The sequence below is a fragment of the Hydrococcus rivularis NIES-593 genome (assembly GCF_001904635.1).
GTDB lineage: Bacteria > Cyanobacteriota > Cyanobacteriia > Cyanobacteriales > Microcystaceae > Hydrococcus > Hydrococcus rivularis.
In genome coordinates, this window is record NZ_MRCB01000006.1 from 1 (window position 1) to 54543 (window position 54543).

Annotated in this window: 71 protein-coding genes and 1 pseudogene (1 of these 72 only partly in view); 49 read left to right on the top strand and 23 right to left on the bottom strand. The window is 46.4% G+C overall.

Features of this window, described 5'->3' with window-relative positions:
* Positions 1-34: 34 nt before the first annotated feature.
* The 4 genes from NIES593_RS06860 to NIES593_RS23975 all read right to left on the bottom strand — a co-directional run bounded on the left by NIES593_RS06860 (position 35) and on the right by NIES593_RS23975 (position 6382).
* Positions 35-2128: a c-type heme family protein gene (locus NIES593_RS06860; protein WP_245817342.1), complete on the bottom strand. Its 2094-nt coding sequence runs from the start codon at positions 2126-2128 to the stop codon at positions 35-37.
* A gap of 112 nt (positions 2129-2240) precedes the next feature.
* Positions 2241-5522 (bottom strand): response regulator, encoded by a 3282-nt coding sequence (locus NIES593_RS06865; protein WP_073598883.1) that lies wholly within the window; start codon positions 5520-5522, stop codon positions 2241-2243.
* A 278-nt stretch (positions 5523-5800) separates the two neighbouring features.
* Positions 5801-6073 (bottom strand): hypothetical protein, encoded by a 273-nt coding sequence (locus tag NIES593_RS06870; protein WP_073598884.1) that lies wholly within the window; start codon positions 6071-6073, stop codon positions 5801-5803.
* Positions 6074-6238: 165 nt separating this feature from the next.
* Positions 6239-6382, bottom strand: coding sequence for a hypothetical protein (locus tag NIES593_RS23975; protein WP_175561058.1), 144 nt, complete (start codon positions 6380-6382; stop codon positions 6239-6241).
* A 94-nt stretch (positions 6383-6476) separates the two neighbouring features.
* Here NIES593_RS23975 and NIES593_RS06875 point away from each other — a divergent pair, with 94 nt between their 5' ends.
* Entirely contained in the window at positions 6477-6695 is a 219-nt protein-coding gene (locus NIES593_RS06875) for a hypothetical protein (protein WP_073598885.1), read from the top strand.
* Between the two features lie 91 nt (positions 6696-6786).
* Here NIES593_RS06875 and NIES593_RS06880 read toward each other — a convergent pair whose 3' ends face one another.
* Together NIES593_RS06880 and NIES593_RS06885 are read right to left on the bottom strand one after the other, a co-directional pair.
* Positions 6787-7368 (bottom strand): DUF192 domain-containing protein, encoded by a 582-nt coding sequence (locus tag NIES593_RS06880; RefSeq protein WP_139253648.1) that lies wholly within the window; start codon positions 7366-7368, stop codon positions 6787-6789.
* A 54-nt stretch (positions 7369-7422) separates the two neighbouring features.
* A complete protein-coding gene (locus tag NIES593_RS06885; RefSeq protein ID WP_073598886.1) occupies positions 7423-7815 on the bottom strand; it encodes a hypothetical protein in 393 nt (130 codons plus the stop codon).
* A gap of 137 nt (positions 7816-7952) precedes the next feature.
* On the opposite strand from NIES593_RS06885, the gene NIES593_RS06890 reads away from it, so the two are divergent.
* The 3 genes from NIES593_RS06890 to NIES593_RS06900 all read left to right on the top strand — a co-directional run bounded on the left by NIES593_RS06890 (position 7953) and on the right by NIES593_RS06900 (position 11632).
* Positions 7953-8696, top strand: coding sequence for a sulfite exporter TauE/SafE family protein (locus NIES593_RS06890; protein WP_073598887.1), 744 nt, complete (start codon positions 7953-7955; stop codon positions 8694-8696).
* 99 nt (positions 8697-8795) lie between these two features.
* Positions 8796-8912 carry a photosystem II reaction center protein I gene (locus NIES593_RS06895; protein ID WP_015144981.1) on the top strand — a complete coding sequence of 39 codons (117 nt, stop codon included), beginning with the start codon at positions 8796-8798 and terminating at the stop codon, positions 8910-8912.
* A 245-nt stretch (positions 8913-9157) separates the two neighbouring features.
* On the top strand, positions 9158-11632 hold the full coding sequence (locus NIES593_RS06900) for a DUF3769 domain-containing protein (protein WP_073598888.1): 2475 nt from the start codon (positions 9158-9160) through the stop codon (positions 11630-11632).
* A gap of 21 nt (positions 11633-11653) precedes the next feature.
* Here NIES593_RS06900 and NIES593_RS23980 read toward each other — a convergent pair whose 3' ends face one another.
* Positions 11654-11791 (bottom strand): hypothetical protein, encoded by a 138-nt coding sequence (locus tag NIES593_RS23980; protein ID WP_175561059.1) that lies wholly within the window; start codon positions 11789-11791, stop codon positions 11654-11656.
* Positions 11792-12418: 627 nt separating this feature from the next.
* On the opposite strand from NIES593_RS23980, the gene rplC reads away from it, so the two are divergent.
* The 31 genes from rplC to prfA all read left to right on the top strand — a co-directional run bounded on the left by rplC (position 12419) and on the right by prfA (position 30139).
* A complete protein-coding gene (gene rplC / locus NIES593_RS06905) occupies positions 12419-13057 on the top strand; it encodes a 50S ribosomal protein L3 (protein ID WP_073598889.1) in 639 nt (212 codons plus the stop codon).
* 96 nt (positions 13058-13153) lie between these two features.
* On the top strand, positions 13154-13786 hold the full coding sequence (gene rplD / locus NIES593_RS06910; protein WP_073598890.1) for a 50S ribosomal protein L4: 633 nt from the start codon (positions 13154-13156) through the stop codon (positions 13784-13786).
* On the top strand, positions 13779-14081 hold the full coding sequence (locus NIES593_RS06915) for a 50S ribosomal protein L23 (protein WP_073598891.1): 303 nt from the start codon (positions 13779-13781) through the stop codon (positions 14079-14081). Before rplD ends, NIES593_RS06915 begins: the two co-directional genes overlap by 8 nt.
* A gap of 105 nt (positions 14082-14186) precedes the next feature.
* A complete protein-coding gene (gene rplB, locus NIES593_RS06920; RefSeq protein ID WP_073598892.1) occupies positions 14187-15020 on the top strand; it encodes a 50S ribosomal protein L2 in 834 nt (277 codons plus the stop codon).
* Positions 15021-15054: 34 nt separating this feature from the next.
* Positions 15055-15336, top strand: a complete 282-nt coding sequence (gene rpsS, locus NIES593_RS06925; protein ID WP_073598893.1) for a 30S ribosomal protein S19 — start codon at positions 15055-15057, stop codon at positions 15334-15336.
* Positions 15337-15375: 39 nt separating this feature from the next.
* Positions 15376-15732 (top strand): 50S ribosomal protein L22, encoded by a 357-nt coding sequence (gene rplV / locus NIES593_RS06930; RefSeq protein WP_073598894.1) that lies wholly within the window; start codon positions 15376-15378, stop codon positions 15730-15732.
* 54 nt (positions 15733-15786) lie between these two features.
* Entirely contained in the window at positions 15787-16509 is a 723-nt protein-coding gene (gene rpsC / locus NIES593_RS06935) for a 30S ribosomal protein S3 (RefSeq protein WP_073598895.1), read from the top strand.
* 95 nt (positions 16510-16604) lie between these two features.
* The gene (rplP, locus tag NIES593_RS06940) at positions 16605-17024 is read left to right on the top strand and encodes a 50S ribosomal protein L16 (RefSeq protein ID WP_015144990.1); all 420 of its coding nucleotides are present in this window, start codon (positions 16605-16607) and stop codon (positions 17022-17024) included.
* A 3-nt stretch (positions 17025-17027) separates the two neighbouring features.
* The gene (gene rpmC / locus NIES593_RS06945) at positions 17028-17330 is read left to right on the top strand and encodes a 50S ribosomal protein L29 (protein WP_073598896.1); all 303 of its coding nucleotides are present in this window, start codon (positions 17028-17030) and stop codon (positions 17328-17330) included.
* Between the two features lie 7 nt (positions 17331-17337).
* Positions 17338-17586: a 30S ribosomal protein S17 gene (gene rpsQ, locus NIES593_RS06950; protein ID WP_073598897.1), complete on the top strand. Its 249-nt coding sequence runs from the start codon at positions 17338-17340 to the stop codon at positions 17584-17586.
* Between the two features lie 17 nt (positions 17587-17603).
* Entirely contained in the window at positions 17604-17972 is a 369-nt protein-coding gene (gene rplN / locus NIES593_RS06955) for a 50S ribosomal protein L14 (RefSeq protein ID WP_015144993.1), read from the top strand.
* Positions 17972-18316: a 50S ribosomal protein L24 gene (rplX, locus tag NIES593_RS06960; protein ID WP_073598898.1), complete on the top strand. Its 345-nt coding sequence runs from the start codon at positions 17972-17974 to the stop codon at positions 18314-18316. The genes rplN and rplX overlap by 1 nt, the downstream gene beginning before the upstream one ends.
* Before the next feature lie 112 nt (positions 18317-18428).
* Complete coding sequence (gene rplE / locus NIES593_RS06965; RefSeq protein ID WP_073598899.1) at positions 18429-18968, top strand: 50S ribosomal protein L5; 540 nt, start codon at positions 18429-18431, stop codon at positions 18966-18968.
* A gap of 41 nt (positions 18969-19009) precedes the next feature.
* Complete coding sequence (gene rpsH, locus NIES593_RS06970) at positions 19010-19411, top strand: 30S ribosomal protein S8 (protein ID WP_073598900.1); 402 nt, start codon at positions 19010-19012, stop codon at positions 19409-19411.
* Between the two features lie 93 nt (positions 19412-19504).
* A complete protein-coding gene (gene rplF, locus NIES593_RS06975) occupies positions 19505-20044 on the top strand; it encodes a 50S ribosomal protein L6 (RefSeq protein WP_073598901.1) in 540 nt (179 codons plus the stop codon).
* 2 nt (positions 20045-20046) lie between these two features.
* Positions 20047-20409 carry a 50S ribosomal protein L18 gene (gene rplR / locus NIES593_RS06980; RefSeq protein ID WP_015144998.1) on the top strand — a complete coding sequence of 121 codons (363 nt, stop codon included), beginning with the start codon at positions 20047-20049 and terminating at the stop codon, positions 20407-20409.
* Positions 20410-20480: 71 nt separating this feature from the next.
* Positions 20481-21002 carry a 30S ribosomal protein S5 gene (rpsE, locus tag NIES593_RS06985; RefSeq protein WP_073598902.1) on the top strand — a complete coding sequence of 174 codons (522 nt, stop codon included), beginning with the start codon at positions 20481-20483 and terminating at the stop codon, positions 21000-21002.
* Between the two features lie 50 nt (positions 21003-21052).
* Positions 21053-21502: a 50S ribosomal protein L15 gene (rplO, locus tag NIES593_RS06990; protein WP_073598903.1), complete on the top strand. Its 450-nt coding sequence runs from the start codon at positions 21053-21055 to the stop codon at positions 21500-21502.
* Between the two features lie 160 nt (positions 21503-21662).
* A complete protein-coding gene (secY, locus tag NIES593_RS06995) occupies positions 21663-22979 on the top strand; it encodes a preprotein translocase subunit SecY (protein WP_073598904.1) in 1317 nt (438 codons plus the stop codon).
* 72 nt (positions 22980-23051) lie between these two features.
* On the top strand, positions 23052-23615 hold the full coding sequence (locus NIES593_RS07000; protein ID WP_073598905.1) for an adenylate kinase: 564 nt from the start codon (positions 23052-23054) through the stop codon (positions 23613-23615).
* 238 nt (positions 23616-23853) lie between these two features.
* Positions 23854-24084 (top strand): translation initiation factor IF-1, encoded by a 231-nt coding sequence (gene infA / locus NIES593_RS07005; protein WP_015145003.1) that lies wholly within the window; start codon positions 23854-23856, stop codon positions 24082-24084.
* Positions 24085-24219: 135 nt separating this feature from the next.
* Positions 24220-24333, top strand: coding sequence for a 50S ribosomal protein L36 (gene rpmJ / locus NIES593_RS07010; protein WP_073598906.1), 114 nt, complete (start codon positions 24220-24222; stop codon positions 24331-24333).
* A 67-nt stretch (positions 24334-24400) separates the two neighbouring features.
* The gene (rpsM, locus tag NIES593_RS07015) at positions 24401-24784 is read left to right on the top strand and encodes a 30S ribosomal protein S13 (RefSeq protein ID WP_073598907.1); all 384 of its coding nucleotides are present in this window, start codon (positions 24401-24403) and stop codon (positions 24782-24784) included.
* Positions 24785-24832: 48 nt separating this feature from the next.
* Positions 24833-25225, top strand: a complete 393-nt coding sequence (gene rpsK / locus NIES593_RS07020; protein WP_015145006.1) for a 30S ribosomal protein S11 — start codon at positions 24833-24835, stop codon at positions 25223-25225.
* 122 nt (positions 25226-25347) lie between these two features.
* Entirely contained in the window at positions 25348-26298 is a 951-nt protein-coding gene (locus tag NIES593_RS07025) for a DNA-directed RNA polymerase subunit alpha (RefSeq protein ID WP_073599035.1), read from the top strand.
* 138 nt (positions 26299-26436) lie between these two features.
* Complete coding sequence (gene rplQ, locus NIES593_RS07030; protein ID WP_073598908.1) at positions 26437-26787, top strand: 50S ribosomal protein L17; 351 nt, start codon at positions 26437-26439, stop codon at positions 26785-26787.
* A 15-nt stretch (positions 26788-26802) separates the two neighbouring features.
* Entirely contained in the window at positions 26803-27648 is an 846-nt protein-coding gene (truA, locus tag NIES593_RS07035) for a tRNA pseudouridine(38-40) synthase TruA (protein WP_073598909.1), read from the top strand.
* A 56-nt stretch (positions 27649-27704) separates the two neighbouring features.
* On the top strand, positions 27705-28163 hold the full coding sequence (gene rplM, locus NIES593_RS07040; RefSeq protein WP_015145010.1) for a 50S ribosomal protein L13: 459 nt from the start codon (positions 27705-27707) through the stop codon (positions 28161-28163).
* Positions 28163-28576 carry a 30S ribosomal protein S9 gene (gene rpsI, locus NIES593_RS07045; RefSeq protein WP_073598910.1) on the top strand — a complete coding sequence of 138 codons (414 nt, stop codon included), beginning with the start codon at positions 28163-28165 and terminating at the stop codon, positions 28574-28576. Before rplM ends, rpsI begins: the two co-directional genes overlap by 1 nt.
* A 96-nt stretch (positions 28577-28672) precedes the next feature.
* Positions 28673-28927 (top strand): 50S ribosomal protein L31, encoded by a 255-nt coding sequence (gene rpmE, locus NIES593_RS07050; RefSeq protein WP_073598911.1) that lies wholly within the window; start codon positions 28673-28675, stop codon positions 28925-28927.
* 96 nt (positions 28928-29023) lie between these two features.
* Positions 29024-30139, top strand: a complete 1116-nt coding sequence (gene prfA / locus NIES593_RS07055; RefSeq protein WP_073598912.1) for a peptide chain release factor 1 — start codon at positions 29024-29026, stop codon at positions 30137-30139.
* 125 nt (positions 30140-30264) lie between these two features.
* Here the strand turns inward: prfA and NIES593_RS07060 are convergent, their stop codons facing one another.
* From NIES593_RS07060 to cysE, 14 genes and pseudogenes are all read right to left on the bottom strand, one after another.
* On the bottom strand, positions 30265-31206 hold the full coding sequence (locus NIES593_RS07060) for an SGNH/GDSL hydrolase family protein (RefSeq protein ID WP_073598913.1): 942 nt from the start codon (positions 31204-31206) through the stop codon (positions 30265-30267).
* Positions 31207-31641: 435 nt separating this feature from the next.
* Positions 31642-31812: pseudogene (locus tag NIES593_RS07065) on the bottom strand (cytochrome c oxidase subunit 3); the annotation flags it as partial.
* A gap of 258 nt (positions 31813-32070) precedes the next feature.
* Positions 32071-32211 carry a hypothetical protein gene (locus NIES593_RS23985; RefSeq protein ID WP_175561060.1) on the bottom strand — a complete coding sequence of 47 codons (141 nt, stop codon included), beginning with the start codon at positions 32209-32211 and terminating at the stop codon, positions 32071-32073.
* Positions 32192-32587, bottom strand: a complete 396-nt coding sequence (locus NIES593_RS07075) for a hypothetical protein (RefSeq protein ID WP_073598915.1) — start codon at positions 32585-32587, stop codon at positions 32192-32194. Before NIES593_RS07075 ends, NIES593_RS23985 begins: the two co-directional genes overlap by 20 nt.
* A 4-nt stretch (positions 32588-32591) precedes the next feature.
* A complete protein-coding gene (locus NIES593_RS07080) occupies positions 32592-33017 on the bottom strand; it encodes an ArsC/Spx/MgsR family protein (protein WP_073598916.1) in 426 nt (141 codons plus the stop codon).
* Between the two features lie 167 nt (positions 33018-33184).
* Positions 33185-33850: a (2Fe-2S) ferredoxin domain-containing protein gene (locus NIES593_RS07085; RefSeq protein WP_175561061.1), complete on the bottom strand. Its 666-nt coding sequence runs from the start codon at positions 33848-33850 to the stop codon at positions 33185-33187.
* A complete protein-coding gene (locus NIES593_RS07090; RefSeq protein ID WP_073599036.1) occupies positions 33851-34480 on the bottom strand; it encodes a CBS domain-containing protein in 630 nt (209 codons plus the stop codon).
* A 248-nt stretch (positions 34481-34728) separates the two neighbouring features.
* Positions 34729-34932 carry a putative nitrogen fixation protein NifT gene (gene nifT, locus NIES593_RS07095; RefSeq protein ID WP_073598918.1) on the bottom strand — a complete coding sequence of 68 codons (204 nt, stop codon included), beginning with the start codon at positions 34930-34932 and terminating at the stop codon, positions 34729-34731.
* A 68-nt stretch (positions 34933-35000) separates the two neighbouring features.
* Positions 35001-35267 carry a nitrogen fixation protein NifZ gene (locus NIES593_RS07100; RefSeq protein ID WP_073598919.1) on the bottom strand — a complete coding sequence of 89 codons (267 nt, stop codon included), beginning with the start codon at positions 35265-35267 and terminating at the stop codon, positions 35001-35003.
* Entirely contained in the window at positions 35254-36387 is a 1134-nt protein-coding gene (nifV, locus tag NIES593_RS07105) for a homocitrate synthase (protein WP_073598920.1), read from the bottom strand. The genes NIES593_RS07100 and nifV overlap by 14 nt, the downstream gene beginning before the upstream one ends.
* Positions 36388-36426: 39 nt before the next feature.
* The gene (locus NIES593_RS07110; RefSeq protein ID WP_245817346.1) at positions 36427-36726 is read right to left on the bottom strand and encodes a DUF2949 domain-containing protein; all 300 of its coding nucleotides are present in this window, start codon (positions 36724-36726) and stop codon (positions 36427-36429) included.
* A 147-nt stretch (positions 36727-36873) separates the two neighbouring features.
* Positions 36874-37419, bottom strand: coding sequence for a DNA starvation/stress protection protein DpsA (gene dpsA, locus NIES593_RS07115; protein ID WP_073598921.1), 546 nt, complete (start codon positions 37417-37419; stop codon positions 36874-36876).
* 10 nt (positions 37420-37429) lie between these two features.
* The gene (locus tag NIES593_RS07120) at positions 37430-37717 is read right to left on the bottom strand and encodes an Asr1405/Asl0597 family protein (protein ID WP_175561062.1); all 288 of its coding nucleotides are present in this window, start codon (positions 37715-37717) and stop codon (positions 37430-37432) included.
* Complete coding sequence (cysE, locus tag NIES593_RS07125; protein ID WP_073598923.1) at positions 37707-38453, bottom strand: serine O-acetyltransferase; 747 nt, start codon at positions 38451-38453, stop codon at positions 37707-37709. The genes NIES593_RS07120 and cysE overlap by 11 nt, the downstream gene beginning before the upstream one ends.
* 520 nt (positions 38454-38973) lie before the next feature.
* Between cysE and NIES593_RS23990 the strand changes: the two genes are divergently transcribed.
* The 3 genes from NIES593_RS23990 to NIES593_RS07135 are packed head-to-tail and all read left to right on the top strand — an operon-like array spanning position 38974 to position 39533.
* Positions 38974-39123: a hypothetical protein gene (locus tag NIES593_RS23990; protein ID WP_175561063.1), complete on the top strand. Its 150-nt coding sequence runs from the start codon at positions 38974-38976 to the stop codon at positions 39121-39123.
* 24 nt (positions 39124-39147) lie between these two features.
* Positions 39148-39333, top strand: coding sequence for a DUF6888 family protein (locus NIES593_RS07130; RefSeq protein ID WP_073598924.1), 186 nt, complete (start codon positions 39148-39150; stop codon positions 39331-39333).
* Positions 39330-39533 (top strand): DUF6887 family protein, encoded by a 204-nt coding sequence (locus NIES593_RS07135; RefSeq protein WP_073598925.1) that lies wholly within the window; start codon positions 39330-39332, stop codon positions 39531-39533. Before NIES593_RS07130 ends, NIES593_RS07135 begins: the two co-directional genes overlap by 4 nt.
* A gap of 367 nt (positions 39534-39900) precedes the next feature.
* Here NIES593_RS07135 and NIES593_RS07140 read toward each other — a convergent pair whose 3' ends face one another.
* The gene (locus NIES593_RS07140) at positions 39901-41289 is read right to left on the bottom strand and encodes a diguanylate cyclase domain-containing protein (RefSeq protein ID WP_175561064.1); all 1389 of its coding nucleotides are present in this window, start codon (positions 41287-41289) and stop codon (positions 39901-39903) included.
* A gap of 567 nt (positions 41290-41856) precedes the next feature.
* Here NIES593_RS07140 and nifB point away from each other — a divergent pair.
* The 4 genes from nifB (at position 41857) to nifU (ending at position 46027) form a co-directional block, all read left to right on the top strand.
* A complete protein-coding gene (nifB, locus tag NIES593_RS07145) occupies positions 41857-43326 on the top strand; it encodes a nitrogenase cofactor biosynthesis protein NifB (RefSeq protein ID WP_073598927.1) in 1470 nt (489 codons plus the stop codon).
* A 30-nt stretch (positions 43327-43356) separates the two neighbouring features.
* Complete coding sequence (locus NIES593_RS07150; protein WP_073598928.1) at positions 43357-43719, top strand: 4Fe-4S binding protein; 363 nt, start codon at positions 43357-43359, stop codon at positions 43717-43719.
* A 95-nt stretch (positions 43720-43814) separates the two neighbouring features.
* Positions 43815-45017, top strand: a complete 1203-nt coding sequence (gene nifS / locus NIES593_RS07155; RefSeq protein ID WP_073598929.1) for a cysteine desulfurase NifS — start codon at positions 43815-43817, stop codon at positions 45015-45017.
* Positions 45018-45133: 116 nt separating this feature from the next.
* Positions 45134-46027 (top strand): Fe-S cluster assembly protein NifU, encoded by an 894-nt coding sequence (gene nifU / locus NIES593_RS07160; protein ID WP_073598930.1) that lies wholly within the window; start codon positions 45134-45136, stop codon positions 46025-46027.
* Positions 46028-46089: 62 nt separating this feature from the next.
* Here the strand turns inward: nifU and NIES593_RS23995 are convergent, their stop codons facing one another.
* Positions 46090-46254: a hypothetical protein gene (locus NIES593_RS23995; RefSeq protein WP_175561065.1), complete on the bottom strand. Its 165-nt coding sequence runs from the start codon at positions 46252-46254 to the stop codon at positions 46090-46092.
* A 122-nt stretch (positions 46255-46376) separates the two neighbouring features.
* On the opposite strand from NIES593_RS23995, the gene nifH reads away from it, so the two are divergent.
* The 7 genes from nifH to NIES593_RS07195 form a co-directional block, all read left to right on the top strand.
* A complete protein-coding gene (nifH, locus tag NIES593_RS07165; RefSeq protein ID WP_342747331.1) occupies positions 46377-47261 on the top strand; it encodes a nitrogenase iron protein in 885 nt (294 codons plus the stop codon).
* Positions 47262-47401: 140 nt separating this feature from the next.
* Positions 47402-48838, top strand: a complete 1437-nt coding sequence (nifD, locus tag NIES593_RS07170; protein WP_073599038.1) for a nitrogenase molybdenum-iron protein alpha chain — start codon at positions 47402-47404, stop codon at positions 48836-48838.
* A 195-nt stretch (positions 48839-49033) separates the two neighbouring features.
* Complete coding sequence (nifK, locus tag NIES593_RS07175; RefSeq protein WP_073598932.1) at positions 49034-50572, top strand: nitrogenase molybdenum-iron protein subunit beta; 1539 nt, start codon at positions 49034-49036, stop codon at positions 50570-50572.
* 130 nt (positions 50573-50702) lie between these two features.
* Positions 50703-51008: a Mo-dependent nitrogenase C-terminal domain-containing protein gene (locus NIES593_RS07180; protein ID WP_073598933.1), complete on the top strand. Its 306-nt coding sequence runs from the start codon at positions 50703-50705 to the stop codon at positions 51006-51008.
* Between the two features lie 140 nt (positions 51009-51148).
* Positions 51149-52555, top strand: coding sequence for a nitrogenase iron-molybdenum cofactor biosynthesis protein NifE (gene nifE / locus NIES593_RS07185; RefSeq protein ID WP_073599039.1), 1407 nt, complete (start codon positions 51149-51151; stop codon positions 52553-52555).
* Positions 52556-52676: 121 nt separating this feature from the next.
* The gene (gene nifN, locus NIES593_RS07190; protein ID WP_073598934.1) at positions 52677-54053 is read left to right on the top strand and encodes a nitrogenase iron-molybdenum cofactor biosynthesis protein NifN; all 1377 of its coding nucleotides are present in this window, start codon (positions 52677-52679) and stop codon (positions 54051-54053) included.
* 26 nt (positions 54054-54079) lie between these two features.
* A protein-coding gene (locus NIES593_RS07195; RefSeq protein WP_083602364.1) for a DUF269 domain-containing protein crosses the window boundary here: on the top strand, positions 54080-54543 show its 5' portion. Its footprint extends 82 nt past the window's final position; the window shows 464 of its 546 coding nt (coding positions 1-464); it begins with the start codon at positions 54080-54082; the stop codon falls past the right edge of the window.

Consider the following 54543-nt stretch of genomic DNA (forward strand, 5'->3'; position numbering starts at 1 on the left):
TTGGTTAGCTTATGTACGGGCTGATTACCGTGATTCAGCTAACAACGAATCGCACGTCTTCTTCAAACGCGCTTCCGGTTAAGGCAATAATGATGGGGGCTTTCTCGCCTGCGGCTTTAATCTGTTTGGTTGCTTCCAACCCGTCCATGACGGGCATTCGTATATCCATCCAGATTAAATGGGGCGACCAGTTTTGCCAGAGCGCGATCGCTTCTCGACCATTGATTGCCTCTCGCACCTCAAAGCCGACCGGGATAAGCAACCCCACCAGTAACTGACGATTTTCTGGCTTATCTTCTACAATCAGAATGCGATAAGAAGGCTGTCCGGCTTCCAAACCTATGACCTGCCGTGTGGATTCTTGGTAGCTCCGTAACTCGTCCGCTCTAACTGGACTGGTTTGGATGTCAAACCGAAAAATTGTGCCTTCTCCTAAGCGACTCTCGACGGTAAGCTCGCCACCCATCAGGCGCACGTATTCCCGGCTAATAGGTAAGCCGAGTCCGGTTCCTTGCTGAGAGTTCCGACCAGCCTCAGCTTGGACAAAAGGTTCAAAGAGGATCTCAAGTTCTTCAGCGGCAATACCGGGACCGGTATCTTCTACTTCAAAGTGAATTATCAAAAGTTCTTTGTCCTTTGTCATTTGTCCTTTGTTTTTTGTACCAATGACCAATGACACTCTTAGCCTCACGCTTCCAGCTTGCGTAAACTTCATCGCATTTCCTAATAGGTTTAGGAGAACCTGGCGCAGCTTGCTTTCATCAGTACGGATATAGCGAGGCAGGTTGGGGGACAAGTCAAAGCTAAGCTCTAGTCCCTTGGATTCGGCTTTTAACCGAAACATTTGTTGTAGCCAGTTTAGTAAACCATAGAGGTCGAAATTGTTTTCATTGAGCGCAACCTTGCCTGCCTCAATTTTGGCGATTTCTAGCACATCATTAATCAATCCCAGTAAATGTTCGCCACTACGGTCGATGGTGTCCAAGTATTCCTGCTGTTTTGGAGTGAGCAAGCCATTGCGAGCCATCAATTGGGTAAAGCCGAGGATAACGTTGAGAGGGGTGCGCAATTCGTGGCTCATGTTGGAGAGAAATCGACTTTTAGCCTTGTTTGCCTCTTCTGCTCTAGCTCTGGCTTGTTCGGCTTCTTCCATAATTTTAGCCAGTTGGGCAGTACGCCGTTTTACCATCCGAGTCAGGTTTAGCTCGCGGGCAGCAACTTCGCGTGCCATGTGCTGGAAAGCACGGGTAAGCTGTCCTGGTTCGTCAGATCGTCGAGCCAGTTGGGCGATGCTAGGGGTGTCAAATACTCCCAATTGTTCGGTCGTCATGTTCCCGGTGCTGACTTTATGGGCAGTTGCCGTCAGTTGGTTGATGGGATAGATGACTGTGCGCTTGAGCAACCAGTTGAGCAGCAGCACTACCACCGCAAAGATGGCGCAAAAAATTCCCATCGCTAGGGTTAAATATTGGCGACCGCGAGCCGACACCTCATTGGCTGGGACGTAAATCGTTTGAGCTGCAACCACTTCATTGAGCTTCCAGCCAAACCCCCCTTGAGTACCATAGGTGGCGATCATGCTCTTGGGGGCTGCTGAAACACTGCCGTGACATTCCAGACAACTTGTCTGGGTCATCCTTAAGGGTCGGGCGATGAAAAATAGGGTTCCTTCTGACTTGTTTGAGTATGCCTTGGCTCGATAGCCAGAGAGCTGGGGGAGTTTGGGTTGCATGCGAAATCGCTCTACTAGCTTGCTTTCAAACTCATCTGCCCGATCGCGTAAATTAGTAGGATTGAGCGCGGCTTCTTTGTAGAAGAAGCTTTTGTATTCGGAGCGATCGCGAAATTGCTCGAAGACTTCCCGCGCGGCAAAGGCGGGTACGGTTTCGGGAATAAACTCCGGCTCGGTTGCTAGCCGATTTTCTAGGAGCGGTTCGATATTATTGCTCGTATAGTTCCTGACAGAGTTCATCGCCTGCATCAGGATTTCTGCTTTGGTGGTGATGTCCTTCTCAACTTCGTGCTGGATTGCCTTCGACAGGGTAACGCCGCTCAATAGGATGCCACCCAGAAAAACTAGCGTTAGTAATAGGGTAAATTTAGTGCCAAGCTTTAGTTTTCCAAGCATAAAAACCTCCCAGGAAAACCACGTACTTCAGTCGTGGGAGGAAATTGAAATGTTTTGTCTGCCATTTAATTTTATTTATGTTTGATTTCTCTTCGCCATGCAAATCTTTTCCTTACTGTTGTCGAGTTAAAGCGATAATTTCTTCAAAACAGAAGTTATTGACCAGATGGGTTAAAGCATTAGCCAAAGGTGCATTTAGCTCGGCAATTTGCTCGATCGCTTTGAGAATTTGTTTGGCATTCACTCTAATAGCAGCTTGATGCAAATGTTCTACCCACTGTTGCGGCATCGCAGCGAGAGCCTTTTTCATCTCTTCTGGTTGAAGCCGTGAGGGTTGGGACAAATCTGATGAGTTCTCGGCACCGATGTTAGACAATTGTGACGAACCATAGAGATAGCGCACTCCCAAATGTTCTGCCATCTTGTTAAAGATGACCTCGGTTTGAAATGGCTTGCGTACAAAGTCGTTAAAACCTATCGATAGAGCCGCGAAGCGATCTTCTTCAAACGCGCTTGCAGTTAAAGCAATAATGATGGGAGCTTTCTCGCCTGCGGCTTTAATCTGTTTAGTTGCCTCGTATCCGTCCATTTCTGGCATTCGTAAATCCATCCAGATTAAGTGGGGCGACCAGCTTTGCCAGAGCGCGATCGCTTCTCGACCATTAGCTGCCTCCCGCACCTCAAAGCCCACTGGGGCAAGCAATTCAGCCAGTAGCTGACGATTTTCCGGCTTGTCTTCTGCAACCAGAATCCGATAAAAAGGCTGTCCGGCTTCCAAACCTATGACCTGCTGACTCGGTTCTTGGCTGCTCTGTAACTCGTCCGCTTGAACTGGGCTGGTTTGGATGTCAAACTGAAAAATCGTGCCTTCTCCTAAACGACTCTCAACGGTAAGATCTCCTCCCATCAGGCGAACAAATCTCTGGCTAATAGGTAAGCCAAGTCCGGTTCCTTCTTGGGATCTGCGACCGACTTGAGTTTGGACAAAGGGTTCAAAGAGACTCTCAAGTTCTTCAGCGGCAATACCGGGACCAGTATCTTCTACTTCAAAGTGAATTGTCAAAAGTTCCTTATCATTTGTCATTTCCCCTTTTCCCTTTTCCCCTTCTCCTTTACCCGTCTTCCATTTGACCAACGACGCTCCTAGCCTCACGCTTCCAGTTTGCGTAAACTTAATCGCATTGCCTAACAAGTTCACTAATACCTGGCGCAGCTTGCTTTCATCGGTGCGGATATATTGAGGCAAATCGCTTGCTATTTCAAAGATGAGTTGCAAACCTTTAGATTCAGCTTTTAGGCGTAACATTTGTTGTAGCCAGTCTAGCAAGCTATAGAAATCGAAATCATTTTCATTGAGCGTGGTTCTGCCCGCCTCAATCTTGGAGATTGCTAGCACATCATCGATTAATGCCAGTAGGTGTTCGCCGCTGCGATCGATCGTGTCTAAGTATCTCTGTTGCTTGCGATCGAGGGAGCCACTGCGAGCCAGCAATTGGGTAAAGCCCAGGATGGCGTTGAGAGGGGTGCGCAGTTCGTGACTCATGTTGGAGAGAAATTGACTTTTAGCGCGGTTGGCGACTTCGGCGGCTTCCACTGCCTTTTGTAGAGCTGCTTCTGCTCGTTTGCGATCGCTAATGTCAGAAATCACTCCTTCCAGGCAACCATCTTCCCGGTTCAACCGGGCTGAAAATAGCCCCCAAAACTCAGAGCCATCATGCCTGCGAAAGTGTGCCTCAAAGTTATGAACTTCCCCATCGGTTAGGACTATTTCGAGTGCCCTCAATCGCTCGCTGGGATCGATGTAGTAGTCAACCGATCGCTGCTTGCTCCCGATCTCATCTGCTAGTGAGTGATGCCCCATCATAGTAAGGTAGCGTTGATTGGCATCGAGAATCAGCCCATCCTCAAGGCGAGACCGAAAGATTCCAACCTGGGAATTCTCGAAGATATTCCGAAACTTGGCTTCGCTTCGCTGTAGTGCTTCCTCGGCTTTTTGGCGATCGCGGATTTCCTGCCGGAGCCACTCATTTTTCTCGCTCAGTTCCACTGTTCGTTGCTCGACTCGAACTTCTAATTCCTCATTGGTTCTAGCCAGTGCGGCAAAGGATTCCCGCAATTGCTGCGCCATTTGGTTGAAGGAGCGAGCGAGCACTTTGAGTTCCTTGGTGCCGCTTGCAGCAACGGTTTGGTTTAAGTCGCCACTGGCGATCGCAACCGACGCTCTCTCCAACTGGAGAATCGGCTGCGCGAGCCAGCGAGAGGTGAAAAAACCCAACACGGTAGCCAGTCCAAAGGCTCCCAAGCATAGGAAGATGGTCGTGCGCGTGTTGGCATCGATTCGATCCATGAAGTCGGCTTCTGGGACGGCTATTACAATCAGCCAATCCAACCCCAAATCGTTTTTCATCGGCACGACTTGTAAAAATTGCCGCTCGCCGTCAATCTCAAAATCGAGTTGCTGTTTATTATTAATTCGAGTCAATCCGCCAAAGTGTTTCAGCAAATATTGAGTTGTGAGTCGAGTCAGAACATCGCTACTTTCAGTTGCCTTAATCCGTTTCGGAATCTGCTCTACTAGAGGAACCGCTGGATTTTCGATGATATACGGCTGTTGGATTCCCGAACTTCCCACCAGCAATCCCGTGCGACGTTCGAGGATAAACGTCTCGCCCGACCGTCCAATTTTCAAGCTGCGCAGGAATTGGCTAATCCCTAATAACGAGCAATCGACGGCTGCCACGCCCAAAAGTTTGCCGCGTTCGTCGTAGATTGGCAAACTGGCGTTCAGTACGTATTTGGGCGTGGCAAAAAGTCTATAAATCTCGCCCCAGTTCGCCCTGCCTGCCTCGACCGCATGTTGATACCAAGGACGGGTACGGGGATCGTAGTTGGGCTTGAATCTTAAAAGTTTGATGCGATTTCTATTTTTATCTACCGCATAAATTCGGATTTCCCCGCCTGTAGACTTGCCCGAAATTTTTACTTGCAAGGCATTATTCTCTAACCTTTCGACTGCAACATGTTCTCCCTCCTGTTCTGAGGCAAGATAAACTGCCGTCACCGATTCAAAGGCATGAAGCTGATACCAAAGATGTCGCTCTAAGTGCGATAAATCTCGCAAATTTAATTCGCCAAGATGGATGGCATCTGCATTGAGTTGGTTAATCTTATGAGGGGTTGTTAGATAGGTTTCAAGGTACTGCTGGATGCGAGCCGTAAGTTCGCTCCGAAGTTGGCTGGCAACCTCATTAACTGCCCTCTCGCCGTTTTGGAGCGATAGCCATCCCGTTAGCCCTACTGCTAAGGAGATTTCCAGGATAAATGGCACCACGAAGATGAAACGCAGGGGCACGCTTTGAGTCAGTTTAGAAAACCGATGGGTTAGAGGACGCATTCACTAAATCCCTAAGTTGAATGGCATTGAGATAAGGCGGGAACGCATACCTAAAGCCTTGAAGAAAAAACTCCAAGTCCTCTAAAACAATGCTGTGGATAAAATCAAGCAGCGATCGCTACCCTTGGTCTAAGTTAAAACAATTCGCTATTCGCATTACTCATACAGTTTAGTTGCTTTCTTAAGAGAGCGATCGCGTCGAATTAGATTTTGTCAAATAACGATGATTCCTTGAACTCAGCCGCTAGGTTTGGGCAGCAAACCAGAAGTATTACAGTTTAATTGTGGCAATAAAAGTCTTGCAGAGCTTTAAAAGCTGCCCTTCTGGGAAGATATCCCTCTTGACGATAGCCCAGAATCAATTCGTATAATTTCTCGTTTGCTCCCCAGAAGCAGAAATCTCCTACCTCTTTGCGAATTGCTTCTAAAATCTCAACACACTCTTCATAATTCAACCCAGTGCTTTTTTGCATCTGATAAGCTTTTGAGGAGATTTGTTTTGCCTGGTTAAAATAGACAACCATTGGATCTTCAGTTTTTATAATCGTCATATTTAGCCCGCCTCCGATTCAAACCGATTCTCAACCCAGTCTCATCATAGAAGTTGAAGAGGAGACACACCTCTGAAAAAGGTCTCGAATTCTACCTCAGCAAAATAGCTAACTTTCCTATTACTTTCGTTGACTAACTAGAGGATGTTTGCCAACTACAATTTCTTACTCCAAGTTACCTTTTGCCTTTTTTGGAAGGATATTAGTTCTTGTCAAATTTCTTAATAAATCGATTTTCCCTCTAGCAACAGCTTGGTTCGATCGCGCGATCGCTTGCCATTTTACCAACCCTGTCATGACAAGTGTCACGGTCTAGACATGACATTTATTCGATGTGGGCAAGACCTCCTTTTCGATAACTTAAGGCTATCGAACCCAAAGGGATGCGATCGGAGGTCAAGCAATGAAAGGTTATTGGAGAAGTCTACTACTCAAAACCACTGGTTGGCTGATTGCCGAAATCATCCTAAACCTGGTGGGATTAGATAACTTAGCGGATTACAGCGAATTTATCTTGGCTCGACACTCATCAGCCGAGGCAGCAGAAGCCTATAACGTAGCGATCGCTCTAGCTCTCCCCAATGAGTCGCATCTATTTTTTATTTTGCCATCTCAGGGCTAATGTAATAGTAACGAGCGAGGCGTTTCTAGTGCTGTGTCAAGTGAAAGATATTCCTTTTCCCTTTCCCCGTCAATTAAAAATTGACAAACTACTAGGGAGTTTCAAGAAACTTAATCGTAACGCGATCGCCTACCTTGAGACCCAATTCTTTCGCGCGTCCGCCTGCTAATTCGATAACGCGATCGATTTGTACCGAAGGGCCATAGGATTGGCAGGGTTCGCTGGTACAGGGAGGAACGTTGGCAAAAATGGCTTTAATTTCGCCATTGCTCAAAAAAATCATATCCAGAGGAATAATCGTATTTTTCATCCAAAAACGAGTGTATCGCGGCGCTTCAAAGGCAAACAACATGCCTCGGTTTTTGGGCAGGGAAGATCGATACATCAGTCCCATTTCCTGCTGTTCGGGAGTTCTTGCTACTTCTAATTCGATCGTCTCGCCTCCCATCTTGGCTATAGCGCCAATCGGCAATACTTGAGGGCGATTTTCAAAAGACGGCTGTTGGACGATTGACCGGAGATCGGCGCTAGAGGCGACTGGCGTTGGAGTCAAACCCCCTAACAGTAAAACGCCTAACAGGATTGTCAGACTGATACGAGTCTTATTCCATTTGGGATTTTGAATGCTAGATTGTCGATCGCGCAAAGCTTTTCTGATAAAGGTTTCAGCCATTCATCGGTTACAAATTTTCTAGGAGGGTCAGGCAATGCCTACCTGCAAGTACGATTAATAGTGTCGCCAATAGCGACTGCGATAGTAATAAATTTGTCGATCCCCGTAGCTGTCGGGATAGATGTATCGATAGGATCTAGAACGATAGGACTGGCGATCGCAATTGCACCCATCGTTTTCAGTCGAATAGATAACTATCTTTTCTCGGTAGGTAGGACGTATGGGAGCGCCATGATAGACGACTCCTCTATGTAAGCGATTCCCTGGTTTATAGACGACCCCTCCAGGTTGAGAGTTCCCTCGGCGAATGGCAATGCCCCTACCTTCTACATAGGCTCCTCGATCGGCTCCTCCTATTTGGATCGTGATGTTTTGCGCTCTCAGTTCGCTGTGCAATCCGAACCACGTCAATCCCGCACAGATAATAGCACCTAGGGTTTTGTTCATTGCCTTTAATTCCAGCTCTAAATTGATTCTATCCGTTTGAGCCTAATTTCCGAGCTTTTATGCCTCTAATCAGTTTAAAATTTATTTAATTTTAACTTAAGAAAATATTAAAGCCAGGAGCGAGCGAGGATTGGACTTTGAGCATTTTGTGGCTGACTCTGTCGAGTTTTGCTGGTTGGTTTGTGAGTAGTTTAACGGGAGGCGGTACTCCCTTACTGTTAGTCCCTGCGATCGCGTTTTTTCTCGGAGCAGCAGCAGTTCCGCCAGTCCTCACAATTAGCATGTTACTGGGGCATCCTCAGCGAATCGTTCTCTACTGGAGGGATATAGACTGGCGGCTGATGTGGTGGTACTTACCGGGTGCGATCGTTGGGGCTATTTTAGGAGCTTTTGTCTATACGCAAATTCAGCTTGACTGGTTGCCGATCTTATTGGCGTTATTCCTGATTGTTGCCGCTATTAGTAGTAGCTTAGACAAAAAACTCGATTTTTTTGCCGTTCGTGCCTGGTATTTTCTCCCTGCTGGCTTGATTTTTGCGTTTTTGTCGGGACTGATTGGCAGCACCGGACCACTATTGAATCCTTTATATCTCAATTATGGACTGCTTAAAGAACAAACAATCGCCACGAAATCGGTGCATCTATTTGTCGTGCATTTAGTCAAAGTTCTCACCTATGCGATTTGCGGCGCCTTAACTCTAGAATATTTGAAGTTTGGTTGTTTGCTTGGAATTGCCGCTCTACCTGGCAATTGGCTCGGTCAAATCGTTTTGAGGAAACTGACTCAACAACAGTTCCAACAGTTTGCCGTTGCCTTTATTGCCTTGAGCGGTATACTGCTCCTGGGAAACGAGATCGCTGCTGCGATCGCGAAGTTTTAACCCTAGGGAACCGTCTGGTTCCCGAAATAGGATAAAGTAAGTCAAGAGCGACCGAAGCGCTCGTCAATTCCGGCTTTCATATTATAAGGAGAACAGAAGATGCTCACTCTCAAAATTGCTGTTTATATCGTTGTTGCCTTCTTCGTCGCGCTATTCGTTTTTGGGTTTCTCTCAAGCGATCCAACTCGCAACCCAGGACGTAAGGATTTCGAGTAATAAATCCGAGTATGGTAACGTAGGTTAATTAGAACGATCGGGCGAGACAAAACTCGTCTCGCTCTTGTCGTTCGGTCAAGCTAAAGTCTAATACCATTTCTCAAAAAGATCGCTACAAATGCTTAAGGAAAAAGCCTTACACCCAGATCTGCCGACTAATTGCGAACTGATAATTGCGAACCGACGCGGACTCCCACGAAGTGGAGGAGCATCGGCGAATTAGTATAAGCCTAATTGTTGCCAAAATGCTGCCAGATCTTCCACCCGATAATCCTCCTGCTTTCATTCAATCGATAGCTCCCGAAAAAGTCAGCGACTCCCAACGCGATCGCAACGGAGATCGCAGCAATTCCGTCGATTCGACAGGAGAAGAATGGAAGGTCGAGCCAGGCCAAACGATTCCAATTTATTCCCAACGCGACTCGACTTCGGTACTCTTCCCTTCGCTCCTTTCTCTCAAACCCAGTAAATCGCTTTCGCAACCAACGCAAACCACCCCAGCGGTGGTTGAATTTTCTGATGTTCCCTCCCAAGAAGTCGCCTCACCTGTGTCGAACGAGAAAAGCGCGGCATCTTTAGGAAAGTCTATCTCTGTCGGTTATGGAACTTTCAATCGCGATCGCACCCTGTGGAATTCGTCTTTTACCAAATCTTCCCAATCTAAAGTCATCAAAGGGTTAGAGCAAATCAGCCTCTCAGATGAGGTGCAAATGGCAAAAGTTCTAGTGACGAGGCAGCGGGGGGGAGCGGTTCGAGAATTTCAGCTGACGGCGCAAGAACCTCCACCCGGATCGGAATCTCCACCTCAGCAAGAGCCTACCAGCGTCGTCGAAGTCATTGCCGATCGCCAAGAATACGACTCGCAGCGAGAAATTATTACGGCAACCGGAAACGTGGAAATTCGATTTCCCAACGGCGTTTTGGTTGCCGATCGCGTGCAAGTTAATTTACCCGATCGCCTAGCCGTGGCAGAGGGAGAAGTCGTTCTTACCAGAGGTCAACAGGTCCTGCGAGGGCAGCGGTTTGAATACTATTTCGTACAAGATAGCGGGGTCATTCTCCAGGCTAACGGCGAAATTTATCAGCCGACCACGAACAGAGATTTTTCTCCCACCTTACCGACAGATGTTGGCACTGAAGCTGTCGTCCCCAACCAACCCTTAAGCGATCGTCTCGCCCTCAATCAACCCCTCCAGCGCGTCACGACAGCAGAAGGCTATCGTTTTTCGATTGGCGGCGGCGGTGCTGGGCGAGTAGGACAACCGGGAGGTACGGCTACGGGGGCTGCTGGCGGCAGGATTAATCGAATTCGCTTTCAAGCCGATCGCGTCGATTTCGATGCCGAAAGATGGACGGCGACTAACGTGCGCGTCACCAACGACCCTTTCTCGCCGCCAGAATTAGAATTGCGAGCGCAAAGCGCCACCTACAGAAATATCGCTCCCCTTATCGATGAAGTGGCATTTACCGACTCTCGTGTCGTTTTCGACCAATCTTTGTCAATTCCAACCTTTCAAGATCGCTTGATCGTCGATCGCCGTCCTCGCCAACCCGGTCTTTTCTCGATTGGCTACGATGGCAGAGACAGAGGCGGACTTTTTATCGAGCGGGGTTTTAAAATCATCGATACTCAAAACGTTAATTTTGAGATCAGACCTCAGTATTTGCTACAAAGAGCTTTCTTTCCCGATACTTTTGACACCGACGACGACATCGACGAAGACGTAAGCCCCCTCAGCCTGTCGGCTGTTGGATTAGTCAGCGATCTCGAAATCGGTTTGGGTCCGCGAACCAGTCTGAAGGCGGTTGGCTCTTTCTCCAGTCTCGATTTTGATAACATAGACGACAACCTGCGCGCTCGCATAGAACTCCAGCAAAAGATAGGCGATCTTAACAATCCCTACGACTTGCGCTTCGGCTACAACTATCGCGAGCGGATTTTTAACGGCTCTCTCGGTTTTCGGACGGTAAATAATAGTATTGGCGCTACTCTCGTATCTCCGACTATTCCTCTCGGAAACACGGGGATTAACTTAAGTTACCAGGCATCAATTCAACACATCGAGGCTAGCACCGATCGCCCGGAACTTCTCAAACCCGATCGCGAAGATAACCTCGTCGATTTAACGCGATATCAGGGTGCAGCCTCTCTCAGTCGGGGCTTTATGCTCTGGCAAGGACAAGCACTGCCGCCCACTCCAGAAGCCGGACTGCGCTATACTCCCACGCCCGTGCAGCCATATCTACAACTCACGGCTGGAGTAACTGGAGTTGCCAGTTATTACAGTAACGGCGATTCCCAACCGTCGCTAACGGGTAGTATCGGACTTTTAGGACAATTGGGTCATTTTTCTCGTCCTTTTCTAGACTACACTGGCTTTAACGTCACCTACAGTCAGGGAATTCGCGGGGATGCGTCTCCTTTTCTGTTCGATCGCTTTGCCGATACGCAAACGTTGTCTTGGGGAATTACCCAACAAGTCTATGGTCCTTTGCGCGTGGGGATTCAAAGTTCGTTGAGTTTAAGCGAGAGCGAGGAAATTAGCACTGACTACTTTATTGAGTTCAGTCGCCGTACCTACAATATCCTTTTGCGCTACAATCCAGTCTTAGAAATTGGTTCGATTAGCCTGCGTATCAACGATTTTAACTGGAGTGGCAATCCGGGTCCTTTGGATGGAACCGACATTCGTCCGGTAATTAGAGGCGTAACTCGATGAGAATTTAGCAATTCTTGTCATTTAGCTGTTTTTTTCTGGCGATCGCACGATCGCACAGATAATACCAATTTTCAGGTTTTCGCGATCGACATTATTCTTCTCCCCCCTCCCAAATAGGGAGAGGGGTTGGGGGTGAGGGCGATCGACTATCTGTGTCATTAATGAATGAAAAATGGTATAAAAAGTTGAGTCATCATAGAATTAGCTCTTAGAGATTAAAACAGCTAGAAAATTTTTGTTTTGAAATCGGATGTGTTTGCCCTGATTTGAATCTACCCGTCACTTGATCTTTTGTCAGGCAATAGTATATACTGTTTGATCGTGACCAAATAGCTGCTTTACATTTAGCCACGACTAAGTCTAGTACTGAAAGTGGAAGATAAGGTCTTGGAAGCCAAGACATTAACATAAAGTCGCACAACAACCCAGCTAAATATTTATTATATTTAGAGGTTACTTACTATATCCTCCGATTCTAGGTCACGCTGGCATCCACTATAACAGCCGAACGCGCTTGGATGTCGGAAACCGCTTGGAGATACTGGGAGAAAAGCCTCCTAAGTCTCGAAGAGAGGTTAAGACCCCTGAAATTTAGCCAGATTTTTGTTGGAGATATTCCCCAGACTCGTCTGGTTAAAAAATGGAGTCAAGATTATATTCGGTCGCTCAGAAAAAAAAGGTAAATTCTTGCCCTGCCAAGCAGAAAAGCGGGATGAACCCGTTTCTCAGCATGCGATCGTACTGTCTATTATAAAAACTGTCGTCTAGCAAGTAGGGGGAAAATCCGTGGCTCTCGGTATCCTCGGTACCAAACTCGGCATGACCCAAATTTTCGATCGAGAAACTGGAATCGCCATTCCAGTAACAGTAGTTCAAGCGGGTCCGTGTCCGATAACGCAAATCAAAACACCCGAAACTGATGGCTACAATTCTATTCAGGTTGGCTATCAGGAAGTTAAAGAAAAAGCGCTCAGCAAACCTGAAATTGGTCATTTGAGCAAATCGGGCGCATCGCCCTTGCGTCACTTAAAAGAATATCGTCTCGATGACCCCTCTCAATACCAATTAGGGAGTGCTATCAAAGTAGACATCTTCAGCGTTGGCGATTTGGTCGATGTCGCCGGCAAAACCATCGGTCGCGGTTTCGCGGGCTATCAAAAACGCCATAACTTCAAGCGGGGATCGATGACTCACGGTTCTAAGAACCACCGCCTTCCAGGTTCGACAGGCGCAGGAACTACTCCCGGTCGCGTCTTCCCAGGAAAAAGAATGGCTGGACGTTATGGCAACACTCAAGTAACTATTCGCCGACTCCAAGTCGTGCGCGTCGATGCAGAGCGTAACTTGCTTTTGATCAAAGGGGCCGTTCCTGGCAAGCCAGGTTCTCTGTTGAGTATTACGCCTGCTAAGAAAGTTGGTAAATAGTCATTAGGCATTAGTCATCGGTCATTAGTCATTAGTTACCAGGAAAAAGCCAATGACAAATGACAAATGACAAAGCGCAGACAAAGGATAAATAAAATGGTTGAATGCGTCGTTAAAAACTGGCAAGGGGAAGAGGTCGGAAAAGCGCCTCTGGAAATGCGAGTAGCAAAAGAAGAAAATGCCCCTCATATCGTTCATCGTGCCTTGGTGCGACATCTAGCCAACGCTCGTCAGGGAACTGCTTCTACCAAAACTAGAGCAGAAGTCAGAGGCGGCGGACGCAAACCTTGGCGACAAAAAGGAACGGGTCGCGCCCGCGCGGGTTCTATTCGTTCTCCTCTGTGGCGAGGTGGCGGTGTCATCTTTGGACCAAAACCCAGAGACTACAGCCTGAAGATGAACCGCAAAGAGCGCAGATTGGCTTTGAGAACGGCATTCTTCAGTCGTGTAGAAGATACCATTGTCGTCGAAAACTTTGCCGACCAATTGCAACAGCCCAAAACGAAAGATCTAGCTTTGGCTTTGACTCGTTGGGGAGTAGCTAGCGAAGACAAAGTGTTGCTGATTATGTCAGAAGTTCCAGAAAACGTCTATCTCTCGGCACGGAACATGAGCAACGTGAAGTTAATTAAAGCTGATAGTTTGAATATCTATGATGTGCTGTCAGCCGACACGATCGTAACGACCTCCGATGCCCTTGCCAAAATCCAGGAGGTATACAGTGACTGAATTCAATCCTAGAGATCTTGCCGACTTGGTGCTCAGACCTATTGTCACTGAAAAGGCTACTCTGCTGATGGAGCAAAACAAATATGTTTTTGACGTGGCTGTCAAGGCGACCAAGCCGGAAATCAAAGCAGCGATCGAAAATTTATTCGATGTCAAAGTCGTCAAAGTCAATACGATTCGCCCGCCCCGCAAAAAGCGCAGAGTAGGCAGATTTATCGGCTATAAACCCCAATATAAGCGAGCGATCGTGACTCTAGGCGAAGGAGACTCCATCACCTTATTCCCCGAAGTCTAACATCAGTGACCCTCCGCTAAGGCACTGGCTTACCAATTAACAGCAATTGATGACCAGCGACCAAATAACCAAGCACTGATACCTAATTAACTGATAAGTGAAATTATGGGCATTCGTTTTTATCGACCATTAACTCCGGGCACCAGACAGGCAACCGTTTCGGATTTCTCGGAGATTACTAAAACTGAGCCGGAAAAATCCCTAGTTACCTACAAACACAGTGCCAAAGGGCGCAACAATCGCGGTGTCATTACCAGTCGCCATAGAGGCGGCGGGCACAAGCGCCTTTATCGCATCGTTGACTTTCGTCGCGACAAACGTAGCATCCCTGCGAAAGTAGCGGCAATAGAATACGATCCCAATCGCAATGCCCGCATTGCGCTTCTATTTTATCAAGACGGAGAAAAGCGTTACATTCTCGCGCCAGGGGGATTGACAGTTGGAATGACCGTCATCGCAGGCGAAAATGCTCCTTTTGAAGTGGGTAACGCTCTACCGCTAGGACGCATCCCTTTGGGAACGGAAGTTCATAATATTGAACTCGTCCCCGGTAAGGGAGGTCAAATAGTTCGCGCAGCTGGAGGGTCTGCCCAAGTTGTCGCCAAAGAAGGCGATTACGTAACGCTCAGATTGCCTTCTAAAGAAGTTCGCATGGTGAGGAAGGAATGTTATGCCACCATTGGCAAGGTAGGAAATGCGGATGCGAGAAACTTGCAACTAGGAAAGGCAGGTCGATCGCGCCACAGAGGGCGCAGACCCCACGTTAGAGGAAGCGTTATGAATCCCGTCGATCACCCACATGGTGGTGGAGAGGGTCGCGCTCCCATCGGAAGAAGCGGACCCGTTACGCCTTGGGGCAAGCCAGCTTTAGGGGTGAAAACCCGCAATCGAAAGAAACAAAGCAATTCGCTGATCGTTCGCCGTCGCAATCAAGGCTAGACATAATCCAAAACCTACAATCCAAAATCGAACTATGGCTCGTTCTCTCAAAAAAGGTCCTTTTGTTGCCGATAGTCTCCTATCCAAAATAGAAAAGCTCAACGATAGAAATGAGAAGCAGGTGATTAAAACCTGGTCGAGAGCTTCTACTATCGTGCCCGAAATGGTCGGTCATACCATTGCCGTTCACAACGGCAAACAGCACGTTCCCATCTATATCACCGAGCAAATGGTAGGACACAAACTCGGCGAATTTGCTCCGACGCGAACCTTTAGGGGTCACGCTAAGAGCGATAAAAAAGCTGGTCGAAGATAAGTGATAACTGATTACTGATAGCTTAATTAATTACTGAAAATGGCAGTAGATACAACAAACGAAGTAAGAGCGATCGCTCGCTTTGTGCGAATGTCTCCTTATAAAGTCCGACGAGTTCTCGATCAAATTCGCGGTCGCAGTTATAGGGAAGCACTGATCGTCCTGGAATTTATGCCATATAAAGCTTGCGAACCCGTGCTCAAAGTCCTGCGTTCGGCGGTTGCCAACGCCGAACACAACAATGGACTCGATCCGGCTAGCTTAGTCGTGAGCAAAGCTTATGCAGATGGCGGCCCGAGTTTAAGGCGCTATCGACCCAGAGCACAAGGGCGAGCCTATCAAATTCGCAAACCTACTTGTCATATTACCGTCGCCGTTGCTCCAAACAGCGACTAATCTAAGGGGACGCGACAGAGCGCGTCTCTATCTCCGACGCTAATAACTGAAACAATGGGACAAAAGATACATCCAATTGGTTTTCGTCTCGGCATCACTAAAGAGCATAAGTCTCGCTGGTATGCCGATACCAAACGCTATCCAGAACTTCTCCAAGAAGATCGTCGAATTCGGCAATATGTCGATAAAAATCTCAGTAACGCCGGAATAGCCGATATTCGCATCGAGCGCAAAGCCGATCAAATCGACCTGGCAATTCACACCGCTAGACCTGGCGTCGTGGTCGGTCGAGGCGGAACGGGAATTGAAGCCTTGCGCGTCGGTCTGCAAGAAGCATTGGGCGGCACTCGACAAATTCGGATCAATGTCATTGAAGTTCCTAGAGTCGATGCGGACGCTACCCTGATTGCCGAATACATTGCCCAACAATTGGAGCGAAGAGTCTCTTTCCGCCGCGTCGTGCGCCAAGCCATTCAACGAGCGCAGCGGGCAGAGGTCAAAGGCATTAAAGTTCAGGTGAGCGGTCGTCTCAACGGAGCAGAAATTGCTCGTACCGAATGGATTCGGGAAGGTAGAGTGCCTTTGCACACCCTGCGGGCTGACATTGATTACTCCTATCGCACCGCCCAAACCATTTATGGAATTCTTGGCATAAAAGTATGGGTTTTTAAAGGAGAAATCATTCCCGGACAGGAAGAACCCGCGACTCCCCCTCCGTCTCAAGCACCTCGCCGGCAACGTCGCCGCCAGCAATTTGAAGATCGCTCAAACGAATAGTTATTGGTTATTGGTTGTTAGTTAGTGAAATTTTTGCCGACTAACTACTAACCACTAACAGCTAATAGCAATCAATACTCAACAAACTACTAACTATGCTTAGTCCCAGAAGAACAAAATTCCGCAAGCAACAGCGCGGACGCATGACAGGGCTTGCCCAGCGAGGCAGTAAGCTGAACTTTGGAGACTTTGCCCTCCAAGCAACAGAACCCTGCTGGATTACCTCGCGCCAAATCGAGGCGGCACGCCGAGCGATGACTCGTTACATCCGCAGAGGCGGTAAAATCTGGATTCGCATTTTCCCCGACAAACCCGTCACTATGCGTCCGGCAGAAACTCGTATGGGTTCTGGTAAAGGCTCGCCCGAATACTGGGTTGCCGTCGTCAAACCGGGACGCATCATGTTTGAAATCGCAGGCGTTTCCGAACCTGTTGCTCGCGAAGCCATGCGCCTAGCAGCTCAAAAATTACCGATCGAAACCAAGTTTATTACTCGCGAGGAGGAGTATATCTAAGCCATGCCTCTCCCGAAAATAGCAGATGCCAGAAAACTCAGCGATGAGGAACTCGATACCGAGATTTTAGCTGCCAAGCGAAAGCTTTTCGAGCTTAGGCTCCAGCAGGCTACTCGGCGGTTAGAAAAGACTCACGAATTCAAACATACCCGCCATCGCTTGGCTCAATTAATGACCGTAGAACGAGAGAGACAACTCGGTATCGCCTCAAAGACCACCCCAGAAACCTCTCAGGGAAAAGAACCAACGGCAGCAGCGAAGAAAAAAGCTAAAGCCAAGCCATCAGTAACTCAAGAAGAGGAATAAACTTGCCATGGCAGTAAAAGAAAGAGTTGGAGTGGTTGTCAGTAACAAAATGGAGAAAACCGTGGTTGTTGCCGTCGAAAACCGCTCCCCCCATCCCAAATACGGCAAAATTGTCGTCAAAACTAAGAAATTTAAGGCTCACGATGAAGACAATCGTTGCCGAGAAGGCGATCGCGTTCGCATTCGCGAAACTAGACCACTCAGCCGCACCAAGCGCTGGATAGTGACCGAAATTCTTAACACCAATACCCCGTAATTTAGAGGTACGCAACCGTGATTCAACAGCAAACCTATCTTAATGTCGCTGACAATAGTGGCGCTCGCAAACTTATGTGCCTGCGGGTTTTGGGGACTGGCAATTGTACCTATGGCGGCATCGGCGATCAGATCATCGCCGTCGTCAAAGATGCCATTCCCAATATGCCTATTAAGAAATCAGATGTTGTCAGAGCCGTGATCGTGCGAACTCGTCAGTCCTTGCGCCGCGAGAGTGGCATGACCATTCGCTTTGACGATAACGCCGCAGTGATCATCAATGCGGAAGGCAACCCCAGGGGCACTCGCGTTTTCGGACCCGTAGCGCGAGAATTACGCGACAAAAACTATACCAAGATTGTTTCTCTGGCACCGGAGGTCATCTAATGCCTAAAAGCAATTCTTCCAATCGGTACAAAATGCACGTCAAAAAAGGCGACATCGTTCAAGTCATTTCGGGACGCGACAAAGGCAAAGTTGGCGAAGTCTTGCGGACAATTCCCAAAACGAGCCAAGCGATCGTCAAAGGCGTAAATATTAGAACCAAGCACGTCAAACCTCGCCAAGAAGGAGAGTCAGGGCAAATCGCGACCTTTGAAGCGCCGATTCACAGTTCTAATGTAATGCTTTATTCCCAAAAAGAAAAAGTCGCCAGTCGCATCTGCTATACCTTCACCGAAGACGGTCGCAAGGTAAGGATGCTTAAGAAAACTGGAGAAATCATCGATTAGGGCAAAAGAAAAAGGAAAAGGAAAAAGGGAAAAATGTTCTGCCTTTTTACCTATTTACTTTTAACTTAAAAATTCCCTGACCAAGCCCAGGGATGTAGAGGAAATTATAACAATGACACAGCGACTCAAAACTTTATATCAGGAAACTATCGTTCCCAAGCTCAAAGAGCAGTTTGGCTATACCAATATTCACGAGGTTCCCAAAGTAATGAAAGTAACCGTTAACCGAGGATTGGGCGAAGCCTCTCAAAATGCTAAAGCATTAGAGTCCTCGATTAGCGAGTTAGCCGTCATCACCGGACAAAAGCCTATCGTAACGCGGGCTAAAAAAGCGATCGCTGGCTTCAAAATTCGCCAAGGTATGCCCGTAGGGGTAATGGTCACCTTACGTTCCGATCGCATGTACGCTTTTTTAGATCGCTTGATCAATTTAGCACTTCCCCGCATTCGCGACTTTCGCGGTATCAGTCCCAACAGTTTTGACGGACGCGGCAACTACAGCCTTGGCATCAGAGAACAGCTTATCTTCCCCGAAATCGACTACGATAGCATCGATCAGATTCGCGGTATGGATATCTCTATCATTACCACAGCCAAAACCGACGAAGAAGGTCGCGCTTTGCTTAAAGCAATGGGGATGCCCTTCCGTTAATCTTTGAATCCTTAATGATTAGGAGAAAATAATAGGAAATAATGGCAGCAATCGACACGATTTCAGACATGCTAACTCGCATCCGCAATGCTTGCGCAGTTAGGCATCCAACCACCCAAGTGCCGACTACTAAAATGACGCGCAGCATTGCCAAAGTTCTCAAAGACGAAGGGTTTATTGAGGACTACAAAGAAGTCGGCGAAGGCATTGACAAACAGTTAGTCATCTCCCTTAAATACAAAGGCAAAAATCGCCAACCCTTAATTACCACCCTCAAACGGGTCAGCAAACCCGGACTGAGAGTTTATTCTGGCAGCAAAGATTTACCTCGCGTTTTAGGAGGAATCGGCATCGCGATCGTTTCCACCTCAAAAGGTATTATGACTGACCGGGAAGCTCGAAAACAAAAAGTGGGTGGCGAAGTCCTCTGCTATATCTGGTAGTTATTGGTCATTAGTCATTGGTCATTAGTAAAAACAAAGGACGAATGACAAAAGACAAATGATAAACAATTAACTAATAACTGGTAACCGATCATGTCTCGAATTGGCAAACGCCCGATCGCAATTCCCAACAAAGTCACCGTGGAAATTAACGGATTAAATGTTGTCGTCAAAGGACCGAAAGGAACCCTAGAAAGAACCCTACCGCCCCAAGTCAAAGTCGAGCAAGAAGGCAATACGCTAAAAGTCTTGCGGCGGGACGAATCAAGAGTAGCTCGCGAGCGCCACGGGCTTTCCCGTACCCTCGTTGCCAACATGGTAGAAGGGGTTTCCCAAGGCTTTCAAAAGCGCCTCGACATCCAAGGAGTGGGATATCGAGCGCAAGCGCAGGGCAGCAAGCTGACTCTTAACGTAGGATACAGCAAACCCGTTGAAATGACGATGCCCAAAGATATACAGGTAGCGGTAGAAAACAACACGCAAGTCGTCATCAGCGGCATCGATAAAGAAATAGTCGGTAATATCGCCGCTCAAATCCGTGGCATCCGACCGCCAGAACCCTACAAAGGTAAAGGGATTCGCTACCAAGGAGAATTTGTCAGACGTAAAGCTGGTAAGACAGGTAAGAAGTAACGATGAAACCGACACGAGTAGAATTAATCAAACGTCGCCACAAACGATTGCGCAAGAAAGTTACGGGCACGCCCGAACGCCCCCGCTTGGCTGTTTTTCGCTCTCACAAGCACATCTACGCGCAAATTATTGACGATGTTGCCCAGCATACCCTAGTAGCTGCCTCGACGCTAGAACCAACTCTCAAGACAGAGCTATCTACGGGGGCTACTTGTGAAGCGTCGGCAGCCGTAGGCAAGCTAGTCGCGCAACGTGCTCTAGAAAAGGGAATCGAGAAAGTCGTCTTCGACCGAGGAGGAAACCTCTATCACGGTCGCGTAAAAGCCCTAGCTGAAGCCGCTCGCGAAGCTGGATTGAGTTTCTAGGAATTGGTGATTGGTTAGCGATTAGGAGAAGGCGACTAATAACTCACACCGAACAATAAAGGATACTAATTATGGCAAAACGTCAAAAAAGCAGTCGTACTAAAACCAAAGAAACTAACTGGAAAGAGCGAGTCATTCAGATTCGTCGCGTCAGCAAAGTGGTCAAAGGCGGTAAAAAATTAAGCTTCCGCGCGATCGTTGTCGTCGGTAACGAAAGCGGTCAAGTTGGCGTGGGCGTAGGAAAAGCAGGCGACGTTATCGGAGCTGTCCGCAAAGGAGTTGCCGACGGGAAAAAACAACTCATCGAAGTGCCTTTAACAAAAGCTAGCTCCATCACCCATATTACTAGGGGAGCCTCTGGCGGCGCGAAAGTGATTATGCGCCCTGCCGCCCCCGGTACCGGAGTAATCGCCGGCGGAGCCGTGCGAACCGTGCTGGAGTTAGCTGGCGTAAAAAATATCCTGGCCAAACAGCTTGGCTCGAATAACCCACTGAATAATGCCAGGGCAGCCGTAGATGCGCTATCGACGTTGCGAACCTTTTCAGAAGTGGCACAAGATAGAGGTGTATCCGTCGAACATCTCTACACCTAATAGACCGACCGAATCATCTTAAGTTGCTATATAAATAAAGGGGAAAAATTATGAGAATCCACGACGCTGTTCCCAAAGCAGGGTCTAAAAAGCGCCGCCGCCGCGTCGGTCGCGGCATTTCAGCCGGACAAGGAGCTAGCTGTGGTTTTGGCATGCGCGGTCAAAAATCTCGTTCTGGTTCGGGAACCAGACCAGGCTTTGAAGGAGGACAAATGCCACTTTATCGGCGCGTTCCAAAATTAAAGCACTTCCCAATTGTCAATCCCAGCCATTACACGATTGTCAACGTTGGCAAGCTAGCATCGCTTCCGGCTAAAACCGAAGTCACTCTAGAAAAGCTGATGGAAACAGGAATCGTCACCAGTAACGATGGTCCGCTCAAAATTCTCGGAGATGGCGAGCTAACGGTAGCTTTAACGGTAAAAGCGGCTGCTTTTACTGCTAGCGCGAAGGAAAAAATTGAGGCGGCGGGCGGCAGTTACGAAGTTGTAGAAGGCTAAACTTGGCATTACTTTTTGAAAATGTCATCGACAATCCCCCTTCTCTGGGTCGGATGGCATGCTAGGATTATTAATTTAAAGGTAAATAAAAGTTAAAAAAGCCTAAAATTTTCACCTCCTCCAACTTCCCAATCCGCCAACCCATAAGAGGTAGCCACCCATGGTCGTCAGTCGAGATAAAACCCCCACGGCTCAAGAAACTTTTCTGCAAATGGCACAAGCAGCCGGACTGCGAGGTCGGCTGCTGATTACTCTCGGTCTTTTGATTCTAGTTCGCTTCGGAATATCCATTCCCATACCGGGAATCGATCGCGCGAGATTTTCTGCCGATATTGCTAACCTTCCCATCTTCGGAATCTTTGATTTCCTCACCGGAGGCGGTCTCAAAGTAGTCGGACTGTTTGCATTAGGCATCCTGCCCTATATTAACGCTTCCATTATCATGCAGCTTCTCGCGGCTGCAATACCAGCCCTAGAAGACTTACAAAAAAACGAAGGCGAAGCGGGACGACGCAAAATTTCTCAGATTACTCGTTATGTCGCATTAGGTTGGGCAATCATCCAAAGTTTGGGGATTACAATTGGTTTGCTGCGTTCCTACGCCATTGACTACGGTTTTTGGTTCGTAGCCCAGACCGTTTTGGCACTAACAGCTGGCTCCATGTTCGTCATGTGGGTTTCGGAACTGATTACCGAACGCGGCATTGGCAATGGAGCTTCTTTACTCATTTTCCTCAACATCGTGGCGGTCTTGCCAAAAACGCTGGGAGACACGATTGACCTAGCTCAAACGGGCGGTCGAGAGACGATAGCGAAAGTCGTTCTTCTGCTCCTCGTTTTTTTGGTGACAATTATTATGATTGTCTTCGTCCAAGAAGGCACTCGCAGAATCCCGATTGTTTCCGCCCGCCGTCAAGTCGGCAAGAGACTCTATCGAGAAAGAACGAGCTATTTACCCCTGAGACTCAATCAGGGCGGTGTTATGCCAATTATTTTTGCCTCAGCTGTTTTGTTCTTGCCTTCTACACTAGCTGGACTTTTTAGCAATCAAGGCAATATTAGTCAAGCTTTGGTGCAAGTAGCTAATGCCCTGCAACCCGGCAGCTGGATCTATATAGCGGTCTACTCGCTCATGATTCTCTTCTTCAGTTACTTCTACGCCTCTTTAATCGTTAACCCAGAAGACGTATCGAAAAATCTCAAGAAAATGGGGGCTAGCATTCCAGGAATTCGTCCCGGAGAAGCGACGACCAAGTATCTTCAAGGCGTGCTCAACCGCTTGACTTTCCTAGGAGCAATCTTTTTAAGCGTTGTTGCCATCGTGCCTACCCTGGTAGAAGGTGCAACGGGGGTAACGACTTTTAGAGGATTGGGAGCCACTTCTTTGCTCATTCTCGTAGGCGTGGCAATCGATACGGCGAAGCAAATTCAAACCTACGTAATTTCTCAACGTTACGAAGGAATGGTCAAACAGTAGGCAGTAGGGACAAGACATGTCTTGTCCCTATCGATCTCTGATGCGCGTCCTTAAAAGCATTTAGGAAAAAGAATGGCAAATACCACTGGATTAATTTTTTTAGGACCTCCAGGAGCGGGAAAAGGAACCCAAGCAAGTCTTTTAGCGAAATTCTATAGTATTCCTCATATTTCTACCGGAGAAATTCTCCGAGGAGCCATTACCGAACAAACTCCACTGGGTCAGCAAGCTCAAAGTTATATGGATAAGGGAGAATTGGTTCCCGATTCCCTGATTCTAGAGTTGGTTAAAGAACGGTTGGGTCAACCCGATGCAGAAAAGGGCTGGATTTTAGACGGGTTTCCCCGCACCGTTCCTCAAGCGGTTTTTTTAGATAAGCTGCTTGAAGAACAAAATCATACCTCTGAGCGCGTTCTAAATTTAGACGTTCCCGACGAGGTAATCCTAGAGCGCCTGCTTCAGCGAGGCAGAAAAGACGATACCGAAGAGACAATTCGCCGACGCTTAGAAGTGTATCGCGAGCAAACCGCACCGCTGATCGAATATTATCGCGATCGCGGGACGCTTCATTATATCGATGGCAATCGCTCGCCCGAAGAAGTTACCGAAGCTTTGAAGGCAGCCATCGCGCTTTGATGAAAATGACTGGAAACCGGAAGATTGATTAGAAGGGCTAAAAATTAATTCCCAATTCCCAATTGCTACCTCCTCAGACTATTGTCGAGCAGGATCGCTAAACTCCAATCCCCAGGGACGGGTGAATTTTTGATAAGATAGATTGATGGGGGTATCATTTCATGCTACATCAATTGTTAAACTGAGCAAACGATTAGTACCCGATTCCATAAAAAAAAAATTATTGAGGATTACTGCTTTGTCCAAACAAGACTTAATCGAGATAGAAGGTACGGTAACCGAATCTCTTCCTAATGCCATGTTCCGCGTCGAACTCGACAACGGATTTAATGTTTTAGCTCATATTTCCGGCAAGATTCGCCGAAATTATATTAAGATCCTGCCCGGCGATCGCGTTAAGGTAGAATTAACCCCATACGATCTCACCAAAGGCAGAATTACTTATCGTCTTAAGAATAGTAAAAAATAAGTAATGAGATAAGTAATGAGAAAAGCTCTGCCAAAGCGATCGTAATTTAAAAAAGACAGATAAATTTATCTGAGCTGACAAAGTTTCATAATTACTGATATAATTAAAAACTTGCAGTGTTTGCCCATAAACGGCATGAAAGTTAGAGCATCAGTCAAGAAAATGTGTGAAAAGTGCCGCGTCATCAGACGACGCGGTAAAGTCATGGTGATTTGTACTAACCCGAAGCACAAGCAGCGCCAAGGTTAGTGGCAATCCACCAGAAGTCTTCAACATCCTTTGTAACCAAACTACAAAATTCAGAGGGAGAAAAAGCGTGGCAAGGATTGCTGGCGTAGACCTACCCCGCGATAAGCGCGTGGAAATCGCCCTAACTTATCTATACGGCATCGGTCTATCTCGTTCACAAGAAATATTAGCAAAAACTGGTGTAAATCCGGACACCAGAGTTAAAGATTTAACGGATGAAGACATCGCAACGCTTCGTTCGTTCATTGAAACCAACTATCAGATCGAAGGTGACTTGAGACGTTGGGAAGCAATGAACATCAAGCGCTTGATCGATATCGGGACTTATCGCGGTCGCCGTCATCGCTTGGGACTCCCCGTGCGAGGACAGCGAACCCGTACTAATGCACGGACTCGTCGAGGTAGACGAGTAACCGTTGCCGGGAAGAAGAAAGCTCCCGCCAAGAAATAACCTTATCTTTTTAACTTCACTTATACAGAGAAATTTCGGCTAAGCAATATGGCGCGACCAACGAAAAAAAGCGGCGCAAAAAAACAGAAAAAAAACGTACCTAACGGCATCGCTCACATCCAATCTACTTTCAACAATACCATCGTCACGATTTCCGACACCAGGGGAGACGTAATTTCCTGGGCATCAGCTGGCTCGAGCGGCTTCAAAGGAGCTAAGAAAGGCACGCCTTTTGCAGCGCAAACAGCTGCCGACCAAGCAGCTCGACGAGCCATCGAACAGGGGATGCGCCAGATCGAAGTTATGGTCAGCGGACCGGGGGCAGGTCGAGAAACCGCAATTCGAGCCTTGCAGGGTTCGGGTTTGGAAATCACCTTAATTAGAGATGTTACTCCGATTCCTCACAATGGCTGTCGTCCGCCTAAGCGACGTAGAGTTTAAGTCAGCGACCAGTGACCAGTGACCAGTGACCAGCAATCGGTTCCTAATGACTGATGATTGGCAGCTAACACTGATTACTGATAACTGATTACTGATAACTGATAAGCATGGGAGATCAGTCGGTGGCACAGTTTCAAATTGAGTGTGTAGAATCTAAGACTCACAAAAATCAGAGTCAATACGGTAAGTTTGTTTTGGAGCCTCTCGATCGCGGTCAAGGGACGACAGTAGGCAATGCCCTCAGACGAGTTTTGCTCTCGAATTTAGAAGGAACTGCCATAACGGCAATTCGTATTGCTGGAGTCAATCACGAATTCGCGACGATTCCAGGGGTGAGGGAGGACGTACTGGAAATCATGCTCAACATGAAAGAGATCGTCCTTAAAAGCTATACTCACCAGCCTTTAATCGGTCGCCTCGTGGCAACCGGGCCGGCTACGATAACAGCAGCTAACTTTGACGCCCTTCCTTCAGAAGTAGAAGCGATCGACCCAAACCAGTATATAGCCACCTTGGCTGAAGGGGCAAAGCTGGAGATGGAGTTTCGCATTGAAAAGGGCAAAGGGTATCGCGCGATCGATCGCAGCAAAGACGAAACGGCTGCAATAGACTTTCTCCAAATCGATTCGGTCTTTATGCCAGTTACCAAAGTCAATTACAGCGTAGAAGATGTGCGAGTTGACGGCGCTCAGGCAAAAGATCGGCTGATTATGGAAATTTGGACCAATGGCAGCATCAGTCCCAAAGAAGCGCTTTCTCAAGCAGCTAATATCATTGTCGATCTGTTCAATCCTCTTAAGGATCTCAACGAACTAGATACCAAACCTATCGACGATCGGGATGAGATCCCTCCTGAGAGTCAAATTCCGATTGAGGAGCTTCAGCTGTCAGTTCGCGCGTATAACTGCCTCAAACGAGCGCAGATTAATACGGTTGCCGACTTACTCGAATACAGCCAAGAAGATCTCTTAGAAATTAAGAACTTCGGGCAAAAATCGGCAGAAGAGGTGATCGAAGCTCTGCAAAAACGTCTGGGAATTACTTTGCCCCAGGAAAAAACAGTGAAAGCCTAGCTCGTTAATTCAGTTAAGATGTAGCTAGCTGCGGCAAAACAAAGACAAAAGTCAAAAATAATCTTTTTGCCTTTTGTCTGTTTATTTTTGTCTTTAGAAGATAAAATTTATCTCGCTAAATATATAAGGAAAAAGAAAATGCGTCACCAATGTCGCGTACCACAACTAGGACGACCGGCAGATCGGAGAAAAGCACTACTCAGAGCGCTGGCAACAGAACTGATTCGTCACGGTCAAATTACCACGACTAAAGCTCGCGCTAAAGCCGTTCGCTCGGAAGTCGAAAGAATGATTAGTCTGGCAAAAGATGGTTCCTTAGCAGCAAGGCGAGCCGCTTTGGGCTATATTTACGACAAACAGTTGGTTCATGCTTTGTTCGAGGCAGCTAAAGAACGTTACGGCAATCGGAACGGGGGATACACTCGGATCGCTCGTACCGTGCGCCGTCGAGGAGATAACGCAGAAATGGCAATTATCGAGCTAGTATAAGCCGAATTGAGATTGATGTCCGAGAAGACAGAATTAGAAAACTCAGAACGGGTGGCTCTCGTCATTCAATACGTGGGAACCAATTTTTCTGGCTGGCAGCGACAACCCAAGCGGCGAACCGTACAGGAAGAAATCGAAGCCGCGATCGCGCAGGTACTTCAACATCCCGTCAGTTTAATTGCGGCAGGACGTACCGATACGGGAGTCCACGCCGCCGCTCAAGTCGCTCATTTCAACCAAAAAAGCACGATTCCCGCCTCCCGTTGGGCAGTTATTCTCAATTCTCGGCTACCCGAAGATATTTTAATTCGAGCCTCGGCTAAAGTTTCTGAGACTTGGCATGCTCGCTTTTCCGCTCTGTGGCGACGTTATCGGTATACGATTTATACTGACAAGCGCCCTAACTTGTTTGTTAAGCCCTTTAGCTGGCATTATTATCACGCTCCCCTGCAAGAATCTCTCATGCAGGCAGCATTGACCTCCATGCTCGGAAAACATCACTTTGCTGCTTTCCACCGCGCTCGCTCCGCGCGTAGGCACTCTTGGGTAGAGGTTCAACAAGCCCAATGCTATCGACAAGGACCTTTGCTACATATAGAGATTCAAGCAAACGCCTTTTTGTACGGGATGGTGCGCCTTCTAGTGGGAATGCTAGTAGAAGTTGGAAGCGGCAAGCGATCGCTAGAAAACTTTACCGATATTTGGGTCAACCAAAAGCGAGAAGAAGTTAAGTATGCGGCTCCAGCAAAGGGTTTATGTCTGCTGCGAGTTGGCTACCCCGAATTTCCCTTTTCCCCTGACATTTGGTACGATACGCAACCCATCTTTCATTTCAATGAAGAGCTAGTCGTTAGTGGTTAGCACGAAGAAAACAACTAACCACCCACTACTAACAACCAACTACTAAACAACCAACCATGACTACTAAAACGCCACTTCCCACTCAAGAAACTATAGAGCCAAAATGGTATGTCATAGACGCTACCGATCAGCGATTGGGTCGTCTTGCCTCAGAAATCGCGAAGATCCTCAGAGGAAAAAATAAGCCCATCTTTACTCCTCACATGGATACAGGCGATTTTGCGATCGTCATCAACGCCGAAAAAGTTATCGTTACGGGCAAAAAACCCAAGCAAAAGGTCTATCGCCGACATTCGGGACGACCGGGCGGAATGAAGACAGAAACTTTCGAACAACTGCAACAGCGCATTCCAGAGAGAATTATCGAAACCGCCGTCAAAGGAATGTTGCCCAAAAACTCCTTGGGTCGCAAACTATTTACCAAACTCAAGGTCTACGCGGGATCGACACATCCCCACCAAGCCCAAAAACCCGAAGAACTAAAAATTAATACTATTCCAACCGGAGGGAACTAATGCAAGCAACAGAATCTCAAGATAAAGTTGTCTATTGGGGAACGGGTCGCCGCAAATCTTCTGTGGCAAGAGTTCGTCTCGTTCCCGGCAGCGGACAGTTGATTGTTAATGATAAACCCGGAGAGATTTACTTCAATAGAATCCCGGGTTATCTACAAGCTATTAAAGCTCCTTTGGAAACCCTGGGTCTAGAAAATGAATACGACATTTTAGTCAAAGCCCACGGCGGCGGACTGACAGGACAATCTGATGCTGTTAAACTAGGAGTAGCTAGAGCTTTATGTCAACTCGCGCCAGAAAATCGCCAACCGCTAAAAATTGAAGGGTATCTGACCCGCGATCCCCGCGCTAAAGAGCGCAAGAAATACGGCTTGCACAAAGCTCGTAAGGCACCTCAATACTCTAAGCGATAAAATTATAAATAGTAGTTGGTTATTTGTTAGTTGTTATTGGTTCGAGAGCCATTTAACTGCTAACTACTAACCACTAACCACTAACTAAAGATAACTATGCCAAAACCTGACATTCATCCCACTTGGTATCCAGAAGCAAAAGTCATTTGTAATGGCGAGGTCGTCATGACCGTTGGCTCCACCAAACCCGAAATTCATGTCGAGGTTTGGTCGGGCAATCATCCCTTCTTTACCGGAACGCAAAAACTGATCGACACTGAAGGACGAGTCGATCGCTTCCGCCGCAAATACGGAACGCTTGGTGGTAAAACCGACCAGAAAAATAAAGCTTCTAATGCAAAAGAAAAATAGCGGCTCGATTGGCTTGTTTTAACCCAGCAGAATTTCTGCTGGGTTGGTCCTGTCTATCATTCAGTCAAGCTATTTTTTGTATTAGGAGCAATCTTCATGGCTGAATCTTACTTACTCGAAAAACTACAATCCGTCGAACAAACTTTTAAAGAATTGACCCGTCGCCTTGCCGACCCGGATATCGCCACCAATCCAGAGGAATTGCAGCGAGTCTCGAAGGCGCGTTCTTCTTTGGAAGAGACGGTTAATACCTACGAAGCTTGGAAAAAAACCAAGGAAGACTTAGCTGGGGCTAAACAAATTCTTAAAGAATCTGGCAGCGATCCAGAATTAAAGGAAATGGCTGCTCTAGAAGTCGAAGAATTAGAGGAAAAGTTAGCCCAGCTAGAGAAACAGCTCAAAATCTTACTCTTGCCTCGCGATCCCAACGATGATAAAAACATCATGCTAGAAATTCGCGCTGGGACTGGCGGAGACGAGGCGAGTATTTGGGCAGGTGACTTAGTACGGATGTACTCGCGCTATGCTGAGTCCCAAAATTGGAAAGTTAAACTCGTCAGCGAGTCGCTTGCCGAGTTAGGAGGCTTTAAAGAAGCGATCCTGGAAATCCAGGGCGATCGCGTTTATAGCAAACTAAAATTTGAAGCGGGCGTTCACCGAGTTCAGCGAGTGCCCGTCACGGAAGCAGGCGGACGAGTTCATACCTCAACGGCGACAGTAGCGATCATGCCAGAGGTGGATGAGGTAGAAGTCGAGATCGATCCCAAAGATATCGAAATCAAAACGGCGCGTTCTGGCGGTGCTGGGGGACAAAATGTCAATAAGGTGGAAACGGCAGTAGACCTGATTCACAAGCCAACCGGAATCAGAATCTTCTGTACAGAAGAGCGATCGCAATTGCAAAACCGCGAGCGAGCCATGCAAATTTTGCGAGCTAAGCTCTACGAAATAAAGCTGCAAGAACAGCAAGAAGTCGTGACTTCTATGCGGCGATCCCAGGTAGGAACGGGAGCGCGATCGGAAAAAATCCGCACTTATAACTACAAAGACAATCGCGTCACCGATCACCGATTGGGACAAAACTTTAACTTAGCTGCTGCTTTAGAGGGAAACCTAGAAGACATGATTCAGGCTTGTATCGCTCAGGATCAGCAAGAGCGTCTAGAGGAATTAGCCACTTCTCCTACAACGGCTGAGGTATTGAGTAATTGACGCTCTGTTAACCTAGGCATGGGAGTCGCTCCCCATGCTTGGCTCCAGAACTGGACATGAAAGTTGCCCTTTGTCATAGTTACTAATATCAATTTTTACTTCTATCTGTAAAATTTTTCCAATCTCTAAAGAATAGATGAGGCGGCTTCGCCTAAAACGCGGTGAATTGTAGCGGTAGGGTGAACATTGTCCCAAAAGAGATACTGGTCTGGATTGGCACCACTTGCGGGATCTACGCTCAAAAATGGTCGATCCACAACGGTAAGTCCAAATCTCTGCGGTTCGGCGATCGCGCGATCGAACAAACTGTTAACGTCAAACAGGGTTATATCGACATCATCGGGTAATTTCTTCTCTAACTTATCCAAGTTTTTTGCCAACAAGCTGTTGTGTCTGTTGCTTATCTTTGTTAGCTCCTTAGAAGAACGGACAATCTTTTCGCCGAACACGTCCCCTCCTGTGAGTGCGCCTGGAGTTCTACCCAAATCGGGCAAGTTGGGGATGAGAAAATCGCGTCCGCCGCGTCGGTAAAGAGATTCTATGCTGTCTGTAATATTATCGACGACATCTTTAGGTTTCGCACTTGAGTCGAAGAAATAATCGTTTGCCCCACCCCAAATAACAAATAGGTCATTTGCGTCAGCCGATTTTTGGAAGCGATCGTGGTCTTGAGTAAACTGAGCTACCTGATCGACAACTGTTGGAAGCAAACCGCGAGATCCTGTATTTCCTTCCGTTTCTGTGCCTCCGTAGGCAAAGTTGACGCTTCGATCTATAGTTTTGCCGTCAAAGGAGCCAGTCACAGATAAATCGGTAGAAGCGGTAAGATCGTCTACTCCCACATTCTGCGCCAGAATTTCTACCCAGGTAGGTCCGTTTGTAAAGCGTCCGTTGAAGTACGGAGGACTGGGTGGTCCGCCAACAAGGTTAAATGTGTTTCCTATATCAGAGAGACTATCCCCGAAAACGTAGAGATCGTCAATGCCGTTTGTTTCCGAACTCGCCAATCCTACGAGAGGCTCATTGCTTCCTAAGCCAGTGAGATTATCGCTATTGTTTTCCGGCATTTTTGTTTTTTTAAGGAAAAATCATGAAAAATATATCATATGCCGGAATTTTTAGGATGATTTTTAAATTATGATTCTGATTAGTTAAATTTACTTGCTTAAGCTGCTTTTATTGATACTTTAAATTGCATAATTGCGAACTCGTAAATATGTAAATTAGTATTTGGCAAGCGAAACAACAGAGTCTCAAGAAAAATACGATTCATCGGACTCGAACCAGATATAGAATCCCCGAAGACAGCTAAAATCCTTTCCAGGCAGCAGTTCCTTTATCGAGAAGAGCGCGATTCTATCTTGAAAAAACAAGAGGTAAAGATGAAAATTGAGGATTTAATCTTCGATATTTCACTTAAATCTTTTGACAATAAAAAAATGGCGATCGCAGCGAAACTCGAGAAAGATTTCCCATGCGATCGCCATTTTCGAGCAATTCAGTTAAAACCTAGTCAGAATGTAAAGCAGCGAGAAAAGGATAATCCAGATGATATCGACGAAGTGCCAGTAGATTTCTGCCATTTCTACGCCGGTATGTTTAGTGGCATTATAGTGACCTTGACGGCGCGATCGCCACAATACGCCCAGGATTAACAAAACCCCAATAATTAACTACCTTATGAAAGCCTGCTCTCATTACCTGAAAATGATGAGCCTGTTACTCGTTCTATTGTTGTTTCCCCAATTCCTAATTGTTAAAACTTTTAACGATTTTTTTATTTCGTTTTTCAACGAATTGCAACAACTAACAAAAATAATTTTAAATTTTAATTACTATTAGTAGTTTTTATGATAATTGCTCAATAATTCTGTTCAATGCAAGCAATTTGACAAAATTTTATTTTTTTTTAAGAAAAAATTATCAGCCATTCATTTATTGGCAATTCTGTATACCAATAATGCGATCGCGTACTTGCGATCGCGTACTGTCGAACAAGAAGTACTGGATTTGTTAGACGATCCCAAAGTAACTAACAATTGCGATCGCACATTAATAAAACGATAATTCATCTACTCGGACTTCCAGACAAGAACCGACTTCGGAAGGCGGACAGACACGAATTCTCGCGATCGCTAATTCCTCTAATATACTTCCAAGCTGCTTGAGCTTTTCGAGGACGCGCCAACTCATTGCTAAGTCAGTCGTTTCAATAATGAGAGTCGGTTGTTTAGCTTTGATGGTGATGAACCACTGACAATCAGATAATAGCTTTACCAAAGAATAATCTCTTTTGTGAAAAGAATCGCCCGAACGATAAGCTTCGCGCATGCAAGTATCAAAAAAGCGCTGGCTTAGAGTTGTTTCTATTTGCCGAGCAAGTAAGCGATCTGATAGGCTAGGCTCGGATGGCGGGCGATCGTCTTGGGGAAGGATTGGAGAGTTCATTGTCTTATTTTATGTTTGGCGATCGTCTACTTGTACTATGAGGACAGGTTTCTACATCTCCGATATTACTAGGTACAGGACTTAACCCAATCCAAGCATCAATTTGTTCGGGATTAAACCCGACTCGACGAATTTCTCCTACCTGAATTAACGGACGACGAATTAATAGAGGATCTTCTATCATCAATTTCAAGGCAGTTTGCTCGTCTAAGTCTAAAGGATTAACTTCTCCTGATTTAACGCGAGGTGCAGTATAATTAAACCACTCCGCAACAGGCAGATCGCCAAAAAAGGGACGCAAAATTTCCGCCGTCCAAGGTTCTTTTAATAAATTACGAACCTCTAACTTATGCCCAGCAGCATATAATAAAGCTCTCTGCTTCGCATTATTAATACAACCAGGTTTTTCGTAGAAAACTACTTTAGCCATAACTCACCTCAGTTTTGGATTGACAGGTATTTATCCAACAACCCGCCTGCCAATTAATTAGCAGGCTAATAGCAAAAGTTCTCTCAAGAGAACTGCTTATAGCACTGAGTCCATTTAAATAGACTTTAGCTATGAGCAAGGAAATTAATTTCCTTGCGGGTAATCGTTTACTTACAAGAAATGCAGAAATGCTTCTCCAACAACGCAAAAATACTATCAAGATCCATGCGATCGCAGCGAGTTTCTTTTTCTCCTGGCATTAAAATAAAATTTGGCGCTTTTTTGCAGCGTTTTTGACAGCCAGTTCGTTCGATCTTGACATGATTTTGCAATCCTAACTCAGACAAAGCTTGCTCTATTTTCTCGTGCAAATGTTTGCCCCCTCGCTTAAGACAGCCTGACTTGTGACACACTAAAATTTTGGCTTTAGATTTACCTTTTTTGGGATAACTAATTTCTTCAAGATTGTCTAGTGTTGGTTCGCTTTGGCGGCTGAGGTTAATAATTTGAGTAGCTTTGAGTTTATGAATGCCTGTCTCTGGTTTTAAGGTTTCATCGCCGATAATTTTAAGGCGATCGCCAGGAACAATATTTAAATCTACAATTTCCCGTAATGACTTAGATAGCTTAATAGGAAATCGCTCCTCGCCAATAGCAATGCGCACATATTTGGGCGTACCTTTCGACCAATCGAGAAATTGAATAAATTCACCTTCGACTTGAAATTGAAATTCCGTTTGTAGCAACATAGTTGTCTTTAAGGAGGTAAGAGTTTGCGATCGCCTTTTTATTCCCCAAGGCGGGGATTGCCCGCCCCAGGTTTTTATACCCAATTAGGTTTTCGTTTCAAGTACGTGATGGCGCACTCGCAAAATTTCTGGATGTTCTTGACAGAAGGCTTGGAAAGGTGTTGTATCGGGAATGACCGTTCCTTCTTGATAAGCTGCCTCAGCTTCTAAGTCTTCTACCAAAGCCCAAGCATCAATGCATTCCTGAGAAGTTGCGCCTTTTGCCGCACTAATTGCTTTTGCTTCCTCAATGGCTTTTTCTAGTTCTCGCCGCAATAGAGGGACTTTAGGATTTTCCAAGAAATCGCCTTTAAAAAGAATGTCGCTTTCTGAGACTATGCCCAATAGCCCGCCCTGAATAACGGGAGCAATGCGAATGCCCGTATTGGCAAACAGTCGCGCTACATACTCCACGCCCAGATCGGGGTTAACTACAATACAGGGCTTGGTCATAATTTCGTAGACGCGAATTGTTTTGGGATCTTTCCCATAAGCAATTACTTTGCTGACAATATCAGAGTGAGTAACGATGCCATAAGCATCTTGACCATTGCGAAGATCGACAATTAGCGCCCGCAGTTCTTTAAACTTCATCAATTTTACTGCTTCTGCTACTGTCGCCGAACCTCGAATGGTGGCTACATCGTAACTCATGATATCGGATGCCTTCAACATAGAATTAACTCCTCTCAAAATTTGAGCATTGAAAAAATTGGCGTACTCAACTGCGAGTAACCAAATAGATCGCCCCACTCAGAATCTAAAGTTAAAGAATATGACGGGGTGACAAGCAATCTGAAATCTTGGCAAGGCAGAAAGCAGAAGGTAAGAACTTCAGGAGTTTTAGAGTCATCTCATTCTCAGCGTTTATGCGCAAAATCAATCGACTTCAGAAAAGATGTCACCCCGCCAGATTCAGACTTTTATGCGATTTTCCTTGCTTCAGTCGTTATTGGTAACTTTAACGGTTCTTCGAGTTCAGAAAACAGAAGTTCCCAACCATTTGCTAAGGTCATAAGTATGCCCTCTTGCATCACAGTTTCTTTGACAACTTCTTCTTCTAAATCTTTTTTAGGCACGTAAACCGACAAGTGTCCGGCAGCATTTTTGTGCAACATTACTTTCATGGCAATCTCCTTTTTCAGTTAATATTTGTCATTTGTCCTTTGTACCAATGACCAATGACCAATGACGACTAATCAACGGCTTCCAATTCCTTTCTGCGGCAACCAACGACTACATCGCGATCGATAAAATGCACCGCATAGATGTAATAGCTTTGCAAATAAGTACCGATGCTGACGACGTAGCCTTCATCTCCCTTTTTGGCAAGGACTTCACCAATGTCTCTACCGGGAAACGTTCCGTCATTGCGGATTAGCTTGCGAACCCTAACTTTCTGTTCCATGTTGAAAGCTGGGGGATCGTCTAATTCGATTTCTCCTGGGTTATACAATCCCATTGGCTATACTCCTTTTAGGAACGATATCGAGCAATTCTTCTACGGTTAAACTGCGTTTGAGATTGACCGACATATGTCTAACAGCATCGATAACGGATTGCGCTTCTTCTCTGGTTAAGGTGATGCCATGCTCTTTGAGAAGCGTCAATACTAGATGTCTTCCCGAATGCTTGCCGACGACTAAACGGCGTTTCCAACCAACTTCATCTGGTGAAAAAGGTTCATAAGTAGCGGGATTTTGCAAAACGCCGTGGGCATGAATGCCAGACTCGTGAGCAAAAGCATTTTCACCGACGATCGCTTTCCAGGGAGAAACGGGACAACCGGACGCGGCGACGACGAATTGAGACAATTCTCGCAATCGTTCGGTTTTGATGCCCAAGTCAACGCCATAGATGCGTTTGAGTGCCATGACGATTTCTTCTAGGGCAGCATTTCCCGCTCTTTCACCCAATCCGTTGACGGTTGTATTGACGGATGTTGCCCCCGCACGCAGCCCTGCTAGAGCGTTGGCAGTGGCGAGTCCGAGATCGTCGTGGGTGTGCATTTCAATGGGAATTGACAGCCATTTGGTCAGTTGGCTGACTTTTTCAAAGGTAGTCACGGGATCGAGAATGCCTACCGTATCGCAAAAGCGAAATCGAGAAGCGCCCCACTCTTGAGCAGAGAGTGCTACATCGAGAAGGAAAGTTTCGTCTGCACGAGAAGAGTCTTCTCCGCCAACGGATATCCACAAACCGCGATCGCTTGCATAGAAAATTGCCTCTCGCAGGCGATCGAAAATCAGTTCGCGATTGCCACCAAATTTAGCTGCAATCTGAATTTCTGAGACGGGAACAGAAATATGTACCCGTTGCAAACCACAGGCAATAGAAGCGTTAATATCGGAGCGAACGGCTCGATTCCAGCCAATTAATTGAGCGTTCAGCCCCATTTCTACAATAGCGAAGATTGCCGTAGCTTCAGAACCGCCCATTGCCGGAATGCCGACTTCCAATTCTTGGATGCCGATCGCATCGAGCAGCGTAGCTAGGGCAACTTTTTCTTCTAGAGTAAAGGCAATTCCTGCGGCTTGTTCCCCATCCCGTAGCGTCGTGTCATTAATTTGAATCGCATTCATTATTGCTCCCCAATGTAAAAGCAGACAGGTAAAGCCTCTTCAGCGGAAGGCAGCTACAAGAGGACAGATTTTAGCTTTTTTGCCTTCTGCTCTCTCAAGCAAATGTTTTACGCCTAATGCAGCTTGACTGTCGAACCAATCAAAGATTCGCTGTAGCTGTTCTAGGGAAATAAAGCCATACTGCCAGAGGAGCATGGCTAAGGGATCGTTGGATTGTTGCCTTTTTTCTATGACCATCGCCAAGTCTGCCTTGGGGATGGCAAGTTCTTCATGCAAAAATTGACGAAATTCCGTAAGTGAAGAATTGGATTCTATGACAGCACCATTTTCAGTTACCACTAGAGACAAACGGCTGTTTGCTCGTAAAGTTACTAATGATTTAAAGGGTGAAAGATGAAGTGTGGATTTGACTTAACCTTATGTTGAACTCGTTTTATCTTTCTCCTTCAATTCTTCATCCTTTATTCTTTATTGGATAACCGATCGCTATTTAGCAGGTTTGACGAAGCTTACAGTCAGGCTATCTTCTGCAAGGAAGTGTTCGAGATGGAAAGCTCTGTCTTCAGTTGCAAGCAGGATTTGTTCGTAGAGATAGCGAGTCGCGCGATCGCCCACGCTTTCGGCTTGATTGGCTTGACGGCGAATTAAGTTAATGACGGCTTGTTCGGCTGCTAGATCGTGTTCTAGCATCTGACGCGCCGTAAAAATACCATCTTCTTCTTGGGTAAAACAGCACAATTCGGCAAGTTTGCCAAAGCTGGCGACTGGCGTACCACCCAAACCATTCAAGCGTTCTCCGAGATCGTGAACGTGACCTGCAACTGCCCCATAACTGTCTTGGAAGAACTGATGTAATTGATAAAATTCAGACCCCTCGACAACAAAATGATGTTTTTGGTACTGGAGATAAAGGGCTTGGAAGCTTGCTAGAGCAATATTTAAGCCTTCGCAAACGGGAGCCGTTATTTCCCGTCCTAAACCAATAGGATTGTCCGATACTTCTCCAAAGGGACGAAACGTTGTAGTTGTCATGGTTTCATTCTCAGTAATTGATAGGATAGCCTTCTGAATTCAGAATTTCTTCTGCTTCCCAGCACCGCTGTAACCAATCCACTAATTCTCGACGAGCAGCGAATAGCTGTTGAACGGTACTGCGTAACAGAATTGCATCGATGCAATTGTTAACTTCTACTAAGAGTGACCCATTGCTGGGACACCAACAAGGAATATTTAATTCTTGGAGGCGGTGATAGACGAGCCAGCGATCGCTGCGAGAAACTTTCGCCACCTCCCAGACGAATGCTTGAGAACTTGGAGGGTTATACATCATTGTAGTGACGCTCTCTTTGTAAATTCCGTATCTGTTGTTCCATTTGCTCGATGCGATCGAGCAACATCCGAATCACTTTCCCTTCTACATCGGGTAATTTACTGTGTTCTAAATGTTCTAGGGGACAGCCATGACCCGTGCGCGAAACGATGCGACCGGGAACTCCCACCACCGTACAATCATTCGGTACGTTTTGCAGAACGATCGAACCCGCACCGATGCGAACGCGATCGCCAATATGAATATTTCCTAAAACTTTAGCACCCGTCCCGACAACGACGTTATTGCCCAAGGTTGGATGGCGCTTGCCACTTTCTTTTCCCGTTCCCCCCAGCGTGGCATTTTGATAAATTAAACAATAATCTCCAATAATAGCCGTTTCCCCAATGACGACTCCCATGCCGTGGTCGATAAATACGCCCTCTCCGATGGTTGCGCCGGGGTGAATTTCAATACCAGTCAAAAATCGTCCCACGTGGGAGAGAAAGCGGGGCAGAAAAGGAATGTTTTGACGATAGAGCCAATGAGCAAATCTATGTAGCGCCAAAGCATGCAAACCAGGGTAGCATAACAATACTTCAAACCAATTTCTGGCGGCTGGATCTCGCTCGAAGATGATTTGAAAGTCCTTCTTCAGCGCCTGCAAGGGAGAGATAGTTAGAGGGCGAGGGCAATCCGTCGAGGAAGCCTTTACCTCCCAAGGTTGGTTTGTTTCTAGGGTGATGGGGTGTAACATCGAATTGGGCAATCGAATTTGAGGGTTTCGATGTTTATACCAAGTGCCCCTAGAGAGATCGCATCAATCCGTGTTAGTTAAGATTATTTGATTAATCTACTTGTACTCGCTTCAGTAGAATCTTTATCCGATAAAGCTTAGCGCTATCTAAAAAATTTTTTTGGGGCAAGGGGCTAGTATTTTTTAATAGGGGTTAGAGTATTTATGAGTGGAGGCGCAAGTATTTGTGTACTCAGATTTAAACTCGCTCTAATTTAGTTCTGTTCAGCTTTTTGGGTAATTCATCGAAGGATTTTCACTAATGTAGCTTTGAACTCAACTATTAATTGTTTTGTCAGATTTGAAACCCTTACTAGGCGCGAAATTCCAGCTTTTAAGAAAAGATTTTTGCAGGAGTTGAGTAGACGGCAAATTTCCGCTCGATTAAATGTTAAATTAGATACAGAATTGAATTCCGTGACAGCACTGGGGAAGCCGAAGATGCTTACTCCAGTTTTTTTTACCTTTTGTCATCGGTCATTTGTCATTTGTAACTTGGGCGGGATGCGAATTGCGATCGCTCATTCAAATTACTCAGCGCGATCGCGATTTCTATATCTGGTTTCTCTGCGATCAAGCTTTTGTGCGCTATTCTAGCAAACGGCAAGAGGTTAAATTCCTGCTATATTAAGCTTTTCAAGAGTATCATGAGTAGATGAACGAACCGACAGCAGCCCAGCTACGGAGTTTATATCGGCTTTGTCATCTACTCACCAATGTGATGTTTCAGCCAATTCACATTGTTCGTTTAGATGAACGGACGCTTAATTTATTTATTCTGGCTGGACAACATGAAGAGATCGAGTTTGAAATAAAACTGGATGGGAATATTGAACCATGACAAAAATCAATTATGCTCAAATGAGCGATCGCGAGTTAAAACGCTATCTTCTCACCCATCGCGACGATTTAGAAGCCTTTCATGCTTATATGGATCGGCGACATTCCCGTCCTCGTGAAACTTCTATAACGTTTGACGATCCACAGTGGGAAGAAAAAATTTTATCGGCAATTCGAGCGCAGTTAAGCTCATCTGATTAGTTTACGCGATCGCGATTTCCATACAGGTAAATCAGTTATCAAGCTTTTGTGCGCCATTCTAGTAATATCGAATTCGGTTAAACATCCATATTACTTGTAGGGGCGGGTTTAGCGAAGATTTTTATGCTTAATAATTAATTATTAGTCTAAAAGTTACTCAAAAAGCCTGCTCTCAGTATTTTTCTCGAAAACAATATTGCAAGTTTGGAAAAAACTAAGTATTTTGCCTGAAAAATTGATAATTGAGAAAGCAAAGCGCTTCCAAGTTTTATCAACAGATTGTCTCACGCTGGAGAATCAGGCAACGCCGAAAAAATTCTAAAATTAATTGAATCGCGATCGTTCTTACACCAATCCGATTACTTCGTCAAACGTTAAGGGTGTAAGTGTTTCGACCTCGTTGCTTAGACTGATAGAGAACTCGATCTGCCATCTCCAATAACATGTTTGGCGAACTGTTTTGTGTGGGAATAGTGGTAGCAACTCCTAAACTAACGGTAATATAGCCATTGCCGTTAGCAACATGGGGAATCTGAAGCTGCTGGACTTGCGTAAGGATAGATTTCGCTATATGCTCGGCTCCAGTAAGATTGGTATCGGGCAAAACGATCGCAAACTCTTCTCCACCATAGCGAGCAACTAGATCGGTAGGACGTTTGATAACTTGAGATAGAGTCTGTGCGACTTGCACCAAGCACCGATCTCCCGCCGGATGACCGTAAGTATCGTTGTAACATTTGAAGCGATCGACGTCGCACAAAATCAGCGACAATGGACTGACGCAGCGTGCCAATCGCTTCCATTCACGAGCAAAATACTCGTTGAAATAGCGACGATTGGCTACATTAGTCAGGTCATCGATAGTTGCCAATCTATGGAGTTCTTGATTAGCCGCTCGCAACTTCTCGTTAAGCTGCTTTAATTCGCTAGTTTGGCGATCGATGATTTGCTGCATCTGTTCGATCACATGATACGTCTGTGCTGGATCGATCCGTTTGAGCAATTGCGTTTGAGTAACCATCCCAGCTAACTCGCCAGTGGGTTCGGTAACGACCAAGCGACGAACTTTTAATTGTTGCATTCGTTGATGTACGATCCAAAGGGAATTTTGGGGCTGTACGGTAGATAAAGGCGCACTCATGACGGTTTGTGCCGATAGGCGATCGAAATCTCGTTTGCTCGCGTGAAGTTTAATAATGTCTCGTTCTGTAACAATTCCAAGCGGAATAGAGGTTTTGGCATTGACAATGACGATACAACTGACTCGATGCAATGCCATCTGTTGGGTTAGCTGCAAAACTGTGTCGTTAGGCGCTCCGCAAATGACATTGCTTACCATTACCTCAGCTACCTGTATGTAGCGCAGTAAATATTCTGGCTTCAAAACGTTGCGAATGCTCTGAGGAGTTATGATACCCCAAAGGCGATCGCGATCGTCTAATATTGGCAAATGGCGAATTCGATAACGATTAAATAGCTCCGATACCGTAAAAATGTTGTCAATTTCGGAAGATTTTAGGCTAATTACTGTTTGAGTCATGAGATCGGCCAGGGTAAGTTTTTCTAGCGACCTCCCAGAAGAAATGACTTTGACGACATCTCGTTCAGTCAAAATCCCAGCGAGTTTTTGATTATCGACGACTAACACGCAACTCGTCCGTGCCTCATTCATCGCTGCGATCGCTTCTGTCACCGATGTAGAAGGTGACAGGGTCAATAGCGATGACTGAACGATTGCTTCAACGGCTGTCTGCATCTGCATATCGATAAACTGACTTTTTAACAATGACTGTACTTGTTTTGGTGCGATGCCGATTTATTTTAACTTAAAAAATCTAAGTTGCTTGGATTTTGTTCACCATTTAATCGATCCAAAGAAAATTTTAAATTGGTTTTACTATCTCGCCAACGAATGTTAAATTAGATACAGAATTGAATTCCAGTAGTTTCCGAGTACAACAATAGAAAATAAAAAATTATTGGGGAAAATTACCCAAAACCCTTACTTAGATTTACGTAGATCGGGTTGGGTAGTGAGTACACAAATACCGTCCCCTTCTACAAAAAAACTAGCTCCTCTCCTCAAAAATACTAGCCCCTCAACCTCAAAAAAATTTTTTTTTCCTATTATTTCAAATCTTTCGCCCCTGAGTACAAGCTTGATTAATCTCAATAAATTACGATCGCACCTTTGCACTCAAGCCCCAAAAAACTGGGGTGGTATAACTCTTTTATTGCAAATACAAGCAAATCGGCTTAACAGTTTTTTCAAAATTTGGAATTCTACCAGAATTCATCTGCACACAACTACTTACGGAATTCAATGACTGGTACACTAATCGGCACTCAAACGACTTCCAAACTGCCAATTGCTCCCTCAACCGAGAAAAAATCTTCTGGCGGTTGCGGTTGCAGTTCAAAAACCCCCCAGGAAGTCAAAGACCAGAAAATTTTAGACAGAATTTCTAAACACCCTTGTTATAGCGAAGAAGCACACCATCATTATGCACGGATGCATGTTGCGGTTGCACCCGCCTGCAATATTCAATGTAATTATTGTAATCGCAAGTATGATTGTGCCAATGAAAGTCGTCCTGGCGTTGTCAGCGAATTGCTAACCCCAGAAGAAGCAGCACATAAAGTATTGGTTATCGCTGGTAAAATTCCACAAATGACGGTGCTAGGTATTGCTGGACCCGGCGATCCTCTAGCTAACCCAGAAAAAACCTTCCGCACCTTTGAATTAATTGCACAAAAAGCCCCCGATATTAAATTATGCTTGTCCACCAATGGGTTAATGCTACCCGATTACGTCGATCGCATCAAACAACTCAATATCGATCACGTCACCATTACGATTAATATGGTTGACCCAAAAGTAGGAGAAAAAATCTATCCCTGGATTCGCTACAATCGCAAGCGCTACAAAGGATTAGAAGCAGCCCAAATCCTCCACGAACGTCAAATGGAAGGATTGCAAGCACTCCAGGAAGCCGATATCCTCTGCAAAGTTAACTCCGTCATGATTCCAGGAATCAACGACGAACACTTAGTAGAAGTCGATGAAGTTATCCGCTCCAAGGGTGCATTCCTACACAATATTATGCCCCTAATTTCGGCTCCAGAACACGGTACTTACTTCGGACTCACCGGACAGCGCGGTCCCACGCCCAAGGAACTAAAAGCCCTGCAAGATAAATGTTCTGGTAACATGAAAATGATGCGCCACTGCCGTCAATGCCGTGCAGACGCAGTAGGACTTCTCGGTGAAGATCGATCGCAGGAATTCACCAAAGAGAAATTCATGGAAATGGCTCCAGAATACGATTTCCAGAAGCGCCAGGAAGTTCATGCAGGTATCGAGGAAGCTAAAGCAGCACAGAAAGCGGAAAAAGAAAGAAAAGCAGCCCTCAGAAAGGCTAACGACGTACCTTTACCCAAGATTCTCGTTGCAGTGGCAACCAAAGGCGGCGGCGTAGTCAATCAACACTTCGGTCATGCCAAAGAATTCCAAATCTTTGAAATCGATGGCACAGAAGCGAAATTTGTCGGACACCGCAAGGTAGATCTTTACTGTCAGGGCGGTTATGGTGAAGAAGCAAGCTTAGAAGGAATTATCAAGTCAATTGCAGATTGCAAAGGCGTACTTGCCTCCAAAATCGGCAGTTGCCCTCAAGATGAACTGCGTAAAGCAGGAGTCGAACCCTTTGAAGGATACGACACCATCACTAAGGTTGCCTTTGACTTCTACGAACAATACCTGCAAAAGCAGAAAGAGTTAGCAGCAGTATAGTTGCAAACGCTATAACCGAGGAGTAGAGTCATGACTTACCAGATTACCAGTGAATGTATTGAATGCGATCGCTGTCAAACGCAATGTCCTACAGGTGCAATTGAAACTCTCAACGGCAAACCGTTCATCAATCCTAACCTCTGTAACGATTGCGTTGGCTATTACAGCGTTCCCCAGTGCATGGCAGTCTGCCCTACCAATCGTGGTTGCGTTCCCAGTATCGATACTCTAATCCAACCCAAACAAATACAAACCGATTACTGGGAATCCTGGTTCGATATTTATGATAGGGCGATCGCCCAACTCAAAGCCAGAAAGCAAACCAAATATTGGCATCGCTGGTTTTCTCTCTACTCCCAGGAAATAGCATCTCTCGCGAACACTGTTCAGTAGTGCGAATTACGCGTAGTGCGGGCATCTTGCCCGCGTGTGGGAAACACAAACCGCGAGCGAGACGCTCGCACTACCAAAAAAACTGGTACCCGATCATGAACGACTGCATCTATCTTGATAACAACGCTACGACGCGCATCGATGACGAAGTAATTACAGCGATGCTGCCTTACCTAACCACTTATTACGGCAATCCCTCATCCATGCACACCTTCGGCGGACAAGTGGGAAAAGCTGTAAAAGAAGCACGAGAGCAAGTCGCCTCCTTACTGGGCGCAGAATCTTCGGAAATCGTTTTTACCAGTTGCGGCACGGAAGGCAATAACGCCGCCATTCACGCTGCTTTATCCGCGCAACCCGATAGAAAACATATTATTACCACTGAAGTCGAACATCCAGCCGTGCTTAATCTCTGCAAGCACCTGGAAAAGAAAGGCTATACTGTAACTTATCTCTCGGTCAACGAGAAAGGATTATTAGACTTAGACGAGTTAGAAGCTTCGCTCACTGGAGGAACCGCCTTAGTTTCGACCATGTATGCAAACAACGAAACGGGCGTACTATTCCCAGTCGAGCAAATCGGGCAGATGGTGAAGGAATACGGTGCTATCTATCACGTCGATGCAGTTCAGGCAGTGGGTAAAATCCCTCTCAATATGAAGGATAGCACCATCGATCTGCTTACTCTTTCCGGTCACAAACTTCATGCACCAAAAGGTATCGGGGTACTCTACGTGCGCCGTGGCACAAGATTTCGTCCTCTGCTCATCGGCGGACACCAAGAAAGAGGTCGTCGTGCGGGAACGGAAAATGTACCTGGCATCATAGCACTCGGCAAAGCAGCAGAATTGGCAAAGCAGCATTTAGCCAACGTAGACCGCGAAAAACGGTTGCGCGATCGCCTCGAACAATCTATCCTTGCAACCATCCCCGATACCGTCGTCAACGGTCATCCTACCCAACGGTTGCCCAACACCACTAATATCGGCTTCAAGTATATCGAAGGAGAAGCAATACTCTTGCATCTCAACCAGTATGGCATCTGTGCGTCTTCTGGTTCCGCTTGTACCTCCGGTTCTCTCGAACCCTCTCACGTCTTGCGAGCAATGGGACTTCCCTACTCAGTGTTGCACGGTTCAATCCGATTTAGCCTCTCTCGTTATACCACCGACGCGGAAATCGATCGCGTTCTCGAAGTTCTGCCTGGCATTATCGAACACCTCCGCGCCCTCTCTCCCTTCTCCAGCGACGAAGCAGATTGGCTGCAGGAACAAGAAAAAGCAGTGTTAGCTAAGTAGTGCGGGCATCTTGCCCGCGTGTAGGAAAAAATATCCGCACACAGGCAATAAAATCTGCGAGCGAGACGCTCGCACTAAGAATAAATCGAACGGATAACTGATAACTGGTAACTGAAATGTGGGACTATACAGACATAGTAATGGATCACTTCTACAACCCCCGTAATAAAGGTGCGATTACGGAGGCGCAAGAAGGAGAAAGAATTGTAACCGGAGAAGTCGGTAGTATTGCTTGTGGGGATGCGCTAAGATTGCACCTCAAAGTACAAGAAGCCACTGAAATTATTATAGATTCTAGATTTCAAACCTTTGGTTGTACCTCTGCGATCGCGTCTTCTTCTGCACTGACCGAACTGCTCAAAGGCAAAACGTTAGATGAAGCGCTTAAGATAACCAATAAAGAGATTGCCGACTTTTTAGGCGGATTGCCCGAAGAAAAAATGCACTGTTCCGTGATGGGACAGGAAGCGTTAGAAGCAGCTATTGCCAACTACAGAGGCATTCCCCTAGAAAACCATGACGATGATGAAGGAGCCTTGCTCTGCCGCTGTTTCGGCGTTACCGATGCTAAGATTCGTCGAGTTATTATCGAAAATAATCTTACCACTGCCGAACAAGTTACGCACTATGTTAAGGCAGGCGGCGGATGCGGTTCTTGCTTGGCAGATATCGACGATATTATTGCCGACGTTCTCGAACAGAAAGAGAAAGCTGTGGCGGTGGCAACAAAAGTTGTTACGGATAAATTAGCCACTACCCAATCCGGCAAACCCCTGACCAATCTGCAAAAAATCGGGCTGATTCAGCAAGTTTTAGATAGCGAAATCAAACCCCTTCTCGCTAGAGATGGCGGCGATGTCGAACTGTTCGACGTGGAAGGCGATCGCGTCCTTGTCGTTCTCCAAGGCGCTTGCACGAGCTGTTCTAGCTCCACGGAAACCCTTAAAGTTGCCATTGAAGCTACCCTGCGCGATCGCGTTTCGCCTACCTTAATTGTCGAATCCGTTTAATTCATCGTAGTGCGGGCATCATGAGCGCGTCTGGGAAACACACCACAACCGAGCACTACCAATCAAAAATCTTCCAACCAAAGAGCAAACCATGTACAAATATCGAGAAACGCGAATGGGGCGATCGCCTCCAGTAGCGAAGCTCCCCATCGCGTAGCGCATCCATAGGTAAAGGATTTTAGAAAACCCGATGCAGGGAATGAAGGTTCGCCAGGGACGTATCCCACATCAACAAGAACATCGCGAAGACAGTTTTACCGTTCGTCTCTACATCCTGGGTCTCTAAAATCCTGACCTACTTTCCTAATCCATTTTTTAATCCAGACTTACTTATTTTACAGGAGAATCAATCGTGCGACAAATAGCGTTCTACGGCAAAGGCGGAATCGGTAAATCTACCACTTCTCAAAACACCATTGCAGCCTTAGCAGAACAAGGTCAGCGCATCATGATCGTCGGTTGCGACCCTAAAGCTGACTCTACCCGCTTAATGCTTCACTGTAAAGCTCAAACCACCATTCTGCACTTAGCAGCAGAACGGGGATCTGTAGAAGATCTAGAACTTGAAGAAGTATTATTGACCGGCTATCGCAATGTTCGTTGTGTGGAATCCGGCGGTCCTGAGCCTGGAGTTGGCTGTGCTGGTCGCGGCATTATCACTGCCATTAACTTTCTAGAAGAAAATGGTGCATACGAAGACCTAGATTTCGTCTCCTACGACGTACTGGGCGACGTTGTCTGCGGTGGTTTTGCCATGCCAATCCGTGAAGGAAAAGCACAAGAAATTTACATCGTCACCTCGGGTGAAATGATGGCAATGTATGCAGCTAATAACATCGCGCGAGGCATTCTCAAGTACGCTCACTCTGGCGGCGTTCGCTTGGGCGGGTTGATTTGCAACAGCCGCAAAGTTAACAAGGAAATCGAATTAATCGAAGCGCTCGCCGAGCGTCTCGGCACGCAAATGATTCATTTCCTCCCCCGCGACAACCAAGTTCAGGAAGCCGAACTGCGCCGCATGACCGTGATCGAATACTCTCCCGATCACAAGCAAGCCGATGAGTATCGCGCGCTTGCCAAGAAGATCGAACAAAACACTAACTTAGTCATTCCAACTCCTATCGAGATGGAAGAACTAGAAAATCTGTTGATCGAATTCGGTCTTCTCGGCGGCGAAGAAGAGTATCAAAAAGCGCTTGAAGCAGACAAAGCGAAAACTGTTGCTGCCGTCTAAGTCGGCGACTAGAACTGTTTAGAGGGATGAAACCAGACAAGGAAGATCGAACTCCCTCTTCTCCCAAATCCCCCCTATCTTCCTTGTTTCTCCCTCTTCCTCATTCACTGATAACCGTTCGCAGAACACTGGTAACTGATATGACCACAGCAGAGGAAAAAAGACAGCTAATCCAAGAGGTACTGGACGTTTATCCAGAGAAAGCCCGCAAAAAACGGGAAAAACACCTCAACGTTTACGAGGAAGGTAAACCAGATTGCGGCGTTAAGTCGAACGTTAAATCCCTTCCCGGCGTAATGACCACTCGCGGTTGTGCCTATGCAGGTTCAAAAGGGGTGGTATGGGGTCCGATTAAAGATATGATTCATATCTCTCACGGTCCCGTCGGTTGCGGTTATTACTCCTGGTCTGGTCGCCGTAATTATTACATCGGTACGACAGGCATCGATACCTTTGGTACGATGCAGTTCACCTCCGATTTCCAAGAGCGCGACGTCGTTTTCGGCGGTGATAAGAAACTGCACAAACTCATTCACGAAATCGAAGAACTTTTCCCGCTCAACGCAGGAATTTCCATCCAGTCAGAATGCCCCATCGGTCTAATTGGAGACGACATCGAAGCGGTTGCCAAGAAGACCAGCAAAGAAATCAACAAAACTGTTGTTCCCGTCAGATGCGAAGGATTCCGGGGCGTTTCCCAATCGCTCGGACACCACATCGCTAACGACTCCATTCGCGACTGGGTATTTCCCCAAGCGGATAAAGAAAACATAGAATTTGAAAGCACGCCCTATGATGTAGCCATTATCGGGGACTACAACATCGGTGGCGATGCTTGGTCGAGCCGCATTCTGCTCGAAGAAATGGGCTTGAGAGTCGTCGCTCAGTGGTCTGGCGATGGCACGCTCAATGAAATGAAGCTCACGCCCAAAGTGAAGCTCAATCTCGTCCACTGCTATCGGTCGATGAACTACATCAGCCGTCACATGGAAGAGAAGTATGGAGTTCCCTGGTTTGAGTATAACTTCTTCGGACCGACCAAGATTGCTGAATCCCTCAGAGCGATCGCGAATTTCTTCGACGACAAAATCAAAGAAGGCGCAGAAAGAGTTATCGCTAAGTATCAACAACAAGTCGATGAGATCCTCGCCAAGTATCGTCCTCGTCTAGAAGGCAAAAAAGTAATGATGATGGTCGGCGGATTGCGTCCTCGCCACGTCGTTCCCGCCTTCAAAGATTTGGGAATGGAAATGCTCGGCACGGGCTATGAATTCGGTCACAACGACGACTACAAGCGTACCACTCACTATATCGAAGACAGCACCTTAATTTACGACGACGTAACGGCTTTTGAATTCGAGAAATTCGTCGAAGCGCTCAAACCCGATTTAGTTGCTTCGGGTATTAAGGAAAAATACGTCTTCCAGAAAATGGCACTACCCTTCCGTCAAATGCACTCTTGGGATTACTCCGGTCCTTACCACGGATATGACGGATTCGCCATCTTCGCAAGGGATATGGATCTAGCGCTCAACAGTCCTACCTGGAGCTTAATCGGCGCACCCTGGAAGAAGTAATTGTTGTTAGTGGTTAGTAGTCGAGCGTTCATCGTTTTTCTCGCTAACTAAGTAGATGAGCAAAATTAATTTCCAGATATTGTAGTGCGAGCGTCCCGCTCGCGCGAGCAAGATGCTCGCACTACCTACCAACTACTAACTACTACCCAATCCCTAATCCCCAATTCCCCAATCATCCTTGATAGGAGCAAAATAATGGCTCAGAATGTAGAGAAGATCAAAGACCATGCCGAACTATTTCAACAGCCAGAGTATCAAGAACTCTTCAAAAGCAAAAAAGAAAGCTTTGAAGGAATGCCTGCCAGTGACGAAGTAGCGAGGGTTGCCGAATGGACGAAAACTTGGGAATATCGCGAAAAGAACTTCGCTCGTGAAGCGCTAACGGTTAATCCAGCCAAAGCCTGTCAGCCTCTTGGAGCCATTCTCGCTGCCGTTGGCTTTGAAAGCACGTTGCCCTTCGTACACGGTTCGCAAGGTTGCGTTGCCTACTTCCGCACCCACTTTACTCGCCACTTTAAAGAACCCTTCAACGCCGTTTCGAGTTCCATGACCGAAGATGCAGCCGTCTTCGGCGGACTCAAAAATATGATCGACGGGTTGGCAAACGCTTACGCCCTCTACAAACCCAAAATGATTGCTGTCTGTACGACTTGTATGGCAGAAGTAATTGGGGATGATTTGGGTGCGTTTATTACCAACTCCAAGAAAGCAGGGTCTATTCCTGAAGATTTCCCAGTTCCCTACGCCCATACCCCCAGCTTTGTCGGTTCTCACATTACTGGATACGACAACATGATGAAGGGGATTCTCACCAATCTTACCGAAGGCAAGAAAAAAGAAACCACCAACAGCACGATTAACTTCATCCCCGGTTTTGAAACCTACATGGGCAACCTGCGAGAGTTGAAGCGCCTCACGTCTTTACTGGGCGTAAACGCTACGATTTTGGCAGACAACGAAGAGTATTTAGATTCCCCCAACACGGGCGAATACGAAATGTATCACGGCGGAACGCCTCTAGACGTGGCTGCCGAGTCGATTAACGCCGAACAAACCATTGCCCTGCAAGCTTACTCCACCGCTAAAACGCGGGAGTATATTGCAACTGAGTGGGGACAAAAGACTTCTGTTATTCGTCCTTGGGGCATCAAAGGAACCGACCAATTCCTGATGGCGCTATCTGAAGCAACAGGCAATCCTATCCCCAGAGAGTTAGAAGTCGAACGCGGTCGCGTGGTTGATGCGATGACCGATACGCAAGCGTGGCTGCACGGCAAGCGGGCTGCGCTTTACGGCGACCCCGACTTGGTGCTGGGACTGTTGCAGTTTTTGCTGGAGATGGGAGTCGAACCCGTTCACGTTCTCGTGACTAACAGCAACCCCACCTTCGAGGAAGAAGCGAAAGCATTATTAGCTGCTAGTCCCTACGGACGTTCGGCAACGGTTTGGGGTGGAAAGGATTTGTGGCACATGCGATCGCTGCTGTTCACCGAACCCGTAGACTTCCTAATTGGCAATTCCTATGCGAAGTACCTCTGGCGCGATACTGGAACCCCATTAGTCCGCATTGGCTATCCGATCTTCGATCGCCACCACCTACATCGCTATTCTACCATCGGTTACTCTGGTGCGCTCAATCTACTCAACTGGATTGCTAATACAGTCCTCGACGAGTTAGATCGCAACACCATCGTTCCAGCGAAGACGGATATCTCTTATGACCTGATTCGCTAATCGGGATTGGAGATAGGTGCTTTGGGGCTTTGGGAGTGAGGGACATAATCTTTAGACGAACAACTCCCCTCTCTCCCCCATCTACCCCATTTCCCTTGTCTGCAAAAAAACTCCCCTAGGAGCAATAATCATGACCAGTACTACCCATCCCCTCATTCCTAACAGAAAGCCATCTTTCGATATTCTCTATCCCGTGCGCCGTTGGATTGATGGCATTGAGGTTAAAGATGCAAAATTCGCCCACTTCATCTGTCGAGTTTTTCCTTGCAATTGTCCTTTTGAGCGGGATATTAAGCTTTTTGGACGCACTTTGTTTCATATTCCTCCTCTTTGTAAATTGAATCCTTTGTACAACGAAGTTGTTGGTTTGCGGTTTCGGGCTTTATCTTATCTGTCCGATACTTGCGGGGTGGATGTAACTCACTACATCTGTTAGGGATTTTTTATCTCACGCAAAGGAGGCACGGGTGCACCACCTGCGAGCGCACATTGAGTGCCGTCGCGCAAAGGCACAAAGAAGACGCAAAGTTAGGTTATCTCGATCGCATATTAGTCACAAAAGTCACGGAATTTACGATGAAACTTACACAAGGTAAAATTAATGAACTGCTTACGCAGTCGGGTTGCGACCACAACCATAAAAAAGACGGTAAGGGCAAAAATAAGTCTTGCAAGCAGCAAGCTCAACCGGGTACTGCTCAAGGGGGTTGTGCTTTTGATGGGGCTTCTATTGCTTTGGTGCCGATTACGGATGCAGCACATTTGGTTCATGGCCCTATTGCCTGTGCGGGCAATTCTTGGGGCAGTCGCGGCAGTCTTTCTTCTGGTTCTACGACTTACAAGATGGGTTTTACCACTGATGTTAGTGAAAATGACGTGATTTTTGGTGGCGAAAAACGACTCTACAAGGCGATTAAAGAAGTTTGCGATCGCTATCATCCCCCCGCCGTATTCGTCTATTCTACTTGCGTGACGGCGCTGATTGGCGACGATATGGATGCGGTTTGCGCTGCGGCGACTAAGAAGTTTAATACTCCCGTCATACCAGTTAATTCCCCTGGTTTTGTGGGTAGTAAAAACCTGGGCAATCGATTGGGTGGAGAATCCTTACTCGAATATGTTGTTGGTAGTAAAGAACCGGAATATACAACGCCTTACGATATTAATTTAATCGGCGAATATAATATTGCTGGGGAAATGTGGAATGTTACCCCGATCTTTGAGAAGCTGGGCATCCGTGTTTTAGCTAAGATTACGGGCGATGCTCGTTATGAGGAAATTTGCCACGCCCATCGCGCCAAAGTTAACGTCATGATTTGTTCCAAGGCGTTGATTAATATGGCGACGAAAATGAAGGATAAATACGGCATTCCCTACACGGAAGAGTCCTTCTACGGCATCGACGATATGAATCGTTGTTTGCGCAATGTTGCAAAGTTGTTAGGCGACGCAGATTTGCAAGAGAGAGTGGAAAAACTCATTGCAGAAGAAACGGCTAAGTTAGATATTGCTTTAGCACCCTATCGCGAGAGGTTGAAAGGCAAGCGCGTTGTTCTTTATACGGGTGGGGTTAAGAGTTGGTCGATTATTTCTGCGGCGAAGGATTTAGGCATTGAAGTCGTCGCCACCAGTACTAAGAAAAGTACGGAAGAAGATAAAGCCAAAATTAAAGAATTACTGGGCAAAGATGGGATGACTCTGGAGAAAGGCAGTCCTAAAGAGTTGCTCAGCGTGATTGAGAAGACTAGGGCGGACATGTTGATTGCGGGTGGACGGAATCAATATACGGCACTGAAAGCCCGCATTCCCTTCCTCGACATCAACCAAGAACGTCACCATCCTTACGCGGGCTACGACGGCATGATTGAAATGGCAAAGGAATTAGATGAGGCACTGCACAGTCCTATTTGGGCGCAGTTGAGAAAAGCTGCACCGTGGGACGCAGTTGAAACTGTTACCGAAAAGCTGGTTGTTAATTATTAAGTCTTTTTTATCTCGCGCAGAGGCGCAGAGAGAAATCTCCAATCCAAAATCCGCCGTTCTCCTTGAAGAGGTTCGAGGAGCGTGCGGCAACTTCGCCAAAATCTAAAATCCTTTCATCGAGATGACTATTGTAACCAGTCGCAAAAAATCTGTCGCAGTGAACCCTTTAAAGCTAAGTCAGCCTTTGGGCGCTTCGCTAGCTTTCCTTGGGTTGAAGGGGATGATGCCTTTGTTTCACGGTTCCCAAGGATGTACGGCTTTTGCTAAAACGCTTTTGGTGCGTCATTTCCGCGAGGCAATACCGATGTCTACGACGGCGATGACCGAAGTGGCTACTATCTTGGGCGGACAGGAAAATATCGAACAGGCAATCCTGGTTTTAGTCGAGAAGGCACAACCTCAAATGATTGGTCTTCTGACGACAGGGTTGACTGAAACTCGCGGTGAAGATATGGAGGGCGTTCTCCGAGTGTTCCGCAAAAATCATCCCGAATTGGATTATCTGCCGATTATTTTTGTCTCGACTCCCGATTATAAAGGGGCATTGGAGAGTGGATTTGCTGCTGCGGTAGAAAGCATTGTCTCGACAGATTACGGCGCTGGGGAAGAAAAACCGCCTTCTCTCTATCAACAACCTCAAATAACAATTTTAGCGGGTTCTCTGCTTTCGCCTGGGGATTTGGAAGAGATTAAGGAGATTGTTGAGGCGTTTGGGTTGAAACCTTTGGTAGTACCCGATCTCGGTGGTTCCTTGGATGGACATCTCGAAGATGATTATCAGACGACAACGAGTGGCGGAACGACTTTAGAAGGGTTGAGAAGTTTAAAGGATTCAGTTTATACCATCGCGATCGGAGAAAGTATGCGTCCTGCTGCCAAAATCCTAGAACAAAAGTTCGGGACTGGCTACGAACTCTTTCTCAGGATAGCAGGTTTGGAGGCAACGGATAATTTTATCTGGCGACTCTCTCAAATCGTCAATTCCCGGCACGATCCTCATTTCGTTCATCCGCCTCACGTACCCCAGAAATATCAACGCCAGCGTCGTCAATTGCAAGATGCTATCCTCGACACGCATTTCTATTTTGGTCGCAAGAAAGTTTCTTTGGCATTAGAACCCGATTTGCTTTATCAAACCAGTTGGTTGCTCAAAGAAATGGGGGCAGAAATTCAAGCGGCAGTGACGACAATGAAATCTCCAATTTTGGAAGATTTACCTGTAGAAACAGTAACCGTTGGCGACTTGGAAGATTTAGAAGATTTGGCAGAGGGTTCCGATTTAATTATTGCTAACTCTCACGGAAAACGAGTTTCGCAAAAATTCAATATTCCCCTGTATCGCATGGGCTATCCTATCTTCGATCGCCTGGGTAACAATCATCGCTGTTTAGTCGGTTATCGAGGAACAATTCAGTTTCTCTTGGATGTCGGCAATCTGTTTCTGGAAGCAGAAGAAGCCCACAATCACAGTCAATTTACTCATCATCATAACCACTAATAATTAGAACCATCCAAAATCGAACGATGAGCCAAGCAGTCTTGTTAAAAGAACCAAAAACTTTTTTTAAGAAACCAACAGTCTTTCTTAAAAAAACTTCTTCTTTAGATATCTTTGCTAATCCCTTTCTTCAAGAATTAGCTAAACAAATTATCGCTAGAGATACTTTTGGTATCTATCGTAACTATTCTTATAAATCACTTTTGCGATTATTGGTATTAGATCCCAAAACACGCGATCGCTCTCGAAGAGATATTTTTTCTCAAAAGCGAATCGTGACTTTTTACAAAACTATCGCTGCACGAGTCGAACAAGAAACCGGAAAATCAGCTAAAGTTTTTATTAATTTTAACTGTAAAGGTTTTGGCTATGTATTAATATTTTGTAATCACCTATTAGTGGTTTCTCAAGTTATCCGCAACGCCCAAAATTTTGGTTTTAACTCTCTAGAGAATCTTGCTAGTGAGGGCGAGAAAATTATCAACTCAGC

Bases quoted from the DNA above. Each gene is read 5' to 3' on its own strand.
- NIES593_RS06860 (WP_245817342.1), bottom strand. From the start codon at position 2,128: ATGCTTGGAAAACTAAAGCTTGGCACTAAATTTACCCTATTACTAACG.
- NIES593_RS06865 (WP_073598883.1), bottom strand. From the start codon at position 5,522: ATGCGTCCTCTAACCCATCGGTTTTCTAAACTGACTCAAAGCGTGCCC.
- NIES593_RS06870 (WP_073598884.1), bottom strand. From the start codon at position 6,073: ATGACGATTATAAAAACTGAAGATCCAATGGTTGTCTATTTTAACCAG.
- NIES593_RS06875 (WP_073598885.1), top strand. From the start codon at position 6,477: ATGAAAGGTTATTGGAGAAGTCTACTACTCAAAACCACTGGTTGGCTG.
- NIES593_RS06880 (WP_139253648.1), bottom strand. From the start codon at position 7,368: ATGGCTGAAACCTTTATCAGAAAAGCTTTGCGCGATCGACAATCTAGC.
- NIES593_RS06885 (WP_073598886.1), bottom strand. From the start codon at position 7,815: ATGAACAAAACCCTAGGTGCTATTATCTGTGCGGGATTGACGTGGTTC.
- NIES593_RS06895 (WP_015144981.1), top strand. From the start codon at position 8,796: ATGCTCACTCTCAAAATTGCTGTTTATATCGTTGTTGCCTTCTTCGTC.
- NIES593_RS06900 (WP_073598888.1), top strand. From the start codon at position 9,158: ATGCTGCCAGATCTTCCACCCGATAATCCTCCTGCTTTCATTCAATCG.
- NIES593_RS23980 (WP_175561059.1), bottom strand. From the start codon at position 11,791: ATGACACAGATAGTCGATCGCCCTCACCCCCAACCCCTCTCCCTATTT.
- rplD (WP_073598890.1), top strand. From the start codon at position 13,154: ATGGTTGAATGCGTCGTTAAAAACTGGCAAGGGGAAGAGGTCGGAAAA.
- rplB (WP_073598892.1), top strand. From the start codon at position 14,187: ATGGGCATTCGTTTTTATCGACCATTAACTCCGGGCACCAGACAGGCA.
- rpsS (WP_073598893.1), top strand. From the start codon at position 15,055: ATGGCTCGTTCTCTCAAAAAAGGTCCTTTTGTTGCCGATAGTCTCCTA.
- rplV (WP_073598894.1), top strand. From the start codon at position 15,376: ATGGCAGTAGATACAACAAACGAAGTAAGAGCGATCGCTCGCTTTGTG.
- rpsC (WP_073598895.1), top strand. From the start codon at position 15,787: ATGGGACAAAAGATACATCCAATTGGTTTTCGTCTCGGCATCACTAAA.
- rplP (WP_015144990.1), top strand. From the start codon at position 16,605: ATGCTTAGTCCCAGAAGAACAAAATTCCGCAAGCAACAGCGCGGACGC.
- rpmC (WP_073598896.1), top strand. From the start codon at position 17,028: ATGCCTCTCCCGAAAATAGCAGATGCCAGAAAACTCAGCGATGAGGAA.
- rpsQ (WP_073598897.1), top strand. From the start codon at position 17,338: ATGGCAGTAAAAGAAAGAGTTGGAGTGGTTGTCAGTAACAAAATGGAG.
- rplX (WP_073598898.1), top strand. From the start codon at position 17,972: ATGCCTAAAAGCAATTCTTCCAATCGGTACAAAATGCACGTCAAAAAA.
- rplE (WP_073598899.1), top strand. From the start codon at position 18,429: ATGACACAGCGACTCAAAACTTTATATCAGGAAACTATCGTTCCCAAG.
- rpsH (WP_073598900.1), top strand. From the start codon at position 19,010: ATGGCAGCAATCGACACGATTTCAGACATGCTAACTCGCATCCGCAAT.
- rplF (WP_073598901.1), top strand. From the start codon at position 19,505: ATGTCTCGAATTGGCAAACGCCCGATCGCAATTCCCAACAAAGTCACC.
- rplR (WP_015144998.1), top strand. From the start codon at position 20,047: ATGAAACCGACACGAGTAGAATTAATCAAACGTCGCCACAAACGATTG.
- rpsE (WP_073598902.1), top strand. From the start codon at position 20,481: ATGGCAAAACGTCAAAAAAGCAGTCGTACTAAAACCAAAGAAACTAAC.
- rplO (WP_073598903.1), top strand. From the start codon at position 21,053: ATGAGAATCCACGACGCTGTTCCCAAAGCAGGGTCTAAAAAGCGCCGC.
- secY (WP_073598904.1), top strand. From the start codon at position 21,663: ATGGTCGTCAGTCGAGATAAAACCCCCACGGCTCAAGAAACTTTTCTG.
- NIES593_RS07000 (WP_073598905.1), top strand. From the start codon at position 23,052: ATGGCAAATACCACTGGATTAATTTTTTTAGGACCTCCAGGAGCGGGA.
- rpmJ (WP_073598906.1), top strand. From the start codon at position 24,220: ATGAAAGTTAGAGCATCAGTCAAGAAAATGTGTGAAAAGTGCCGCGTC.
- rpsK (WP_015145006.1), top strand. From the start codon at position 24,833: ATGGCGCGACCAACGAAAAAAAGCGGCGCAAAAAAACAGAAAAAAAAC.
- rplQ (WP_073598908.1), top strand. From the start codon at position 26,437: ATGCGTCACCAATGTCGCGTACCACAACTAGGACGACCGGCAGATCGG.
- truA (WP_073598909.1), top strand. From the start codon at position 26,803: ATGTCCGAGAAGACAGAATTAGAAAACTCAGAACGGGTGGCTCTCGTC.
- rplM (WP_015145010.1), top strand. From the start codon at position 27,705: ATGACTACTAAAACGCCACTTCCCACTCAAGAAACTATAGAGCCAAAA.
- rpsI (WP_073598910.1), top strand. From the start codon at position 28,163: ATGCAAGCAACAGAATCTCAAGATAAAGTTGTCTATTGGGGAACGGGT.
- rpmE (WP_073598911.1), top strand. From the start codon at position 28,673: ATGCCAAAACCTGACATTCATCCCACTTGGTATCCAGAAGCAAAAGTC.
- prfA (WP_073598912.1), top strand. From the start codon at position 29,024: ATGGCTGAATCTTACTTACTCGAAAAACTACAATCCGTCGAACAAACT.
- NIES593_RS07060 (WP_073598913.1), bottom strand. From the start codon at position 31,206: ATGCCGGAAAACAATAGCGATAATCTCACTGGCTTAGGAAGCAATGAG.
- NIES593_RS23985 (WP_175561060.1), bottom strand. From the start codon at position 32,211: ATGAATTATCGTTTTATTAATGTGCGATCGCAATTGTTAGTTACTTTG.
- NIES593_RS07075 (WP_073598915.1), bottom strand. From the start codon at position 32,587: ATGAACTCTCCAATCCTTCCCCAAGACGATCGCCCGCCATCCGAGCCT.
- NIES593_RS07080 (WP_073598916.1), bottom strand. From the start codon at position 33,017: ATGGCTAAAGTAGTTTTCTACGAAAAACCTGGTTGTATTAATAATGCG.
- NIES593_RS07090 (WP_073599036.1), bottom strand. From the start codon at position 34,480: ATGTTGAAGGCATCCGATATCATGAGTTACGATGTAGCCACCATTCGA.
- nifT (WP_073598918.1), bottom strand. From the start codon at position 34,932: ATGAAAGTAATGTTGCACAAAAATGCTGCCGGACACTTGTCGGTTTAC.
- NIES593_RS07100 (WP_073598919.1), bottom strand. From the start codon at position 35,267: ATGGGATTGTATAACCCAGGAGAAATCGAATTAGACGATCCCCCAGCT.
- nifV (WP_073598920.1), bottom strand. From the start codon at position 36,387: ATGAATGCGATTCAAATTAATGACACGACGCTACGGGATGGGGAACAA.
- dpsA (WP_073598921.1), bottom strand. From the start codon at position 37,419: ATGACAACTACAACGTTTCGTCCCTTTGGAGAAGTATCGGACAATCCT.
- NIES593_RS07120 (WP_175561062.1), bottom strand. From the start codon at position 37,717: ATGATGTATAACCCTCCAAGTTCTCAAGCATTCGTCTGGGAGGTGGCG.
- cysE (WP_073598923.1), bottom strand. From the start codon at position 38,453: ATGTTACACCCCATCACCCTAGAAACAAACCAACCTTGGGAGGTAAAG.
- NIES593_RS07130 (WP_073598924.1), top strand. From the start codon at position 39,148: ATGAACGAACCGACAGCAGCCCAGCTACGGAGTTTATATCGGCTTTGT.
- NIES593_RS07135 (WP_073598925.1), top strand. From the start codon at position 39,330: ATGACAAAAATCAATTATGCTCAAATGAGCGATCGCGAGTTAAAACGC.
- NIES593_RS07140 (WP_175561064.1), bottom strand. From the start codon at position 41,289: ATGCAGACAGCCGTTGAAGCAATCGTTCAGTCATCGCTATTGACCCTG.
- nifB (WP_073598927.1), top strand. From the start codon at position 41,857: ATGACTGGTACACTAATCGGCACTCAAACGACTTCCAAACTGCCAATT.
- NIES593_RS07150 (WP_073598928.1), top strand. From the start codon at position 43,357: ATGACTTACCAGATTACCAGTGAATGTATTGAATGCGATCGCTGTCAA.
- nifS (WP_073598929.1), top strand. From the start codon at position 43,815: ATGAACGACTGCATCTATCTTGATAACAACGCTACGACGCGCATCGAT.
- nifU (WP_073598930.1), top strand. From the start codon at position 45,134: ATGTGGGACTATACAGACATAGTAATGGATCACTTCTACAACCCCCGT.
- nifD (WP_073599038.1), top strand. From the start codon at position 47,402: ATGACCACAGCAGAGGAAAAAAGACAGCTAATCCAAGAGGTACTGGAC.
- nifK (WP_073598932.1), top strand. From the start codon at position 49,034: ATGGCTCAGAATGTAGAGAAGATCAAAGACCATGCCGAACTATTTCAA.
- NIES593_RS07180 (WP_073598933.1), top strand. From the start codon at position 50,703: ATGACCAGTACTACCCATCCCCTCATTCCTAACAGAAAGCCATCTTTC.
- nifE (WP_073599039.1), top strand. From the start codon at position 51,149: ATGAAACTTACACAAGGTAAAATTAATGAACTGCTTACGCAGTCGGGT.
- nifN (WP_073598934.1), top strand. From the start codon at position 52,677: ATGACTATTGTAACCAGTCGCAAAAAATCTGTCGCAGTGAACCCTTTA.